This is a genomic window from Microbacterium endophyticum, from assembly GCF_011047135.1.
GTDB lineage: Bacteria > Actinomycetota > Actinomycetes > Actinomycetales > Microbacteriaceae > Microbacterium > Microbacterium endophyticum.
Genome location: NZ_CP049255.1, coordinates 1728289 through 1784984, shown reverse-complemented (window position 1 = coordinate 1784984; position 56696 = coordinate 1728289). Strand labels below are relative to the sequence as shown.

The 56696-nt window shown below is 64.1% G+C and carries 57 protein-coding genes and 1 riboswitch (2 of these 58 only partly in view); of the genes, 20 read left to right on the top strand and 37 right to left on the bottom strand.

Annotation, left to right across the window (positions count from 1 at the left end):
• Positions 1-889 carry the final stretch of an MDR family MFS transporter gene (locus G6N83_RS08335; RefSeq protein WP_165141110.1) on the top strand. The gene continues 1199 nt to the left of window position 1, outside the view, so only the last 889 of its 2088 coding nucleotides appear in the window; its start codon lies beyond the left edge, outside the window; it ends in the stop codon at positions 887-889.
• A gap of 17 nt (positions 890-906) precedes the next feature.
• On the opposite strand, the gene mtnK is transcribed toward G6N83_RS08335, so the two are convergent.
• From mtnK to G6N83_RS08315, 4 genes are read right to left on the bottom strand one after another with little or no spacing between them, the layout of a single operon-like run.
• Entirely contained in the window at positions 907-2100 is a 1194-nt protein-coding gene (gene mtnK / locus G6N83_RS08330; RefSeq protein WP_165141108.1) for an S-methyl-5-thioribose kinase, read from the bottom strand.
• The gene (locus tag G6N83_RS08325) at positions 2097-3143 is read right to left on the bottom strand and encodes an ABC transporter permease (RefSeq protein ID WP_165141106.1); all 1047 of its coding nucleotides are present in this window, start codon (positions 3141-3143) and stop codon (positions 2097-2099) included. The genes mtnK and G6N83_RS08325 overlap by 4 nt, the downstream gene beginning before the upstream one ends.
• The gene (locus tag G6N83_RS08320) at positions 3140-4720 is read right to left on the bottom strand and encodes a sugar ABC transporter ATP-binding protein (protein ID WP_165141104.1); all 1581 of its coding nucleotides are present in this window, start codon (positions 4718-4720) and stop codon (positions 3140-3142) included. Before G6N83_RS08320 ends, G6N83_RS08325 begins: the two co-directional genes overlap by 4 nt.
• Positions 4721-4722: 2 nt before the next feature.
• Positions 4723-5820, bottom strand: coding sequence for a substrate-binding domain-containing protein (locus tag G6N83_RS08315; protein ID WP_165141102.1), 1098 nt, complete (start codon positions 5818-5820; stop codon positions 4723-4725).
• Positions 5821-6028: 208 nt separating this feature from the next.
• Here G6N83_RS08315 and G6N83_RS08310 point away from each other — a divergent pair, with 208 nt between their 5' ends.
• On the top strand, positions 6029-6616 hold the full coding sequence (locus tag G6N83_RS08310) for a 1,2-dihydroxy-3-keto-5-methylthiopentene dioxygenase (RefSeq protein WP_165141100.1): 588 nt from the start codon (positions 6029-6031) through the stop codon (positions 6614-6616).
• Positions 6576-7481, top strand: coding sequence for a PhzF family phenazine biosynthesis protein (locus G6N83_RS08305; RefSeq protein ID WP_311737129.1), 906 nt, complete (start codon positions 6576-6578; stop codon positions 7479-7481). Before G6N83_RS08310 ends, G6N83_RS08305 begins: the two co-directional genes overlap by 41 nt.
• A 23-nt stretch (positions 7482-7504) precedes the next feature.
• Here G6N83_RS08305 and G6N83_RS08300 read toward each other — a convergent pair whose 3' ends face one another.
• The 7 genes from G6N83_RS08300 to G6N83_RS13985 all read right to left on the bottom strand — a co-directional run bounded on the left by G6N83_RS08300 (position 7505) and on the right by G6N83_RS13985 (position 15134).
• Positions 7505-7909 (bottom strand): DUF4259 domain-containing protein, encoded by a 405-nt coding sequence (locus G6N83_RS08300; protein ID WP_165141098.1) that lies wholly within the window; start codon positions 7907-7909, stop codon positions 7505-7507.
• A 58-nt stretch (positions 7910-7967) separates the two neighbouring features.
• Positions 7968-11681, bottom strand: coding sequence for a proline dehydrogenase family protein (locus tag G6N83_RS08295; protein ID WP_165141096.1), 3714 nt, complete (start codon positions 11679-11681; stop codon positions 7968-7970).
• Positions 11682-11744: 63 nt separating this feature from the next.
• Complete coding sequence (locus tag G6N83_RS08290) at positions 11745-12305, bottom strand: acyl-CoA thioesterase (protein WP_165141094.1); 561 nt, start codon at positions 12303-12305, stop codon at positions 11745-11747.
• Between the two features lie 79 nt (positions 12306-12384).
• A complete protein-coding gene (locus tag G6N83_RS08285; protein ID WP_241246331.1) occupies positions 12385-12927 on the bottom strand; it encodes an RBBP9/YdeN family alpha/beta hydrolase in 543 nt (180 codons plus the stop codon).
• Positions 12928-13104: 177 nt separating this feature from the next.
• Complete coding sequence (locus tag G6N83_RS08280) at positions 13105-13572, bottom strand: hypothetical protein (RefSeq protein WP_165141090.1); 468 nt, start codon at positions 13570-13572, stop codon at positions 13105-13107.
• A gap of 53 nt (positions 13573-13625) precedes the next feature.
• Positions 13626-14174 carry an HNH endonuclease signature motif containing protein gene (locus tag G6N83_RS13990; protein ID WP_165141088.1) on the bottom strand — a complete coding sequence of 183 codons (549 nt, stop codon included), beginning with the start codon at positions 14172-14174 and terminating at the stop codon, positions 13626-13628.
• Positions 14175-14207: 33 nt separating this feature from the next.
• Positions 14208-15134: a 13E12 repeat family protein gene (locus tag G6N83_RS13985; protein ID WP_165141086.1), complete on the bottom strand. Its 927-nt coding sequence runs from the start codon at positions 15132-15134 to the stop codon at positions 14208-14210.
• Between the two features lie 169 nt (positions 15135-15303).
• Between G6N83_RS13985 and G6N83_RS08265 the strand changes: the two genes are divergently transcribed.
• From G6N83_RS08265 to G6N83_RS08240, 6 genes are all read left to right on the top strand, one after another.
• Complete coding sequence (locus G6N83_RS08265) at positions 15304-15810, top strand: GNAT family N-acetyltransferase (RefSeq protein ID WP_165141084.1); 507 nt, start codon at positions 15304-15306, stop codon at positions 15808-15810.
• A 1-nt stretch (position 15811) separates the two neighbouring features.
• Positions 15812-16567, top strand: a complete 756-nt coding sequence (gene cofE / locus G6N83_RS08260; protein ID WP_165141082.1) for a coenzyme F420-0:L-glutamate ligase — start codon at positions 15812-15814, stop codon at positions 16565-16567.
• Positions 16568-16602: 35 nt separating this feature from the next.
• The gene (locus tag G6N83_RS08255) at positions 16603-16875 is read left to right on the top strand and encodes a hypothetical protein (protein ID WP_165141080.1); all 273 of its coding nucleotides are present in this window, start codon (positions 16603-16605) and stop codon (positions 16873-16875) included.
• 164 nt (positions 16876-17039) lie between these two features.
• Entirely contained in the window at positions 17040-17525 is a 486-nt protein-coding gene (locus G6N83_RS08250; protein WP_165141078.1) for a DUF2975 domain-containing protein, read from the top strand.
• On the top strand, positions 17525-17761 hold the full coding sequence (locus G6N83_RS08245) for a helix-turn-helix domain-containing protein (RefSeq protein ID WP_165141076.1): 237 nt from the start codon (positions 17525-17527) through the stop codon (positions 17759-17761). The genes G6N83_RS08250 and G6N83_RS08245 overlap by 1 nt, the downstream gene beginning before the upstream one ends.
• Positions 17758-18573, top strand: a complete 816-nt coding sequence (locus G6N83_RS08240; RefSeq protein ID WP_165141074.1) for a hypothetical protein — start codon at positions 17758-17760, stop codon at positions 18571-18573. Before G6N83_RS08245 ends, G6N83_RS08240 begins: the two co-directional genes overlap by 4 nt.
• A gap of 70 nt (positions 18574-18643) precedes the next feature.
• Here the strand turns inward: G6N83_RS08240 and G6N83_RS08235 are convergent, their stop codons facing one another.
• The 10 genes from G6N83_RS08235 to G6N83_RS08190 all read right to left on the bottom strand — a co-directional run bounded on the left by G6N83_RS08235 (position 18644) and on the right by G6N83_RS08190 (position 29140).
• Positions 18644-20020: a cytochrome b/b6 domain-containing protein gene (locus tag G6N83_RS08235; RefSeq protein WP_165141072.1), complete on the bottom strand. Its 1377-nt coding sequence runs from the start codon at positions 20018-20020 to the stop codon at positions 18644-18646.
• Between the two features lie 7 nt (positions 20021-20027).
• The gene (locus G6N83_RS08230; RefSeq protein WP_165141070.1) at positions 20028-21002 is read right to left on the bottom strand and encodes an electron transfer flavoprotein subunit alpha/FixB family protein; all 975 of its coding nucleotides are present in this window, start codon (positions 21000-21002) and stop codon (positions 20028-20030) included.
• Between the two features lie 8 nt (positions 21003-21010).
• Positions 21011-21787: an electron transfer flavoprotein subunit beta/FixA family protein gene (locus tag G6N83_RS08225; protein ID WP_165141068.1), complete on the bottom strand. Its 777-nt coding sequence runs from the start codon at positions 21785-21787 to the stop codon at positions 21011-21013.
• Between the two features lie 40 nt (positions 21788-21827).
• Complete coding sequence (locus G6N83_RS08220; protein WP_165141066.1) at positions 21828-22604, bottom strand: enoyl-CoA hydratase-related protein; 777 nt, start codon at positions 22602-22604, stop codon at positions 21828-21830.
• Positions 22605-22622: 18 nt separating this feature from the next.
• A complete protein-coding gene (locus G6N83_RS08215) occupies positions 22623-23795 on the bottom strand; it encodes a bifunctional 2-methylcitrate synthase/citrate synthase (protein ID WP_165141064.1) in 1173 nt (390 codons plus the stop codon).
• 97 nt (positions 23796-23892) lie between these two features.
• Positions 23893-24792, bottom strand: a complete 900-nt coding sequence (gene prpB / locus G6N83_RS08210; protein ID WP_165141062.1) for a methylisocitrate lyase — start codon at positions 24790-24792, stop codon at positions 23893-23895.
• Positions 24792-26318 (bottom strand): MmgE/PrpD family protein, encoded by a 1527-nt coding sequence (locus G6N83_RS08205; RefSeq protein ID WP_165141060.1) that lies wholly within the window; start codon positions 26316-26318, stop codon positions 24792-24794. The genes prpB and G6N83_RS08205 overlap by 1 nt, the downstream gene beginning before the upstream one ends.
• Entirely contained in the window at positions 26315-26998 is a 684-nt protein-coding gene (locus tag G6N83_RS08200; RefSeq protein ID WP_165141058.1) for a GntR family transcriptional regulator, read from the bottom strand. The genes G6N83_RS08205 and G6N83_RS08200 overlap by 4 nt, the downstream gene beginning before the upstream one ends.
• A gap of 208 nt (positions 26999-27206) precedes the next feature.
• Positions 27207-28223 (bottom strand): aldo/keto reductase family protein, encoded by a 1017-nt coding sequence (locus G6N83_RS08195; protein WP_165141056.1) that lies wholly within the window; start codon positions 28221-28223, stop codon positions 27207-27209.
• A gap of 53 nt (positions 28224-28276) precedes the next feature.
• Positions 28277-29140 (bottom strand): aldo/keto reductase, encoded by an 864-nt coding sequence (locus G6N83_RS08190; RefSeq protein WP_165141054.1) that lies wholly within the window; start codon positions 29138-29140, stop codon positions 28277-28279.
• 104 nt (positions 29141-29244) lie between these two features.
• Here G6N83_RS08190 and G6N83_RS08185 point away from each other — a divergent pair, with 104 nt between their 5' ends.
• Positions 29245-30198: a LysR substrate-binding domain-containing protein gene (locus G6N83_RS08185; RefSeq protein ID WP_165141052.1), complete on the top strand. Its 954-nt coding sequence runs from the start codon at positions 29245-29247 to the stop codon at positions 30196-30198.
• A gap of 184 nt (positions 30199-30382) precedes the next feature.
• Here the strand turns inward: G6N83_RS08185 and rlmN are convergent, their stop codons facing one another.
• Entirely contained in the window at positions 30383-31618 is a 1236-nt protein-coding gene (rlmN, locus tag G6N83_RS08180) for a dual-specificity RNA methyltransferase RlmN (RefSeq protein ID WP_165141050.1), read from the bottom strand.
• 51 nt (positions 31619-31669) lie between these two features.
• Positions 31670-33175, bottom strand: coding sequence for a DUF4407 domain-containing protein (locus tag G6N83_RS08175; protein WP_165141048.1), 1506 nt, complete (start codon positions 33173-33175; stop codon positions 31670-31672).
• A 340-nt stretch (positions 33176-33515) separates the two neighbouring features.
• On the opposite strand from G6N83_RS08175, the gene G6N83_RS08170 reads away from it, so the two are divergent.
• Positions 33516-34355: a Cof-type HAD-IIB family hydrolase gene (locus tag G6N83_RS08170; protein ID WP_165141046.1), complete on the top strand. Its 840-nt coding sequence runs from the start codon at positions 33516-33518 to the stop codon at positions 34353-34355.
• 50 nt (positions 34356-34405) lie between these two features.
• Here the strand turns inward: G6N83_RS08170 and G6N83_RS08165 are convergent, their stop codons facing one another.
• The 5 genes from G6N83_RS08165 to G6N83_RS08145 all read right to left on the bottom strand — a co-directional run bounded on the left by G6N83_RS08165 (position 34406) and on the right by G6N83_RS08145 (position 39204).
• Positions 34406-35245, bottom strand: a complete 840-nt coding sequence (locus G6N83_RS08165) for an SDR family oxidoreductase (RefSeq protein ID WP_165141044.1) — start codon at positions 35243-35245, stop codon at positions 34406-34408.
• A 16-nt stretch (positions 35246-35261) separates the two neighbouring features.
• Positions 35262-36023 carry an enoyl-CoA hydratase/isomerase family protein gene (locus G6N83_RS08160; RefSeq protein ID WP_165141042.1) on the bottom strand — a complete coding sequence of 254 codons (762 nt, stop codon included), beginning with the start codon at positions 36021-36023 and terminating at the stop codon, positions 35262-35264.
• Between the two features lie 300 nt (positions 36024-36323).
• Complete coding sequence (locus tag G6N83_RS08155) at positions 36324-37112, bottom strand: energy-coupling factor transporter transmembrane component T family protein (protein ID WP_165141040.1); 789 nt, start codon at positions 37110-37112, stop codon at positions 36324-36326.
• On the bottom strand, positions 37109-38575 hold the full coding sequence (locus tag G6N83_RS08150) for an ABC transporter ATP-binding protein (protein WP_241246144.1): 1467 nt from the start codon (positions 38573-38575) through the stop codon (positions 37109-37111). The genes G6N83_RS08155 and G6N83_RS08150 overlap by 4 nt, the downstream gene beginning before the upstream one ends.
• Positions 38572-39204, bottom strand: coding sequence for an ECF transporter S component (locus G6N83_RS08145; protein WP_165141038.1), 633 nt, complete (start codon positions 39202-39204; stop codon positions 38572-38574). Before G6N83_RS08145 ends, G6N83_RS08150 begins: the two co-directional genes overlap by 4 nt.
• Positions 39198-39306, bottom strand: a riboswitch (TPP riboswitch). It overlaps the preceding gene by 7 nt.
• Positions 39307-39341: 35 nt before the next feature.
• Between G6N83_RS08145 and G6N83_RS08140 the strand changes: the two genes are divergently transcribed.
• Complete coding sequence (locus G6N83_RS08140; RefSeq protein ID WP_165141036.1) at positions 39342-40769, top strand: D-alanyl-D-alanine carboxypeptidase family protein; 1428 nt, start codon at positions 39342-39344, stop codon at positions 40767-40769.
• Positions 40770-40778: 9 nt separating this feature from the next.
• On the opposite strand, the gene G6N83_RS08135 is transcribed toward G6N83_RS08140, so the two are convergent.
• The 5 genes from G6N83_RS08135 to G6N83_RS08115 all read right to left on the bottom strand — a co-directional run bounded on the left by G6N83_RS08135 (position 40779) and on the right by G6N83_RS08115 (position 44638).
• The gene (locus tag G6N83_RS08135; protein WP_165141034.1) at positions 40779-41156 is read right to left on the bottom strand and encodes a TIGR03618 family F420-dependent PPOX class oxidoreductase; all 378 of its coding nucleotides are present in this window, start codon (positions 41154-41156) and stop codon (positions 40779-40781) included.
• Between the two features lie 26 nt (positions 41157-41182).
• A complete protein-coding gene (locus tag G6N83_RS08130) occupies positions 41183-42115 on the bottom strand; it encodes a J domain-containing protein (protein ID WP_165141032.1) in 933 nt (310 codons plus the stop codon).
• Positions 42116-42186: 71 nt separating this feature from the next.
• Complete coding sequence (locus tag G6N83_RS08125; RefSeq protein WP_165141030.1) at positions 42187-42723, bottom strand: hypothetical protein; 537 nt, start codon at positions 42721-42723, stop codon at positions 42187-42189.
• The gene (locus G6N83_RS08120) at positions 42720-43562 is read right to left on the bottom strand and encodes an LssY C-terminal domain-containing protein (protein ID WP_183408425.1); all 843 of its coding nucleotides are present in this window, start codon (positions 43560-43562) and stop codon (positions 42720-42722) included. Before G6N83_RS08120 ends, G6N83_RS08125 begins: the two co-directional genes overlap by 4 nt.
• A 2-nt stretch (positions 43563-43564) precedes the next feature.
• Complete coding sequence (locus tag G6N83_RS08115; protein ID WP_241246143.1) at positions 43565-44638, bottom strand: 3-hydroxyisobutyryl-CoA hydrolase; 1074 nt, start codon at positions 44636-44638, stop codon at positions 43565-43567.
• 102 nt (positions 44639-44740) lie between these two features.
• Here G6N83_RS08115 and G6N83_RS08110 point away from each other — a divergent pair, with 102 nt between their 5' ends.
• The gene (locus G6N83_RS08110) at positions 44741-45724 is read left to right on the top strand and encodes an ABC transporter ATP-binding protein (RefSeq protein ID WP_165141028.1); all 984 of its coding nucleotides are present in this window, start codon (positions 44741-44743) and stop codon (positions 45722-45724) included.
• Positions 45721-46539: an ABC transporter permease gene (locus tag G6N83_RS08105; protein ID WP_165141026.1), complete on the top strand. Its 819-nt coding sequence runs from the start codon at positions 45721-45723 to the stop codon at positions 46537-46539. The genes G6N83_RS08110 and G6N83_RS08105 overlap by 4 nt, the downstream gene beginning before the upstream one ends.
• A gap of 9 nt (positions 46540-46548) precedes the next feature.
• Here the strand turns inward: G6N83_RS08105 and G6N83_RS08100 are convergent, their stop codons facing one another.
• Together G6N83_RS08100 and G6N83_RS08095 are read right to left on the bottom strand one after the other, a co-directional pair.
• Positions 46549-46965, bottom strand: coding sequence for a hypothetical protein (locus tag G6N83_RS08100; protein ID WP_165141024.1), 417 nt, complete (start codon positions 46963-46965; stop codon positions 46549-46551).
• Between the two features lie 15 nt (positions 46966-46980).
• A complete protein-coding gene (locus tag G6N83_RS08095) occupies positions 46981-47472 on the bottom strand; it encodes an Lrp/AsnC family transcriptional regulator (RefSeq protein WP_165141022.1) in 492 nt (163 codons plus the stop codon).
• A 129-nt stretch (positions 47473-47601) separates the two neighbouring features.
• Between G6N83_RS08095 and ald the strand changes: the two genes are divergently transcribed.
• From ald to cofC, 5 genes are all read left to right on the top strand, one after another.
• Entirely contained in the window at positions 47602-48717 is a 1116-nt protein-coding gene (gene ald, locus G6N83_RS08090) for an alanine dehydrogenase (RefSeq protein ID WP_165141020.1), read from the top strand.
• Positions 48718-48738: 21 nt separating this feature from the next.
• Positions 48739-51111, top strand: a complete 2373-nt coding sequence (gene cofG, locus G6N83_RS08085) for a 7,8-didemethyl-8-hydroxy-5-deazariboflavin synthase CofG (RefSeq protein WP_165141018.1) — start codon at positions 48739-48741, stop codon at positions 51109-51111.
• On the top strand, positions 51108-52622 hold the full coding sequence (locus G6N83_RS08080) for a flavin-containing monooxygenase (protein WP_206535798.1): 1515 nt from the start codon (positions 51108-51110) through the stop codon (positions 52620-52622). The genes cofG and G6N83_RS08080 overlap by 4 nt, the downstream gene beginning before the upstream one ends.
• Positions 52619-53632 (top strand): glucose-6-phosphate dehydrogenase (coenzyme-F420), encoded by a 1014-nt coding sequence (gene fgd, locus G6N83_RS08075; RefSeq protein ID WP_165141016.1) that lies wholly within the window; start codon positions 52619-52621, stop codon positions 53630-53632. Before G6N83_RS08080 ends, fgd begins: the two co-directional genes overlap by 4 nt.
• Positions 53633-53751: 119 nt before the next feature.
• Positions 53752-54393 carry a 2-phospho-L-lactate guanylyltransferase gene (gene cofC / locus G6N83_RS08070; RefSeq protein ID WP_165141014.1) on the top strand — a complete coding sequence of 214 codons (642 nt, stop codon included), beginning with the start codon at positions 53752-53754 and terminating at the stop codon, positions 54391-54393.
• 1 nt (position 54394) lies between these two features.
• On the opposite strand, the gene G6N83_RS08065 is transcribed toward cofC, so the two are convergent.
• Entirely contained in the window at positions 54395-54838 is a 444-nt protein-coding gene (locus G6N83_RS08065; RefSeq protein ID WP_165141012.1) for a hypothetical protein, read from the bottom strand.
• A gap of 209 nt (positions 54839-55047) precedes the next feature.
• Here G6N83_RS08065 and G6N83_RS08060 point away from each other — a divergent pair, with 209 nt between their 5' ends.
• Positions 55048-55569: a GrpB family protein gene (locus G6N83_RS08060; protein WP_165141010.1), complete on the top strand. Its 522-nt coding sequence runs from the start codon at positions 55048-55050 to the stop codon at positions 55567-55569.
• Between the two features lie 207 nt (positions 55570-55776).
• On the opposite strand, the gene cofD is transcribed toward G6N83_RS08060, so the two are convergent.
• Positions 55777-56696: the 3' portion of a 2-phospho-L-lactate transferase gene (cofD, locus tag G6N83_RS08055; RefSeq protein WP_165141008.1), read on the bottom strand. It continues 40 nt past the right edge of the window; 920 of the gene's 960 nt are visible here — the last part of the coding sequence; the start codon falls outside the window, past its right edge; its stop codon occupies positions 55777-55779.

Sequence of the window (56696 nt, the reverse complement as noted above, 5' to 3'; positions counted from 1 at the left end):
CGCGAGCCAGAACTCGGTCAACGCCCGCGACATGGGAGTTGCCACCAGCGCATCGACGTTCTTCCGCCAGATCGGTGGCACGCTCGGTACGGCAATTCTGCTCTCGCTTCTTTTCACGGTGCTGCCGGGCAACGTGCAGACCTCGCTCTCAGATGAAGCGACGCTCACCTCGGCTCTCGACGCAGCGCTTGATCCCGCAGTGGCGTCGGCACCGGCGAATGCCGCGATCATGTCGCAGATCTACACCCCGATCACGACGAGTATCACTGATGCCACGACGAAGCAGATCGAGTCGAGCATTACAAAAGCGCAGGATGCCGCAACCCAGGCTGTCGCTGATCAGGTCGCTGCGGGAACAATCCCGGCCGTCGGCCAGGCCGCCGCGACGACTGCTGCTGTGGCAGCAGCAACGACTGCCGCCGCAACCGAGATCGAAGCCCAGATTCCGGTGGCGCAGGTAGCCGCTGACGGAACTGTGACACTCGACTTCTCGAACGCCGACGACCGCAGCGCCTTTGTGGATTCGGTTGTTCCCACGGTCGAAGAGCAGTTCTCGGGCTCGGGTGAAGAGTCTTCTATCGGTGGCAGCACCCTCGACGACACGTCGTTCTTGAACGGTGCTGACGCACGACTGGCGAAGCCGTTCCTCGTCGGATTCAACGCGTCCACCGTCACGATCTACTGGCTCGCGTTGGGCGTCGTGCTGCTCGCTCTCGTACTGGCCCTGTTCTTCCGGGCACCGCCGCTGCGAGCCAAGTCGGCAATCCAAGAGGCCGCAGACGACGAAGCGGCGCTGGCTGCCGAAGCCGAGCTCGCCGCAGCCGAAGCGGGCGCGATGGTTGCTCCGAACATCGAGTCGGAGCGCGAACCGCAAGCCGAACGCCGCTAACCGCGACACGCGGGCTCTCAGCCGATGATCACACTTTTGGTCAGGTCGCTGAGGGCCCGCGTTGACGCGTCGGTGAGGCGAGCGACTCCGATGGCGCGAGCGGAGCGAAGGGCTAGGCGTACCGCCTCAGCGCGCTCGGGCTCGGGGAGCGTCTCGATGTCGGCGACCTTTGAAAAGCCGACGAGACGGCGGACGGTTTTGGCGGCGGCGTAGATCGCGGCATCCGAGCGGATGCTCTCAAGCACATACTCACGCACGTCGTCGCCGTATACGCGGGGGTCAACGCGCTCAGGCCACCGCCGCACGAACTCGGCTTCGAATGCCGCGACGAGTTCGACCGGAAGTTCGAGGAGTGTGGCCGCATCTCCCGAGCGACCAAGGACTTTGGCCCGTGCCGCAGCAAGAATCAGGTTTGCCCACACCGCGCCAAGGTCGAAGCCGGTCGGGCCATACGTTCCGAACTCGGAATCGAACGCGCGCACCGACTCGTCTTCGGCGCGTACGAAGACCGAGCCGGTGTGAAGGTCGCCGTGCAGCAGGCTCTGTGTGCTCTCTTGAAAGCGGAGCTTTGCGAGGCCGATTTCTCGCACGAAAGCACGGTCGGCACGGAGTTCTTGCACATCGATGTCATTGGCTGCAAGCCACCCGTTGTGCTCATGATCAACGTAGGGCTCGGTGAAAACGAGATCTTCGGTGATTTCGCTGAGCTCGGGGTTCGCCGCTTCCGCAACCAATCGACGACGCTCCGGGCCGCCAGTGCCGAACACGCTCGTGGCAAAGCTCACGGCGCCGACGTAGGTGCCAAGCTGCGCTGCCGCGTACGGGTGCATGCGGCCAGCGTTGAGTTCCGATCGCCACACGGCGTGGTCGCTGAGATCTTCAATCGAAAGAGCAACGGATGCCTCGTCGAACCCGTAAAGCGCCGGCACATGCGAGGGGTCGACGGCTTCGTGGGCCGCAAGCACAACAGCTTCCCGCTTGGTACGGGCTCGGGTGAGGGGCCACGACGGATCAACGCGCACGTGTGGCAACGATTGCTTCACGACGACGCCAGCGCCAGACGCGTCACGCACGATGAACACGAGGTTGAGGTTTCCGTCGCCGACCTCGGTCACCGACGCGATCGATTCGGGATCGACCGGACCAGTCAGCTCCCGGTGCTGCCGCAAATATTCCGGAACGGTGTCTACCGTGAGTTGCTCAGTGCTCATGTTGCTGTCGTGCTCCCCGCGGTGATCGTTGTCGCTCGGCGTCGGAACGTGAAGCTGAACAGCAGCGCGACGAGCAGAACGATTCCCTTACCGAAATCCTGAATGTAGTACGGCAGACCCATCATCGAGAAACCGGTGACCATGACCGCAATCAGCACGGCGCCGAGCGCCGTACCCCACGCGTTTGGGCGACCGATGCCGAGAACCGAAACCCCGACGAGGGCAACAGCCACGGCGTCGAGCAGTAGCGAATTTCCGGCCGAAACATCTCCCTGCCCGATGCGGGCAGCGAGGAGTAGTCCGGCAATCGAAGCGAGGATGCCACACCCGATGTAGGCGGCAGCCCGATACGCGCGCACCTTGATGCCGGCGAGACGCGCGGCGTGCGGGTTTGACCCGACAGCCGAAAGTGCCCGGCCCCACCGTGTGCGATCGAGGATGAACCAGACGAGCGCCGTGAGCGCGAGGAAGAGGATGACCGGCACCGAGACGGGGCCGATCGTGCCTCTGTCGAACCACAAAAAGTCCGCCGTGAATCGGCCGGGCGCTGTGGTGCCGTCGGCCAGCGTCATCTGCGACGAGATCGATTTGCCGTCGACGATGATGAGCTTCAGCCCTACGACCGTGAACATCACGGCGAGGGTGGCGAGGAGGTCGGGGATGCGAGCGAACACGATGAGCGCCGCGTTGAGCGCACCGATGAGAGCGCCCGAGAGAAGAACCACTCCCACGGCGACACCGCCGACTTGACCCGCAATGACGAGGGTCCATGCCGCAATCGACACCGCGAACCCCGCGTTCGCGCCCACCGAGAGGTCAAGTCCACCGACAGTCATGGCGAGCGTGACGCCGAGGCCCGCGATTCCCACGGGCGCGATGTACTTCAGCATTCCGAAGACGTTGTCGACGGTGCGAAAGTTCGGCTCGGTGATCATGAAGAAGGCGATCAACGCCACCGTTACGGCGACGAAGCCCCACTTGGCTACGCCGTCGAGCACGCGCTCGCCCACGGGGCGGGAAGATACGACCGTCAGAGTGGTCATGCGGTCTCCTTGCTGTGACCAGAATCATCGAGCAGCGCGTTGACGATGTCGGCGCGGCTGAGGACTCCAGCGGGAGTGTCGAGGGCGATGCGCCCCGCTACGAGAACAATGATGCGGTCGGCGACGTCGAGAATTTCGTCGACGTCGCTCGAAAGTACGACAACGCCAGCGCCGGTTTCGGCTTGGCGGCGGGCAGCCTCGCCGATCGTGCGGCGAGCGCCGATGTCGACGCCACGGAAGGGCTCGTCGAGCACAGCGAGCCGCGGCGATGTGCGGAGCCAACGCCCCACGATGACCTTCTGTTGGTTGCCGCCCGAGAGGTCATCGAGCGACGTATCGACCGACGTCGCGATAACTCCGAATCCGTCGATCACTTCGCTTCCCAATTCGCGCTCGCGGCTCGTGCGCACAACTCCCAGTCGATTTGCGACCGACTCGAGCACAGGAAGCCCCACTGTACGCGCAATGGACCAGCCTGGCTGAATGCCGTCACGTTGGCGATCTTCGGGAACGAGCACGACCCCCTTGGCAATCGCGTGACCGGGAGTTTTCGGGGCGAAGTGCTCGGCGTCGAGAGTCATCGACGCACCGTTGGCCGGACGAACCCCCGCGATGGTTTCGGCGAGCTCGCTCTTGCCAGCGCCAAGAAGACCCAGGATGCCGGTGACCTGCCCCGCGTGCACTGTCAGCGATATCGGAGACGCTCCCGCAACGAGTTGTGCACCGTCGATGTGCAGCACCGCGATGCCCTGAGGCAAAGGGTTCTCGATGTGTTGTTGAAGCTCCGCGGGCACACCGAGCATCGCGGCAAGCGCTGCCTGCCAGTCAAACGGTCGTGGTGCGTCGAGAGCGAGCGATCCGTCACGCAGCACGACGATTCGGTCGGCAAGTCGTTCGATTTCACCGAAGCGATGGCTGACGAACAGGATCGCGAGGCCCTCTTCGCGAAGTGTGCGGAGCACGTCGAACAGACGATCGGCTTCGGCGGCTGTGAGAGCTGAGGTCGGCTCGTCGAGAATCAGTACGCTCGGCGACTGGCGAAGTGCCCGAGCGAGAATCAGCAGTTGCGCATCCGACGTGCCGAGGCGTGCGGCATCCGCTCGCAGCACTTCGTCCGACCAGTCGAGACTCAAACGAGCGAGCGCTGAACGCGCCGCCTTCTCTGTCTCGCGACGACGGGCGAGCCGGTGCCCACCGGTTGAAAGGTCGGTGAGGACGAGATTGTCGGCCACGGAAAGCCCCGAAACGATGCCGTCCGAGATCCGCTGATGCACAGTCTCGATTCCGGCGCGGCGGGCGTGAGCGGGACTTGAGATGCGTTCTGCGGCGATTCCCGCCGCTGTGCCTTCCGCAGACGTGCCCACGGCGATATCGCCGGTGTAGTGCGGGTTTGCACCAGACAGCGCTCCGATGAGAGTCGACTTACCGGCACCGTTGGTTCCGAGTAGCGCTGTGATTGACCCGCGGTGCAGGTCAAGAGAGATGTCTTCGAGCACGCGGTTCGAGCCGAACCGCACGCCAACGTCGCTGAGGCGAACGACCGGGTGGTCATTCGCCTCAGCGACGTTCGAAAGCATGCTCACGACGATACTGCGGGCAGCCAATCGGCGACGACGACATCGTCGAGCAGCAGCGACGGTTCGGCATCGCGCAGCTGCGACACGTTGGTGATGTCGTTCTCGAGCAGGAAGTCCTGCGTGATCGTGATGGCCGGGAACTGCACTTCGGTCTCGTCGAGTTCGCCCGCGAGCGACAGCGCGAGAGCGCGGACGACAGCGGCACCGATTGCGGCGGGGTCGGTTGCGCTGGTGGCAACCCAGGGGCTGCCATCGGCGATCATGACCTCGATGTCGGCGTTTGAGATATCGATGCCGTAGACCTTGACGGAGTCCTGCAGGTTGTTCTGGATGACCGCCTGCACGACACCCTTCGTGATCTCGTCGTACGGAGCGAAGATCGCCTGCGTGTCGGGGTACTGCTTCAGAGCAGCATCGACCAACGGGATGTTGTCGGTCGCTGTCGATTCGGTGACCTCGCCGACGAAGAACTGCTCGTTGAGGTCGTTGTCGGTGACGTACTCGTCCCAAACGGCCTTACGGCGATCGAGTGGCGCGAAGCCCTCGGCGCTGACGAGCCCGACGTTGGCACCCTCTCCCACATCGGCAATGAGCTGGTCGAGCACGCCGGAAGCCATAGAGGCGTCCGATTGCGACGTCACGATGACGCCGTCGGTGTCTTCGAGCGCGAGGTCATAGACGATGACCGGGATTCCGGCGTCCACTGCGTCACGGATGCGGGGCTCGAGAGTGTCGGTCTGCCCGTGGTCGATGATGATCGCGTCGGGCTTCGACGCGATCGCCTGCTCGAGATCGGATGCCTGCTTGGCGTTGTCGTTGCGCGCATCGGTGACGGTCAAGTCGATGTTGACGGCAGCGGCCTGCGCTTTGACGCCAGCGGTCCACGCCGTGAAGTAGTCGCCGGCACCGGACTGCTGCACGAGAGCGACCTCAACCGGGTCGCCGTTGAAAGGAGCGTGGAGATCGGCGACGGGAACGGTGGTTGCCGAAGCGGCATCCGCCGATGTGTTCTGCTGCGCGCAGCCGGTAAGCACGAGTGCTGCTGCGGCGGCTGCGGCGCCGAAGCCGAGCCAGCGACGCGCGGTGAGGCGGTGAGTCATGACGAATTCCATTCGAGTTGCTGTGATGTCCTGTGCTCGCGGGACTGAGCGCAAACAGGACTAGGGAGAGTCAATCTCGCTCGGTCGCATTGCACCAAAAATGCGTTGCAGATTGTTACGGAGAAGCCGCTCATATGACATTCCAACGTGCGCGCAGCCACAACGAGGTACAGAATCGTTGCAGAGCTTTTGCCCGAAAGGAACTCATATGACCCTCTTGACGGTCTGGAACGAAACCGACCCCGCGACTCCCGTACTCGAGACGATCGATGACGCGGAGATCGGTGCAGCTCTCGCTGAGCTCGGCGCTCGGTACTCGCACTGGGAGATCAAGGACTTCTCGGCCGACGCGAGTTTGGAAGAGATCCTCGCGCTCTACTCAGACGAGGTCGAGTCCGTCAAGAAGAGTGAGGGTTACACGCTCGTTGACATCGTGGGGCTTTCCCCCGCGCAGGAGAACTACGACGAGGTGAAAGGCCCGTCGCGTGCGAAGTTCCTTTCGGAGCACCGTCACGACGATGACGAAGACCGTTTCTTCGCAAAGGGCGCCGGCGTCTTCTACCTGCACGTCAACGAGAAGGTCTACGCGCTTTACTGCGAGCCGGGAGATCTCGTCTCGGTGCCGGCGAACACCACGCACTGGTTCGACATGGGCACGTCTCCCGAGTTCACCTCGATTCGGTTCTTCCACGACGACGACGGTTGGGTAGGCCACTTCACGGGCAACCCGATCGCCGAGACATTCGCGACGTTCGATCAGCTGCACGCCCGCCGCGCCGAGCTCGCAACAGTCTGAGGCTCTTCTGTCTGAGTCTCGACCCCCGGTACTTCGCTACGCGGCTTTCACGGCCGCCGGCGTAGGCGGAAACCCGGCCGGCATCGTGTTCGATGCTGAATCTCTCAGTGACGCCGCGATGCAGCAGATCGCGACTGACGTGGATTACGCCGAGACCGCGTTCATCTCGGGGCGCGATGGTGCAGAGCTTTCGATTCGGTACTTCTCGCCGATCGCCGAAGTGCCGTTCTGCGGGCACGCCACAATAGCCACGGCTGTCGCGATGGTCGAACGTGGGCTGACCGCTCCTGGCGAGGTGACGTTTCACACGCCGGTAGGTGATGTCGTCATCCAGACGACGGTGGCCGATTCGCGGGTTCGCGCCTCGTTCACGAGCGTGCCGCCGTCTGTGGCCAAGTTCCCGTCAAAATCTCTTCAGCGCGTGCTCGAAGCTATCGGGCTCACCGAGAGTGATCTTGACGAGCGGATGCCTCCCGCCATCCCGAATGCGGGTAGTCCGCATCCGACGATCGTGATTGCCGATCGTGCGGTCTTCGACAACTTCACCTTCGACCCGCACGTGGTCCGATCTCTGATGGACGCCGAGGGGTGGCCCGCAACGATTACCGTGCTGCACGTGCCCGAGGCAGGCGAGGTGTGGGCCCGGAACATCTTTCCCGTCGGTCGCATCACGGAAGATCCGGCGACGGGGTCAGCCGCGGCTGCCACCGGCGCGTATCTTCGCGCTTTCGGCCTCGTGAGCCCGCCTGCGAGGATCACCATTCATCAGGGTGAGCACGTGGGTAGGCCGAGCATCCTGACGGTGACGATTCCACCTGATGGCGGCATTACGGTCGCCGGGATGGCGTCAGAAATCTCGGAGTAGTGAAGGCTCAGCCGAAGCGGTGACTAACGGCCCATGAGCGCGGAGAGAAGACGCTCATTCGAGTCGTGCCACTCCTGCGCGTCGCTCTCTGCCCAAAGTTCGGCGAGCTCGCTATCGGCGGAGGCGGCAACGGTAACGGCGCGTTCTGCGTCTTTCACGAGGCGGCCAGACGGCTTGCGCGCACGGCTGACGAACCCCTCAACGCTCTCGGTGTACACATCGGACTGTGTTGGCCGCCCCAGTCCGTGCGCCACGACCTCTGCCGCAGCGATCGCAATCGCGGCCGTGTCGGCATCGAGTGGATCCTCGCTTTGCAGTGCCTCCCGAAGAGCATCCCGCACCATGTTCCATCGCTTCTGCTCGTCGAGTTCCCACGCGAAATCGGCCGCGACATCATTGCCGAACGGCTCCCCACTCCATGTACCCATGAACAGAGATTAGAGGATCAGGCAAGCCCCGCGAATCTAGCCTGCGAGAGGAAAGCCCTTAGATCACGCTACTGAAGGTGTTATCGGGTGTTCCGAACCGGTGGGCAGTGATCGCAATCGCCTGTTCGTGAAGGAACGGCAGTAGCTCGATGCGACCGGCGGTTGTGACTTCGTTGGCGTATATCGCGACGTCGATGTTGCCCGAGAGAGTCTCGGCGAGTGTTCGGCGTGCCAAGGCTGCGGCATCCGTTTCTCCGATGATGCGCACGCGCTCGGGGGCGGACCCTGCGATGCGCTCGAGCCACTCGGCTTCGGTTTCTACGAAGACTGAAATGCCATTGTCGTCGAGCACGCGGCGCACCCGTGGCGGAAGGCCCGCCGATGCACTCAGCGAGAACGCTGAGCCTGCGCGGAGGCCGGCGAGCACGACGCGCAGCACCTCTTGCAAGCTCGCGCCTTCGATGGCGCGGAGCGCGACCTGCACGGGGCGATAGCGGAAGAGGTTTCGCTCGACCTCGAGGCGTGACACGTCTTTGACCTGACCGAACTCGCGGTTCCACGCGACAGCATCGGAGAGTGCGCCGCGGCGGAGCCACTCGAACTCCTCATAGCCGAGCGCGGGCTGGGCCGCTTCGATCAGGTCGGTGATGCGCGAGTCGAGGCCGCGAAGGTGGAGCGTTGTCGAGAGTGCACCGGAGTTTGTTGCGCGCCACGAGCCGAGGCCGATGAGGTAGTTGGGGCCACCGGCTTTCGTGCCGGCGCCGACCGATGAGCGCTTCCATCCGCCGAAGGGCTGTCGTTGCACGATAGCGCCGGTGATCCCGCGGTTGACGTAGAGGTTTCCGGCCTGCACGCGCGCGAGCCACTGCTCGAGCTCGTCGGGGTTCTGAGTGTAAAGACCGGCGGTGAGTCCGTAGGCCACAGCGTTTTGCAGTTCGATGGCTTCAGCGAGGGTCGAGGCGTGCATAACCCCGAGCACGGGGCCGAAGAACTCTTCGCGGTGGAATCGCGATCGCGGCTGCACCCCGACACGGATGCCGGGGTTCCACAGGCGCCCGGCGTACTCGGGAACGTCGTCACGAGTGGTCGGCTTGATCAGCCACCGCTCGCCTTCGTCGAGTTCTGACAGCGCCCAGGCGAGCTTGCCACGCGGCGCCTCGATGACAGGCCCGACTTCGACGCGTGGTTCCCACGGCGGCCCGATGTGCAGTGACTTCGTTGCGTCGACGAGCTGGCGGGCAAACCGCTTCGACCGACCAACGGAGCCGACGAGAATGACGAGGGATGCCGCCGAGCATTTCTGGCCGGCGTGTCCGAACGCGCTTTTGACGACGTCGGATGCCGCGAGGTCAAGGTCTGCCGAAGGCATGACGATCATGGAGTTCTTGCCGCTGGTCTCGGCGAGCAATGGCAGATCGTGGCGCCACGAGCGGAAGAGTTCCGCGGTCTCAGAGCCACCGGTGAGGATGACGCGATCGACGGCCGGGTGTGAGACGAGCTGCTGGCCGAGCCCGTCTTCGTCGAGGTCGACGAGCGCCAGCAGGTCGCGGGGTACGCCCGCATCCCACAACGCTTCGGCGATGACAGCCGCGCAGCGGCGCGCTTGAGGTGCCGGCTTGAAGACGACTCCCGAACCTGCCGCAAGAGCTGCGAGCACTCCCCCGGCGGGGATAGCGAGCGGAAAGTTCCAGGGTGGCGTGACGACGATGACGCGCGACGGCACGAAGACGGCCCCGCTCACGCGATCAAGTTCGCGCGCTGTGGCGGCGTAGTAGCGGGCGAAGTCGATTGCTTCGCTCACTTCGACATCGCCTTCGGCGAGCACCTTGCCGGTCTCGGATGCCGCGACCTCGATGAGCTGAGCGCGACGTTCTTCGAGCTTGTCAGCGGCGCGCAGCAGCACGGCGGCGCGATCGGCGGCGGGCATCGCACCCCAGGTGCCGGCGGCATCCTTTACTCCAGAAATCACGGCTTCAAGGTCGGAGGCCTCGCCCACATATGCCGCAGCAATCGTGTCGTCGCCGAGCGTCGATGTTTTCATGCCGTCGAAGATTTCGCGCGCCCAGTCGCGGGTCGACGACAGCGCCGGGTCGGAGTCGGCGCTGTTCGCAAAGCCGGGTGCTCCCACCGCACGTGTGCCGCTCTCACGCATTGAGAACACTGCGGTTTCGACGAACTCTTCGCCGCCGAACAGCATCGCGTGTGCTGCCGGGTCGAACGCGTCCGTTGCACCGTCTTCGGCACCGCGGGCAATACCGAGCACCGCCTGAGTGAGGCCGCCGGTCTCTTGAGTTGCGGGGTCTACCGGGTCTCGAAGGAGCCGCGGCTCTTCATCGGACGCGGCTTCGGTAGCGGTCGAGGCGCGTCTATTGGCGGTTCGTCGAGCGCCTACGAGAAGAGCGGGGTCTGCTGCGCGCTCGACCGACGCGAGAAAGCGGTCGCGCTCGCGGGTGAGGAGCTCGGGGTTGGTATCGATGTCGAAGGCGGCCGAGAGGAAGTTCTCGCTCGATGCGCTCTCCTCGAGGCGGCGCACAAGGTAGCTGATGGCCACGTCGAATTCGTCGGGGGCGACGACCGGTACATAGAGAAGTACCTGGCCGACGTCTGCCGAGACGGTTTCCATCTGGGCCTGTGCCATGCCGAGCAACATTTCGAAGTCGACCGCGTCGCGAACGCCTTGTTCGCCCGCAAGTAGCCATGCATAAGCGATGTCGAACAGGTTGTGGCCCGCAACGCCCAGGAGCACGGCGCGGGTGTGCTTGGGCCGAAGCGCCCATTCGAGGCAGCGCAGGTAGTTGGCGTCGGAATCGACCTTCGCGGAGTAGGTGGCGGGCTCCCACCCGTGCATGACGGCATCCACTCGTTCCATCGCAAGGTTCGCGCCCTTGACGAGGCGCACCTTGATAGGGGCGCCACCCGCGTCGACACGTGAGCGTGCCCACGCGGTGAGCTGTTGGAGGGCCGGGAGCGCATCGGGCAGGTAGGCCTGCAGCACGATGCCGGCTTCGAGGTTAGTGAAGCGTTCGTCTTCGAGCAGGCGAGTGAACACGGCGATTGTCAGGTCGAGATCGCGGTACTCCTCCATGTCGAGGTTGATGAAGGTCGGCATCGACGCGGGGCCGCCCTTGGGGAGTGCGCTCACATAGAGCGGCAAAAGGCGCTCGACGACGCTGTCGACGATGTCGTCGAACGCCCACATCGAGATGTGGCTCGCGATGGCCGAGACCTTGACCGAGACGTAGTCGACGTCGGGTCGACGAATGAGAGCATGGATGCCGTCGAGTCGCCGTTTTGCTTCGTTTTCGCCGAGCACAGCTTCGCCCAGCAGGTTGACGTTCAGTCGGTGACCGCGGCCGCGGAGCGTCGTGAGTGCGGGTCCCAGCTTTTCGGGGCGCGCGTCGACGATGAGGTGTCCGACCATTTCGCGGAGCACTCGGCGGGCGATCGGTACGACCGGGCTCGGCATGATGGGTGCCATCGCACCGCCCACGTGCACAGCTCCACGCAGGTGCCACGGCAGAAAGTCAGGCACGAGGGGTGCGATGCGACGAAGCTGGGTCGCTGCTGCCGTCAAACTCTCTGGGCGCATGACGCCGTCAACGAACCCCACGGTGAAGGGCAGGCCCTGCGGGTCGCGCAGCACGTCGGCAAGCCGTTGAGCCGAGGCGTCGGTCTCGATTCCCGAGGATGCGCGCACCCAGCGTTCAGCTAGGGCGATGGCTCGTTCGGCAAGCTCTTCGTTCGCGGCGAAATCGGCGTGATCGTTGGGCATGCGCTCAGCCTAAGGGGCGTGCGGCAGCGCGGGCGGAAGACCGGGCCGGTGCAATGCTGCGCATTAGCTCCAGTCGCTGGGAGCGGGCGCTTTCGTGGGTGGCAGAGCGGATGCCGCAGCCCAGTCGTGCATCCACGGCGCGACGTCGGGAACACCCTCCGGCATGCCGCCGGCGGCGAAGAATTCGTTGTGCGGCACTGTGCCGCCGGTGCGACGGAGCATCCGTGCGCGAATGATGGCGCGGGCGTAGATTTCGCCATCGATCACAGCACGATGTTCGAGGTACATGCTCTTGTCGTCGTGGCCGATGAAGCGGCTTTCGAGATCAAACCGCTGCCAGAGCTCGAGGGACTTTCGGAAAGTGATGGTTTCGCTTGCGACAACGGCGTACCAGCCACGCTCGCGCATCTCATCGAACAGGCCGGTGCGCACCATGAGGTCCCAGCGGCCGAGGTCGAACAGCGACAGGTAACGGCCGTTGTTCATATGGCGCAGCACGTCGATGTCTGTCGGCAACGTGCGCAGCCGGATTCGTCCGACTGCGGTGGCGACGAGTGTGCCCTCGCGCTTACGTTTCGCTCGGGCACGGAGGATGACCAACAGGGTGCGCCAAATCACATTCACGAGGAAGGATCGTAGCTAGGGATGCACGGTTTCAGCATTCCATTGTGGAAATGCTCCAGATCGCGGGCGCGGGTTTTGCTCAGCGGTTCGCAGGAGAAAGGAGAAGTCTTGCGAGCTGTGGAAATTCGGTCACACCGTTTTCATCGAGAAAATGCACGGCATCAGGCACGATCACAGTCTCAGCTCCGAGCCTCGCGGCGAGTTCATCAGATGCTTCGATCGGAACGTAATCGTCCGAATCGGAGCGGATCATCACACGCTCCCCGATTCGAGTAGCGATATCTTCCACGGCCACGTCGTCTTTTAAGTAGGAATCGAGATCAGGAAGCGCCGCGAGACGTCCAGTGAAGCCGGATACCAAAACCAGCCCGCCGAGGGTCCAGTGCGTCGGAAGATCCGCAAGCACTCGGAGCGTTGTGATCGCGCCCAGCGAGTGAGCGACAATCCAGGTTGTTTCCGTCGGAGCGCCGAGGGCGTCTCGCACCTCGGCATTCCAGCGTGAAGACTCTGGCGCCAGGGGCTGCGGCAGCCGCACGACCACGACATCGATGTCGGCTGCCCGGAGAACGCGTGCGAGCCACGGAAACCAGTGCGCCTCGGGGCTCGCGCCATAGCCGTGCACGACGATCAATCGCGTGATTTCTTTGCCGTTCAGGTTCTCGGATGCATCTTACTCAGCGGTCACGAGTGATGGAAAGAGCGCGATTTCATCCGTATTCCGGGCGCGCGCGAGAAGAAAGCCATTTTTGCTGTCGCCCCGTCGCGGATGGAATGGATCTTTGCGAGTGCTGGGTTGTGCTCAGCGCCGCGCCGAAGCGATCACCGCTCGAAGCAGCTCTTCGGGATGGTTGAGAAGTTCCCTGCTCGGCGATTCAGCGATGAAGCGGTCGCACAGTCGCTGTGCGGCCACGATGCTGGTGCGCCAATACCCGCCGACGTGGTGTCGGCCCACATCGAGTAGTGCTTCGTGTCCGCGCGAAAAGATCGTCACAGCTCCGTCGTTGGGGTTCATGTTGACGCTCTCGCCGCTCGAGAAGGCGATCGACCATGAGATGACGCCGACTACGAGTGCGGGAAAGCGAAATCGAGAGGTCGGCAGCTCGATAACGATGCCTTCGATGTCATTCCATGCAAAGAACTGCGACGGCGCCGCGTGAGCGCGATAGCTGACACCGGGCGGAGTGAGAAGAAGGTGTTTTCTGCCGGGGTCGCCCAGGATGAGCCCCTCGGGCGAAGTAGACAGTGGGCCGAATCGCGTCATCGTCATCGACGCTAGTGCAGAGGTAGCTCCGGGCAGACCTCCGCGATTGCACGCTGTCATCACTGCACCCGGCGCTGTAGCCGATCTCGAAGTTGCGGTGGAGAGGTGGTTGGCGCTCGCCAGCGGCCCGTGGCATCCCACCAGTACGGACCTCGCACCTCGGGAACGCCTCCGTTCATGCGTATCTTCCATCCGACGCTGTCGATCGTGCGGTGATGGAACCAACAGAGCAGCACCCCGTTGTCGGTGTGGGTCGCTCCACCCCGCGCATGCTCGGTGACGTGGTGGATTTCACACCACGATGAGCGCACGCGGCAGCCGGGGATAATGCATCCGCCGTCGCGGAGCGCAATCGCTCGACGCTGATGGTGCGCAAAAACTCTGTCGCTCGTCTCGATCTGCCGAATGCGACCGCGCGCATCGGTCACGATGCGCTGCACAGCACCCGTGCACGCGATGTGGCGCGCGACGTCGAGCGTGACGGGCTCAGCGATGCCCTCGACGTGCGCCTGCCCGTGGCCGGAGGCGATGTCTTCGGCTCGCACCGAGACGACAAGCGTGGGCGCAGCACCCCCGAGCGTCGGAAGCTCTCCCGAGGCGGCCGCCACCGTAAGCGCTGTCGCGAGGGCATCGTGCCGCTTTTAGACAGCTGTGCGGCGATCAGCATCGGCCCCATCGGGAAAGTCGGGTACTTCGTCGGCGGTGGGCGCGAAGAAGGGCCCCGATGCTGCCTCGCTATCGGCGACAGCGCTATCCGCAACAGCGCTATCGGCGACCTTGGGGTTCAGCACGCTGTCGAAAATCTGCTGCAGCTGACCGGCAACCTCGGCGAGCAAATTGCCGCGCAGCGGAACGACGCCGTCGCGCGCGACCCCGAGAGTCACACCGCGCTTTCTCATCGCCACGACTTCGCGCGGTTCAGCGCCATCTTGGTCGAGATACATCGCCCACACCGTCGCCTGACCTCGAAGGTCATCTGCGCACGCATGCGGTGCCCCATCGACACCGTCACCGCGAGCGGATGCTGCGAGCTCTTCATCGGCGGCCAGGTGGGCAGCTCGCCCCGCTGTCGACACCACCCGAGCGAGAGGCCCGGTGACCGCGACAAGTCCGTCGATTCCCAAATCTCCGGCCGCGAGCGCCGAACGCATCGCGGGAAACTCCGCGGGCAACACCTCACCCGAGACGACGGCCACCGGTTCGACAACGGCCCGAGCACCCTGCACGAAGGCGGTCGCCGCCCGCGACGACACCCGGGTCGAGCGCTGCACGAGCTCAGCGACCGAACGGCATCCGAGATCTGTCGTCATGCGCTCACTCACAGCAGCTGAGCTTGAGCGCTCTTCAACCTGCGCCGTCGCCTCGACCATGAGTGCCTCGGCGTGACGCGCGACCTGCGCTGCGCGTTGGAGCACGGCGACAACCTCGGCATTCGTCGCTGTCGAAAGCGCTCGTGAGGCGAAGGCTCCGGCGCTCACCTGCCCGAGCTGAGCCTCGATCTCGCCGAGCGCAACGCACACGTCACCGGCTGGAGTGCCGGTTGTGTCTGCGAAAGCTGTCTCGGTCATGACTCCATTGTGACGGGGGCCTCCGACATTGCTTCGACGTCAAAAAGTGCCTTCCACCTGGGGAAAAGGCTGTGGATAACCGCCGCGAGTGCCCACCTGGGGAGAAGAGGATGATGCACAGGAACTCGCCGATTTCCACCCGTTCATAGGGTTGACGTAGAGTCTGGCCATGGAAGCCGAACTGACCGCCGACGTCATCGTGCGGCCCGTGCGTGATGTGGATGCCGAGGCCCTGGGCCGCGTTCACGCCACGTGCTGGCACGAAACCTACGACCACCTCATCAGCAAGGCCGCTCTCGAGCGGATATCCACCCGCCGCCTCGGCGAACTGTGGACGCACTGGGCAAGTCAGGGTGATGATTTTCGCATGAGCGCCGCGCTCGTAAATGGCGAAATCGTCGGCTTCGTCGGCTCGGGACCTGCACGCGACAAAGACGCTCCGCGCAACCGCGAGCTGTACTTCATCTATCTGCTTGATGAGTGGCACGGCACCGGAATCGGCCAGCAGCTGTTCGATGCCGCCATCGAAGACGGCGAAGAGGCGTACCTCTGGGTCGCCGAAGACAACCCGCGCGCGCACCGCTTCTACGTACGAAACGGATTCTCTCTCGACGGCGCGAACCACACGGAGCCCTTCCTCGGTGAGACGCTCACCGAGGTGCGTTTCGTCCGCTGACGTGCTGACGGTTTGGGCCCTCGACGGTATCGGCGAGGTGCACGACGGCGACGACCTCGTAGCCCTCATTGCTGACGCTGCCGGAGACACACTGCGAGACGGTGACATTCTCGTGGTGACCTCGAAGATCGTCTCCAAAGCCGAGGGCAGGTTCGTGACGGCATCCGATCGCGAAGATGCGATCACCGCCGAAACGGTGCGGGTCGTCGCAACACGCACCACCCCCGCGGGGCACACGACACGCATCGTAGAGAACCGCCTCGGCATCATCGGTGCGGCCGCCGGTGTCGATGCGTCGAATACGCCCGAAGGCACTGTGCTGTTGCTTCCCGTAGATCCGGATGCCTCGGCTCGATCCATCGCTAAGGGCCTTCGCCAGCGCACCGGCGCCGCCGTTGGCGTCATTATCTCGGATACTCTCGGGCGCGCCTGGCGTGAAGGACAGACCGACACCGCCATTGGGGCCGCCGGGGTGCACGTCTTCGAGGACATGCGCGGCAAGACCGACGCCGAGGGCCGCCCGCTGTCGGTGACGATGCCGTGCGTCGCAGACGAAATTGCCGCCACCGGAGACCTAGTCAAGGGCAAAGCTGCGCGACTACCGGTCGCTGTTGTGCGTGGGCGCGCTGACCTCGTCGGCGAGCTCGATCTGCCAGGGGCTCGCTCGATCATCCGGCCCGCAGAGCGTGACTTCTTTCACCTCGGGGCTGAGGAATCGTGGAAACAGGGCTACGCGGCAGCGCTGGCTGAACGATAATCAAAGTGGAGCTATCGCTACTACTAGGAGTGAACATGAGCGTTGAGCGGCATCGTAAACACCTCGGTGACGACGTGGAGAAGCAAGCTCCGGGCGAAGAAACGCTGTTGGGCGCCGCAGGAGATGAGTTTCCCCCAGGCGGAGGCGTCGCCGGATCGTTCAGTCAGGAATTTCCCGGTGCCGATCCATATGCGGGCATTCCGGCCGACGAAGTGGGCCTCCCTCCACTCACTGAAGCCGAGCAAGAGGCCGTAGAGCTCGAGGCAGCCCGACTTGCAGAAGACCCGGACGCGCGCCGCAACCTCTGAGCTGCCGCGCGGGGTATTGCCGTAGCGAACGGCCACCGCTTCAATTTGCGACGCAGCGCTGCTGCACCTTCGCTGCCGTTTCTCTCCTCGCGCTGGCACAACGCATCGCGAGGACGCTTGCGGATGCTATCGTTTATCGATATTTATCGAACGATAAACGATAGGTGAGCGGACGCGGTGAAGCGATGATTCAGGCAACCAAGGTTCTTATCGGTCTACTTTTCTCCGCGGTGGTGGCCTGTCAGCTGTGGGTGGTGCCTCAGATCGCATCAGCCTTCGCGCTCTTAACTCCGGAGTTCGCAGCTCTCGAGACGCCGGGCTTGCTCATGGTCGGGGCACTGTTGTTGTGTGTGCAGGCGGTGCTGGTGTGCGTGTGGCGCCTCCTGTCGCTGGCGGCCCGGGAAGCGATTTTTGATGACGCGGCTTTCCGATGGGTGGATGCGATCATCGTGAGCATCGTTGTCGCGGGGATTCTGATTATCTCCGGCATGATCCTCATCGAGCGGGCCCAGGCGGGCAGCCCTTTCATCGCGCTCGTTGGCGTGATCGCGCTCATCGTCGTCGTGGGACTGGCCTTGGTCGTAGGAGTCATGCGGCGATTGCTGCGGCAGGCGACGCAACTTCGCCGGGAAATGGCCGAGGTGGTCTAGTGCCGATTCTGATCGACCTAGACGTCGAACTTGCCAAGAAGAAGATGAGCGTCTCAGACCTCGCGGCGGCGATCGACATCACCCCGGCGAACGTGTCGGTGTTGAAGAACGGTCGCGCGAAGGCGGTACGCTTCTCGACCCTCGACGCCATCTGCCGTGTCTTGGAATGCCAGCCGGGTGACATCCTCCGGTGGGTGCCCGACAGCGCTGAGGCACGCGCCGAAGCGAACGCATGAATCGCGCGCTCCGGACCTCCCTACTGACGCTGAATGTTCTCGCGGGTGTCGCGGTTGTCGGCGCGACCCTGTTGCTGTGCGGTGGGGCGATTCTCTTCGCCCTGCTGAACAGCGGCACGGGGTACAGCGTGCCGACCACCGCGGCGGCATGGATCCGCGAGATTTCCCGATCGTCAAGCAACATCCTCTTTCTCTCGACAACACTCGCCGTCGCGCTGATAGTCGCGTGCGCTGCCACTGTTGCTGCGGCGATGATGAGACGAACAGCGTGGATCGTCACCGGCGGAGTTTGCGGCATCCTACTTGCCCTGACACAGATCGGGGTCGCTTCAACTAGCACCGAGGTCGACGCCCTCGCGAGTCGCGCTATCGCTGCCGTTGGCAACACCACCGCGGTCGAGCCTCAGCCGGGGACTGAGGCGGAACGGGACTCGATCACTGTGTCAGACGCATATGACGAGATGACGCGGATGCTGCGGGCTACCCTCGAAGCGGCCGCACCACCCGTGGTCGGTGAAAACGGTGCACCCCTCACCGTCGACCAGGTCGAAGTCGACGCCGCGTCGTGCGGCGAGGACGGCTCGCAGCTCTCAGCCGCACTGACTCTCAGCACAGGAGACAACGCGGCATCGTTGTCGGCAATCTTGGGCGCGTGGGACCGCGCCGGATACCTCCCCGACCGCGCTATGCAGGAAGACCTCCGCTACAGCACCACTCTCCCGCTGGAACGGATGAGCATCCGCGACAAGACCACCATCGACGGGTACATACACATTGCGATCACCAGCGCGTGTGCGGTGGCCGACCGCTGAGCAGACGGCAGGACGACTGCGCGGTAGGCGACACGACCGCGATCCGGTCCGTCACGCCCTCCCTACCGCCCTACCGCCCCTTGACCGTGCCGAACAGTCGCGCGATCGGCGCCAAGACGAGCGGCCGCGACGCGACCCACCCCGCTGCGATGACGAGCATCGATGCCGCGAAGATCCAGAACCCGGTCCAGTTCACGACGTCTTGCGCCGCATACATGTGGTTGAGGTTCCGCAGCGCACCCGTCGCGAACACGAGCGCGACGTGCACGATGATGAAGAACACGAAATAGAGCATCACCGGAAAGTGCACGGCCCGCGCCCACTCCACCGGGTACAACCGATTAAGCCGTGCGGCGTTCTTCGGCCAAATGCCGCTCATACGAACACCCGTAATCGCCGCGAGAGGCGCCGCAACGAACACCGTTGTGAAGTACGCGAGCTGCTGCAGACTGTTGTAGTTCACCCAGCCGTTCTCGGTCGGCCAGTCGAGCGAGGCGTACTGGAGCCCCGCCGAAATCGCGTTCGGGAAGACATCCCAGCTGGTCGGCACGATGCGCATCCACTGACCGGTCACGATCAGCAAAATTACGAAGATGGCACCGTTGGCCAGCCACAAGATGTCGAGAGCCTGGTGATACCAAAGCGTCAAACTGATGCGGCGCTTCTTGTTGCCGCGTGGCGACCAGAACGCCGCGGGGCGCTTCTCGCTTCGCACCTGCAGACCCGTGCGAATAATCAGCACCATAAAGAACACGTTGAAAAAGTGCTGCCATCCAGCCCAGGCCGGCAGCCCCACGGGCGCCGTCTCTGGCAGCGGATACTCGCCGGGGTACGTCTGCAAGAAGTCGCGAAGCGGCTCGAGCGACACCAGCCAGCGCGTCGCGAGCACGAGCATCGCCGCGGCAAAAAGCAGCGCCCCTCCCCCAACGACCACGGCACCGATCCACTGCAGTCGAGTAAACGGACCGTACCGTTTCGCCTCTGGCTTCGGCTTTGGACGCGGCGCGAGAGCCGCCCGGCCGGGGAAAACTGTGGGCGTGAACGGCAGCGGTACCGAGACATCTCGCACCGGCGTCAGCACGGATGCCGCAACGCTCTCTTCCGGCGCAGCAGGTGCTTCCGGCGCAGCAGTCTCGACACGCGCCACAGTCTCCACAGGCGCAGCACTCTCGACTACGTCAACCACAACGTCAGGCCAAGGCTCACCACCGGGAGTACGCGGCAGACCGCGACGCACCGGCACAGCACTCACGCTGGCGGTCACCGCCGGGGCGGCAGCGCCCGGAAGCGAATCAGGAACTTCAGCCGAGGCATCCGCTCCGGCAGAACTCTTAACAGCAACCTCGTCAACGACGGCCTCAGACTGCTCAACCGACGCGGGCGGCCACGCCTCGCCACCGGGCTCACGCGGGAGCCCGCGACGCACCGCGCGGAGGTCTTTGGCCATCGGGGAGTTACGCCTTCTTCGATTCGAGCGCCGCAATCAGCTGTGGCACCACCGAGAACACATCGCCGACGACCCCGAAATCAGCGATCTCAAAGATCGGAGCTTCGGCATCTTTATTGATCGCGACGATGGTCTTAGCGGTTTGCATCCCAGCCTTGTGCTGAATTGCCCCAGATATGCCGAGGGCGACATACAACTGCGGCGACACTGAAACTCCAGTCTGCCCCACCTGAGCCGACTGCGTGACGTAGCCCGCATCAACTGCCGCACGCGACGCCCCAACGGCTGCGCCGAGCGCATCGGCGAGCTCTTCGACCAGCACGAACTTTTCTGCAGAGCCCAGCCCACGCCCACCCGAAACCACTCGGGCGGCTCCGCGAAGCTCAGGTCGCGCCGACACAACAACGGCTTCATGCACGGCATCGACAGACGCCGCCTTTCGACCGGATGCCGAAACCTCGAGCTGCTCAATAACCACAGGCTGGTTCGTGCCCCGAGCGTCAATCACGCCCTGCCGCACCGTGATCACCGGTGCGCCCAACGTCGCAGCAGCCGAAACGTTGTAGGCACCGCCGTACACCGAGTGCTGCGCGACGATACCCTCGTCGTCGCGCGATACGCCGACGGCATCCACAAGCAGTGCCGAGCGCGAGCGGGCAGCAAAGCGCCCGGCCACATCGCGTCCGACGATTGAATGCGACACCAAGATGGCGTCGGGCTGCACGAGAGCGACAGCTGATGCCAGAGCGTCGACGACCGGCACCGAGACGGCTGCGAAGTCGACCTCAGCCACGAGCACGCGCGTCGCGCCGAGGGCTGCGGCATCCGCTGCAAGCTCTGCACCACGAGCGTCGGCGATCAGAGCGACAGGTGTGCCCACGTCGCTTGCGGCGCCGAGAAGACCCGCCGCCGAAGACGCGAGCGCACCCGAGGGTGTCACGTCGAGCAGCACCAAAATCGTGCCCGCTGTTGATTCAGCCATCTCGCTCCTCACACCAGTCGGTTCTCGATGAGGTATGCCGCAAGCTTCTCGCCCGCATCTCCCTCGTCGGTGATCGTCGTGCCCGAAGAGCGCGGCGGCTTCTCGCTGATCGCAGTCATGATCGCCCGCGGCACCGAGAAGTCCTCGGGGTTGATCTCGAGGTCAGCGAGCGTGAGCACCTCGACCGGCTTCTTCTTCGCGGCCATGATGCCCTTGAAGTTCGGAAAGCGAGCGTCGGGCAACCGCTCAGTGATCGAGATCACCGCGGGAAGGCTGGCCGCCGCGTCCATCGTGCCGCCGTCGATCGCGCGCTCACCAGAAACCGCACCATCGGTGATCGCGACGCTGTTGAGGCTCGTTACGCCGGGCACATCAAGCAGCTCCGACAGCATCGACGCCATCACACCGCCCGATCCGTCTGTCGACTGGTTGCCGGTGATCACAAGGTCGAACCCGGTGCGCGTAAGAGCTGCAGCAAGTACTTCGGCACTCAGCGTGAGATCGGCCCCACGCAGCGTGTCATCGGCAATGTGCACAGCGGATGCCGCGCCCATCGCGAGAGCTTTTCGCACTGAGGTGGCGGCACTTTCCGGTGCCATCGACATCACGACGACCTCGGTGCCGGGCGTCGACTCAGCGTGAGTGAGAGCTACCTCGAGGGCGCGCTCGCCGATCTCATCGATCACGGTTTCACTCGCGCCACGGTCGGCAAGACCCGTTTCCATGTTCAGAACACGGTCACCGTAGGTGTCTGGAACTTCTTTGACCAGCACAACGATCTTCACGGTGCCTCCTCAGCGCCACGTCTCCTCGGGCCTCAGCCCATCAACGATTCTGAAAGTCAGGTGCGCGCTTGTCGCGGAAGGCAGCCATGCCCTCTTTTTGATCGTCGAGCGCAAACAACGACGTAAACGTGCGCTGCTCATAGCGAAGCCCCTCGGCAAGCGTGGTCTCCTGTGCCGCCCGGAGCGCCGCCTTGGCAGCGATGATCACCGGCAACGACTTTGCGGCGATCATTCCCGCCACCGACATCGCTTCGCTTCGCAGCTGAGCGGCCGGCACAACGCGCGAGACGAGTCCCGCACGGAGAGCTTCTTCGGCATCCATGTTGCGTCCGGTGAGAACCAGGTCGGCCGCAAGCGCCGGACCCACCGCGCGCGAAAGGCGCTGCGTGCCACCGAGCCCCGGAATGACGCCGAGGTTGATCTCGGGCTGACCGAACACGGCGTTGTCTGCCGCGAGCAAAACGTCACACATCATCGCGAGCTCGCAGCCCCCGCCGAGCGCGTAGCCAGCGATTGCCGCAACGATGGGCTTTCGAACGCGCCCGAACTCTTCGAGACCCGCAAACGGGTTGTTCGCCGTCATGTCGTAGACCGACTTGTCGGCCATCTCTTTGATGTCGGCCCCCGCAGCAAATGCGCGATCAGAACCGGTGAGCACGAGGCATCCGATGTTCGAGGTGTTGTCGAGCTCGGTCGCGGCCTGTCCAAGCTCGGTCGCAAGCTTCGAATTCAGGGCGTTGAGCGCCCGCGGCCGGTTGAGCGTGATGATGCCAACTCGGTTTTGCGTCTCAACTGTCAACGTTTCGTATGCGCTCATGACCCTATGATTTCACGCTCAGCCTGCGGCCTCTTCGGGACGCTCGGTTGCCGCAGCCACTTCGGCGGGCGCAACATACCCATCGATGTGACGTTCGTCGGGCCCGTTGTAGGCCGCGAGCGGGCGAATAAGAGCATTGGATGCCGTCTGCTCCATGATGTGAGCCGTCCACCCGACGATGCGGGCAGCAACGAACAACGGCGTAAACGTGAGGGTATCGAAGCCCATGAGGTGGTAGGCCGGACCCGACGGATAGTCGAGGTTGGGGTAGATACCCTTTCGGCCGACGAACTCGCTCTCGAGCGTGTCGTAGAGCGCACCAAGTTGCGGAGCGTCGTAATACTCGACCAGCGTGTCGAGCGCGGCTTTCATCGTCGGCACGCGCGAGTCGCCGCGCTTGTAGACGCGGTGACCGAAGCCCATGACCTTCTTCTTGTTCGCCATCGCGTCATCGAGCCACGGCACAACGTTGGCGGCGGTACCGATCTCGTCGAAGATGTGCATGACGGCCTCGTTGGCACCACCGTGCAGCGTTCCCTTGAGAGCACCGATCGCACCGACCACCGCTGAGCCGAGATCGCTCATGGTGCTCGAGATGACACGCGCGGTGAAGGTCGACGCGTTGAACGAGTGCTCTGCGTACAGAATCATCGACACGTTGAACGCCTCGGCGACAGTTGCCTCGGGAACCTCGCCGAACGTCATGTAGAGGAAGTTGTGCGAGTAGTCGAGGTCAGCGCGCGGCTCGATAGCCTCTTGCCCGCGGCGGCGGCGCTGGTCGTATGCAACGATCGCAGGAATCTTCGCGAGCAGCCGCAGTGCCTTCCGGAGGTCTGCCTCGGGTGAACTGTCGAAAGCGGCGGGATCAGACGCTGTGACAACCGAGACGGCAGTCCGAACGACATCCATCGGGTGCGCTTCCAGCGGCAACAGATCGATCGTCTGCTTGATGTTCGGATCGAGCGCACGGTTGGCGCGTTCGGTGGCTTCGAACTCAGCGAGCTGAGCGGCATCCGGCAGCTCTCCGTGCCACAGCAGGTACGCGACAGCTTCGAACGACTGCGTGGCCGCGAGCTCTTGCACGGGGTACCCGCGGTACATCAGCGAGTTGGTTTCGGGGTTGACCTTGGAGATGGCGGTGTAGTCGACCGTGACGCCCGCAAGCCCCTTCTTAATGTCAATTTCCGTCATGCTCTCTCCTTAAATTTCTTCGACTTGCCCATATTTGTGGGTGTTTTGGGGCGGAACCCACAATTTTGAGCAAGTGAGCGTAGTAGTCGGGGCAAAACTAGCGAGGAACCTCGAAGGTGTAGACCCCGTTGTCGAAGTGGTTGTAAGACTCGTAGTCGATCAGCTCGTACAGTTCAGCGCGATGCTGCATCTCGCTGAGCTTAGACGTGAGGTGCCCCTCGTCAAGAAGCGTATCGAGTGCACGGCCTGCTGCCCCCATCGCGGTGCGCAGTAGCGAAACCGGCCAAATCACGATATTCAGCCCGACATCGCGCAGTTGCTCCGTCGAAAACAGCTCGCTTTTGCCGAACTCGGTCATGTTCGCCAAGATCGGCACATCGAGAGCCTTCCGCATCGCCTCGAACTCGCCGAGGTCACGCATCGCCTCGGGGAAGATGGCATCGGCCCCGGCATCAACGAGCTCTTTCGCACGGTCGATTGCGGCATCCAACCCGTCAATAGCCCGGATGTCGGTACGCGCCATGATGAGAAAGTTCGGGTCACGGCGGGCATCGACCGCGGCGCGAATCCGCTTGATTGCGGTAGCCGAATCGACGACCGACTTGCCGTCGAGGTGCCCGCACCGCTTGGGATTCACCTGATCTTCGATGTGCATGCCCGCGATACCGGCGTCTTCGAGCGTCTGAATCGTGCGGGCCACATTCATCGGCTCACCGAACCCGGTATCGGCGTCGATGATCGCTGGCAGCTCCGTCATTCGCGCGATCTGCGCGCCGCGCCCGGCAACCTCGGTGAGGGTCGTCAGGCCGATATCGGGCAGACCGAGATCGGCCGAGAGCACAGCGCCCGAAATGTAGACGCCCTCGAAGCCCTTTTGCTCGATCAATCGTGCCGATAGCGGATTGAACGCACCGGGAAAGCGCAGCAGCTCACCGGTCGCGAGACGCTCGCGAAAGAGCCGGCGCTTTTCGGCTGCGGATGTCTCGGCGTACAACATCAGAACAGCCCCTTCGGAGCGGGCGCATTCGCCAACACTCCGGGCCTCGCAACGATCGTGAGTTCGCGTACTTCATCGACCGTGAGCTCGGTCAAACGCTCCGCGAGCGCAATGAACCGGTCGATTTCGGCAGGCTCGAGCACGGGCTCGGCCAGCATCCTGAACTTGGCGATGTAGTTTTCGCGAGCGAAGGGGCGCGCACCGAGCGGGTGCGCATCTGCAACCGCGATCTCGTCGATCACGGTCTCGCCGTTCGTCAGCTGGATCTCGACCCGGCCCCCGAACGCCTTCTCGTCGGGGTCTTCCGAGTGGTAGCGACGCGTCCACTCGGCATCTTCGGCGGTTGTCACCTTGTGCCACAGGGCGACGGTGTCTTCGCGGGCGGCACGCTCCGGTGCGTACGAGTCGACGTGGTGCCACGCGCCATCCTGCAGCGCGACGGTGAAGATGTACGGAATCGAGTGGTCGAGCGTTTCGCGGGATGCCGCGGGGTCGTACTTCTGCGGATCATTCGCGCCCGACCCGATCACGTAGTGCGTGTGGTGGCTCGTGTGGAGCACGATCGACTCGATGTTGGCGGGGTCGCGAAGCTCGGGGTTCTCCGTGCCGAGGCGTCGTGCCAGGTCGATCCACGCCTGGGCCTGGTACTCGGCCGAGTGCTCTTTCGTGTACGAATCCAAGATGGCGCGCTTCGGTTCGCCTGCCGCGGGAAGCGGTACGTCGTACGAGGCATCCGGTCCGTCGAGCATCCACGCGATCACTCCGTCTTCGCCCTCGTAAATGGGAGACGGGCTCGTCTCGCCACGCATGGCACGGTCGACAGCTTCGACGGCCATTTTTCCGGCGAAGGCTGGGGCGTGCGCCTTCCACGTCGAGATCTCGCCCTTTCGCGACTGGCGCGTGGCCGTCGTCGTGTGGAGCGCTTGGCCGATCGCCTGCATGATCGTGGCGGTATCGAGCCCCAGCATCGTGCCGATGCCGGCAGCGGCCGACGGGCCGAGGTGTGCCACGTGATCGATCTTGTGCTTGTGCAGCGAGATGGCCCGCACGAGGTCCATCTGGATTTCGTAGCCGGTCGCGATACCGCGGGCAAGCGCCATGCCGTCAACGCCGACGTGTTGGGCCACGGCGAGGATCGGAGGAATGTTGTCGCCCGGGTGCGAGTACTCGGCGGCAAGGAATGTGTCGTGGTAGTCGAGTTCACGCACGGCGACGCCGTTGGCCCACGCCGCCCACTCGGGGCTCGTGCGCCGCTCAAGTGCACAACCGAAAACCGTTGACCCCGACCCCGAAACCGATACGGCGTGATCGAGCGCCTGCTGACGCGCCGCACTCACCGGACGACGAGTGAGGGATGCCGCAGCCACCGCCGCATTGTCGATAATGCGGTTGATGATCATTTCGATCACCTCGGCGTCGAGCTCGACGGGGTCGGTTGCGACCTCGGCAAGATGCCACGCGAGCTGGCCTTCGCGCGCGAGGTTTTCATCGCTGCGGTGCACGCGGAGGTGGTGAGAAATGGTCATGAGTGGTGTCCTTCCACAAGCTCGCCCAAAATGGCGGTTACCGCATTAAAAAGATGTACGTGGGTGGCGTGCGCTGCGAGTTCCCCATCGCCCGCTGCGATCGCCGTGGCAATCAACTCATGCTCTCGCACAGATGCCGCCAATCGCTCGGGGTTGTCTCGCGCCATTCGCCGCACTCGCACGAGTTGCGTGCGCACCGGGCGAAGTGCCGCCGTGAGGTGGTCGTTAGCCACCGACGCGTCGATTGCCGCGTCGAACCTCGCGATGAGAGCGTAATACGCATCGGCGTCGCCCGCCGAAGCAAGCTCTGATCGAGCGAACTCTGCCGCGAGTCGTGAAAACGCAGCCCTGTCACCGCGTGTTGCCGCGAGACGGGCAGCGGTTTCTTCGAGCGCTCGGCGCACTTCGAAAAGATCGCGGATGTCGTCGGCATCGATCGCGGCAACGACGGTGACCCTTGGCGACTGCTGCACAACGAGGCCGTCGTTGGCGAGGCGACCGAGCGCTTCGCGCAGCGGCGTGCGGCTCACGCCGAGGCGTGCCGCCTGTGCTTGTTCGCCGAGAACCGTGCCAGCCGGCAGCGCACCGGACTGAATCTCATCGAGCAGGCTCGCATAGGCCCGCTCGCTTGCCGTTGCCGCAGAGTTCGCCACAGCATCCGCAACACTGTTCGCAGCCATTCCCTCAGCGTATACACAAAAGCCGCCAATCCCGCACTTATGCCCCGCTAAAACGCCATTGCGTATACAAAGCCACACCCGCATCCGCTCTCGTTCCCACCCCACCTACGCGCGAAGGGTCGCAACACGCCGTGTCGTGGCGGCGCTGTGCGGCGCCACGCGGCGTGTTGCGACCCTTCGCGTACGGGGGTGGAAACGGGGACTGCTACTAGTTACCGGGGCGCGACTTCGGGGAGACCTCGTAGGTCTTCTCGGCGTCACGCTCTACGACATCGCCGAGCGCGTCGTCGATTGCCGTCATGAGGTCGGCGTCGAGTACAACACCCGAAGCCTTGACGGTGTCGGCGAGCTGCTCGGGGCGCGAGGCTCCCACGAGAGCCGAAGCGACGTTGGGGTTCTGCAACACCCACGCGATCGCGAGCTGCGGCATGGTGAGACCTGCCTGCTCGGCAAGCGGCTTGAGCTTCTGAACAGCGGTGAGGGTGTCTTCAGCCAAGAACCGCTTGATGAAGTTGGCACCGCTCTTCTCGTCGGTTGCCCGCGAGCCCTCCGGAACCGGCTGACCCGGCAGGTACTTGCCGCTCAGCACACCCTGCGCCATCGGCGACCAGACGATCTGCGACATCCCGAGCGCCTCGGCGGTGGGGACGACCTTGCCCTCGATAACGCGCCACAGCATGGAGTACTGGGGCTGGTTCGAGATAAACGGCACCTTCAGTTCTTTCGCCAGAGCGTGACCTTCGCGCAACTGCTCGGCAGTCCATTCCGAGACGCCAATGTAGAGCGCCTTGCCCTGACGCACGATGTCGGCGAATGCCTGCATCGTCTCTTCGAGTGGCGTCTCGTAGTCGAAACGGTGTGCCTGGTAGAGGTCGACATAGTCGATTCCGAGGCGCTGGAGCGAACCGTTGATGCCCTCGAAAATGTGCTTACGCGACAGTCCCTGGTCGTTCGGGCCCTGGGGTCCGATCGGCCAGTAAACCTTCGTGAAGATTTCGAGCGATTCGCGACGCTGACCGGCGAGCGCCTTACCGAGCACGACCTCTGCCGCCGTGTTGGCGTAGGTGTCTGCCGTGTCGAATGTCGTGATGCCGGCGTCGAGCGCGGCGTGCACAGTGGCGAGGGCGGCATCGTCTTCTACCTGCGAAGCGTGGGTGACCCAGTTGCCGTAGGTGATCTCAGAGACCTTGAGTCCGCTGTTGCCGAGGTATCGGTAATTAACCATCTATTTCTTCCTTGAGTGAAGTGGTGGGTGAGTTGAGTGACGGATGCCGCAGCTCAGGCGTCTGCCGAGAGCACAGCGACCTCATCCGCCGTCAGCTCGAGGCTTGCGGCCCCGACTGAGTCTTGGATGCTCGCGGGTCGCGATGCGCCGGGAATGGGAATGACGGTCGGCGCGAGAGCGAGCTCCCACGCGAGCGTGAGCTGCTGCGGACTGATGCCGCGACCGTACGCAATCTCTTGGAAAGCGCTGTGGTTGTCGCCGATGGCGCTTGCGCGCTTGATGCCACCGAGTGGTGACCATGGCAAGAATGCAATGCCGTGTGCGGCGCAGTATTCCAGCTCTGCCTGGCTGGAACGGAATGCCGGCGAGAACTGGTTCTGCACCGAAACGAGGCGCCCACCGAGAACTGTCTGAGCCTCTTCGATCTGCGCGATGCTCGCGTTGGAGATTCCCGCCATCCGAATGACGCCCTCATCGAGCAGGTCGCGGATTGCACCGATCGAATCGGCGTAGGGCACCTCTGGGTCGGGGCGGTGGAACTGGTAGAGACCGATCGCTTCGACACCCAGCCGTGCGGCGGAGGCCTTGGCGGCATCCTTGATGTAGTCGGGGTGTCCGTTCTGGGTCCATGAGCCGTCACCCGGGCGAAGGTGACCGCCCTTTGTTGCGACCAGAACCTGCGAGAGGTCGCCGCTGTACTCGCTGAGAGCGCGCGCGATCAGCATCTCGTTGTGTCCGACGTCGTCGGCGTGCAGGTGATAAGCATCTGCGGTGTCGATGAGGGTCACACCGGCATCGAGAGCGGCGTGGATCGTCGCAATCGATCGGCTTTCGTCAGGCCGGCCTTCGATCGACATCGGCATTCCGCCGAGACCGATCGCTCCAACGTTGACGTCTCCGATTTTTCGCTGCTGCACTAGAGCTCCTTTAATTCGTGTAGGACTTGCATAACCACGGTAGGAGGCTCGATGCTAGAAGTCCAACAACTACGCGTTCTATCATTAAGAAGTTGAGCTGCTAAATGGATCTCCGCCAAATGGAATACCTCGTTGCCCTCTCGGAAGAGCAACAGTTCACTCGAGCAGCGGCACTCTGCGGAGTATCGCAGTCGGGCCTTTCGTCATCCATTCGCAGCCTCGAAGAAGAATTCGGCACGAGTTTGTTCACGCGCACGACACGGCGGGTGACAGCAACGGATGCCGGGCGCGCCCTACTCCCGTTTGCACGCGAGATGCTCTCGCAAGCTGCCGCGGCGCGCGATGCGATCGTCAACGCCACGCACGACCTGTCGGGTCGCCTGCGGGTGGGCGCCGAGCAGTGCCTCGGAGTCATAGATGTTCCACCGGTGCTCGAGCGCTTCCACCGGCGCTATCCCCAGGTCGACATCCACTTCGTGCAGGCCGGCTCGCATGAGCTGGCGACAATGGTGCGAAACGGCGATCTCGACGTCGCTTTTGTTGCCACCACCGAGCACCTCGCCACAATGAGCGCAGTGGAGCTCGGGCGACGGCCCCTCGTGCTCCTGGTTCCAGAAAGCGACCCGCTGGCATCCGCTGGCCGCATCGATTGGTCAGAGCTTCGCGACCGCGAATTCGTTGATTTTCGCGAGTCGTGGGGCGTCCGCACTCTCACTGAGGCCGCCTTCGCAGCCCACGGAGTCGCGCGCCGGGTCTCGTGCACAGTCGATGACGTACACACGCTGCTCGACCTCGTGCACCGCGGCCTCGGGGTCGCCCTCGTGCCGCAACACATCGCGTGGAAGCCGCAGGCAGAGGGGCTCGTCACCCTGCAGCTGCCCGCGAACGAAACTCCGGTGTGGGTCGTGTCGGCTATCGCCTCGACGGCGGCCGAGCCCGCGGCATCCCGTCTTCTCGAGATTCTCAATCTCGACGCCGCCGAGTGCGGCCTCGCCTGCGCCGACGACAATGCCATCGAGCTCACAACCGAGACTCCCGCCCTCCCCGCGACGGTTTAACCCCGCCGAGGCACCTCGGGCCGCCCTCATCCGCCCCTGCCCACCTCGCCGAAACGCTGCTTTCAGACCCGACACACCGCGCAGAGAGCAGCACCGCCGGGGTGTCGGCGGCTCAGAGCAGCGTTTCGGAGAGTGAAGCGTCGGCGAAGAGGGGCGACGAAAAGAAGAGAGCGGATGCCGCGGCTTAGGCGCCGTAGGCGGCTACGTCGTCTTCGGTGGCCACAAGTTGGCCACAGGCGCCATCGATCTCTTTACCGCGGGTGTCACGCAGAGTCGTCGGAATGCCGGCGTCATTGAGCCTGCGGACGAACTCGTTCTGCACGCTCACTTCGGACGCCGTCCAGATCGAACCCGGAGTCGGATTGAGCGGAATCGGGTTGACGTGCACCCATCCGCGACCGCGCTCGTTGAGCTTGTCGGCCAGGAGATCTGCGCGCCATCCGTGGTCGTTCATGTCTTTGATGAGCGCGTACTCGATCGACACGCGTCGCCCGGTCTTGTCGAAGTATTCGCGAGCAGCATCGAGTGCCTCATCGACCTTCCAGCGTGAGTTCACCGGGATGAGCTCGTCTCGCAGCACGTCATCGGGGGCGTGAAGCGAAAGCGCGAAGGTGACCGGAATGTCTTCGTCGGAGAGCTTCTTGATAGCAGGCACGAGACCCACTGTCGACACCGTGATGCCGCGGGCGCTCATGCCGAGACCGTGGTCTTTGTCGACCATCGTGCGGATGGCCTGCATGAGTCGCTTGTAGTTGGCGAGCGGCTCACCCATGCCCATGAAAACAATGTTCGTGACGCGCTCGTCTTCGTGACCGACGCGGCGCGGGTCACCGAGCCCACCCTCGGCGATCAGCCGGTTGGCGCGCACAACCTGGTCGACGATTTCGGCCGCCGACATGTTGCGCGTGAGACCCGCTTGGCCGGTGGCGCAGAACGGGCAGTTCATACCGCAACCGGCCTGCGATGAGACGCACAGCGTGATGCGGCCGGTGTAGCGCATGAGCACCGATTCGACGAGGGCGCCGTCGTGGAGCTTCCAAAGAAATTTGATCGTGTCGCCACGGTCGGTTTCGAGGCGGCGAACCTCGGTCAACAGAGGTGGCAGCATCCCGGCGACCAATTCTTCGCGGCCGACCGCGGGAAGATCGGTCATCGTGGTGGGGTCGCTCGTGTAATGCGTGAAGTAGTGCTTTTCGAGCTGCTTCGCGCGGAACGCGGGAAATCCGAGCTCGCTCAGCTTTTCGGCGCGCTCTTTGGGAGTCATGTCGGCGAGGTGAACCGGCGGCATCCCCTTCTTGGGTGACGCGAACTGCAGCAGCGGGCGACCGGCGTCGTCTTTCTTTTGCGACCAGCCTTCCGTCGCCGGACGCACCTGACGGGGCGTCGTTGAGCGCACGGGCGTGTTCTCAGGGGTCGTCATGTTCTCAGGGTACGGGACGCGCCTGGGCACGCCCCGGTTTCGCGATGTCGATCACGTGGCGTCTCGTGCCCTGACGATGTCGGCACGCGCACGCCAGGTGCGCGCAGTCACACGATCCAGGGCCACCTGACGCCGTAGGGCATCCGCTTTCTCGTACAACGACGGATCGCCGTAGCTCGTGAGCACCTTCACGATCACGGGCAGCAGCTCGATCATGAAGAACAGCGCGGCAATCAGCCAGTGCGCCCAGCCGAGCGCAGGTTCTTTGGCCGACAGCCGATCGAGAGCGCTGATCTGGCTGAGCAACCCGACCGCCCCCGCGTTGCCACCCGCCACCGACGCCGCTCTCTCGTTGTACGCCGCGAGCGCCGCCTCGTACTGCGTGCGCGCCGCCGGCAATTGGTCCTGAGCCTGCTGCTTGTTCTGCTCCGCCGATGTCGCTGCGGCATCGGTTGCTGACTCTCCCGCGGCAGCGAGCGCCGCGGTAGCTGTCTGCAACTCGGTAGCGATGTCGTCGTATGCCTCCTGCGCCTGCGTCAATTGCGACTGCGCGGCTTGCGCGCTAGCACCGTCTCCGGAGACTCCGGAGCATCCTTCGACAGTCCCGGCCCCTTCACCCGTCAATTCGCACTGATAGAGAAGACGCGCCTGGTCGATGACGGCTTGCTTTTCCGCGAGCTGGGCAGTCAACTGGTCGATGTTCTGCTGGGCCGCTACGGACTCCGCCGATGTTGACGACGTGCCGGCAACGATCCCAGTGGCAGCTTGTTCTTCTAGTGCGCTCACCTGTGCACTCGCCGCATCTAGCGCCTGCTTCTCGGGGCCATCGGTGACGGCATCCTGGTCGGCCTGCGCCTGCACGACGTTCGTCGAGGTGACTTCGCGCGCGATGTCGTTTTGGAAGATCTGCAGGACAAGTGGTTCTGCAACGACGATGCCGATGAGGGCCGCCATGATGACGCGCGGCAGCGCGAGTCCGAGAAGCCGTCCGATGTGCCGGGTCGAGCGCATCGTGGAGGTGAGGAAACGGTCGAGATTGAAGATGATCAGGGCCCACACCAGCGCAAGGGGAAGGGCGAACCACAGACTGATCCGGACGCCGGTCAGCAGGGCGAAGAGCATGGAGAGGGCTGAAACCACCGCCGTGCCGGCAAGCACGAAGAACATCTGCACGAAACGAGGCGACTCTTCGGGAACGTCGTCGAGCACAGCACCGTCGGCGCCACCGAGGATGGCAAGCCGCCGAGAGAAGGGCATGCGCGCACGCGGACGACGCGCCCGGACGGGGCGATGGGTGACAGGTGTAGCCGCGACGGACTCATCATCGGCCTCACCCGGGATCGCCGCAGGATCGACCGGCTCACCGGAAAGTTCGGCGGAAGCGTCGGGATCAGCGTCGGCGTCGGGATCAGCGTCGACGTCGGGATCAGCGTCGACGTCGGGCGCCTGCCGGAGTTCGCTGAGATACTGCGGCTCGTCGGCGGCTTCGTCGGATGCGGTGAACTCGATGCGACCATCGGAGTTGAACCGACCGGGCCGGTGAGCGGAAAAAGACATCCGGACAGAGTATGCGAGCGCAGATATGGACTTTCTGCGCGTATGCCGCGAAAGTGCCGTGCGCGGGCCCAACCCCGCCCGGTGTGGTGCCGCTCGGGTACGAGCGGATAACCCACCGCTTCGGCAACGGAATAGACCGAGGTCATGCCCGATTGCACTGTTCACGTGCAATCGGCAACGCTCTCCAGGATGGGGTCAACCTGCTCGGATACACTCCGTGGGTGCGCGTCGACACCGTCAATGCGCACACGGCAGCCTCACACGCTGACGCCGTTCGACAATGATTTCGTCGCCTCCGGGTCAGTTCGCTGACCCGGAGGCGACCTGTTTGGAGTTCTCCGTGGCATCCACCCGCATGGTCTTTCTTGACGTCGACGGCACCCTCATCGACCATACGCAGCGACTCAGGCCTTCCGTGGTTACTGCGATTCACGGCGCTCGCGCGGCGGGGCACCTCGTGTACGTCTGCACAGGGCGCGGCAGCAAAGAGATCCCAGCGACCGTGCTCGACATCGGATTCGACGGCGTCATTTCGGCCGGTGGCGGCTTCATCGAGCACGACGGCGAGGTGATCGCGCGGCACACGATGCCCGACGAGGCTGTCGCAGATCTCGTTGAATTCTTCGAAGCCGAAGACATCGCATACAACCTGCAGGGCTACGACAACGTCTACCCGAGCGCGGGCCTGCTCGAGCGCATCGTGCCGATGTTCGCTCGCGAAGGCATGATTTCTCCGGATGCCGCCGCGTCGGCCGACGTGGAACGGCTGCGAAAGCGGATGACGTATCGCGGCCCCGCACCAGCGGGCAGCGTCGCAAAAGCCACTTTCTTCGGCACCCATCAGAGCACGTTCGCCCGTGTGCGCGATGGCCTCGGTGACCGGTTCCACGTGATCACCGGCACGATCCCGTATCTCGGCGAAGCCGGTGGCGAAATCAGCCTCGCAGGCGTCAACAAAGGGGCAGCTATCGCCGAACTCGTTGCACACCTCGGGCGCTCGATCGATGACACGATCGGAATCGGTGACAGCTACAACGACCTCGAGATGCTTCAGATCTGCGGTGTCGGTATTGCGATGGGAAACGCCGACGACACCGTCAAGTCGCACGCGAACGAGGTGACAACGAGCGTGGCAGAAGACGGCGTCTGGAATGCCTTCCAACGACACGGACTCATCTAGAGCCGCCGAGCTTCACAGTTCGCTGTGCGCGTCACAGAAAGCTATGCCCGTCACAGAAAGATGTCGGGGAACAGCTCCTCGTCGGGAGTGCCGGGAACAGCCGCATATCCCGAGAAGTCAGTAACCCCGGATGCCTCCAGCACATCTTCGACGATCAGTGTCTGCCCGGTGTACTGACGCGCGGGCTGGATGAGCACCTGATACGCGGCGTCGGCATAGATCTCCGGCGTGCGGCTCGCCTGCATCATGCGGTCGCCACCCAGCGAGAACTGCACAGCCGCCGTTGCAATTGTCGTTCGCGGCCACAGCGTGTTTGCGGCGATGCCGTCTGCTGCAAACTCGGCCCCGATCCCGAGCGTTGCCATCGTCATGCCGTATTTCGCAAGCGTGTACCCGGTGTGGGAACCGAGCCACCGCGGCGTGATGTTGAGCGGCGGTGAGAGCGACAGAATGTGGGGGTTCGGGGCATCCTTCAACATCGGAATCGCCGCCCGCGAGAGCAGAAACGTGCCACGAACGTTGACGTCTTGCATGAGGTCGTACTTTTTCGGCGAGAGCTCGAGGGTGCGAGAGAGATCGATCGCGCTCGCATTGTTGATCACGGCGTCGATACGACCGAATTCGCCCTGCGTCTTCATGACGGCCTCGGTGATGTCATCTTCGTTCCGCACGTCACCGACGAGCGGAAGTGCACGCCCGCCCGCCTCCTCGATGAGCGCCGCAGCAGTGTGCACGGTGCCTTCGAGCTTCGGGTGGGGCGTATCGGTCTTGGCGAGAATCGCAATGTTTGCGCCGTCGCGGGCGGCCCGCAGCGCAATGGCGAGCCCGATGCCGCGGCTGCCGCCCGACATCAAAATGGTGTGGCCGGCGAGCGGCTTGTCATAGGTCATAGCGTCTTCTCTCGTCTCAGCGGGCTGAAGCTTTAGCGAAGGCGGCAACACGTGCCTTCGCCTGGTCGGTGTCGAAGGCAGCGCCGATCGTGGCAGCCTCATCGGAAAGGTTTACCTCGAAGTCGCGGCCGGCGCCCGAGCGGACGAGTCGCTTGGCCTGCCCGTACGCGCCCGTCGCACCAGCCAGCCAGAACGCGGCGATCTCTTCAGCCCGCGCCGCCGGGTCGGGGGCGACTTCTGCAATGAGCCCCCACTCGAGCGCTTCGGCGGCGGTGAGCGTGCGGTCTTGCAGGAGCAACTGCAGCGCCCGACGCTCGCCGATCGCCGCCGGCAGCAACGTAGAAACGCCGAGATCGGGAGTCAGGCCGATGTTGGCGTAACGGCTCACAAACCTGGCGTTCTCAGCGGCCACGATGTAATCGGCCGAGAGCATCAGGCCGAGTCCGCCGCCCGCAACGGCACCCTGAACGACAGCGACCATCGGGATATGTGACTCGACGAAAGCGCGAATGCCGTCGTGGATGACGTGCGCGGCATCCGTCACGGCATCACCGGCTGCCCCAGAGGTCGACATTGCGATCACATCGCCGCCGGCGCAAAAAGCGGGGCCAGCGGCATCGAGCACGATGGCACCCACCGACTCATCGGTTGTGACGGCTCGAGCAACATCGCGCCAGCGCGCACCCATATCGAAGTCCATCGCGTTCAGCCGGTCGGGACGATTGAACGTCACACGAGCAAGCCCCTCGGTCACCGAGACGAGAATCGAATCGCTCACGAGTTCTCCTTCGAACATCGTGCCCTCCGCAAATGAAGTGGCATCGGGTTTCAGCCTATGCGGAACCCGGACCCACTCGCGAGCGCGAGCTTCATCCGCTCGAGACATCCGCCGCGTGTGGTGCCGGCATCCGCGCCGCGGCATCTGCCCCGCCTGAACCCCGCTGCCTGCACTAACTCAGGCAGAATCAGCAGATTTCGCACATCGCGACGACTCAGCCCCGTGTTCTGCCTGAGTTAGTGCAGGGGGAGCAGGGTAGCGGCGGCGGGCGGCGGCGGGCGAGCAGGTCAGAGAGCTACGTCAGCTGAGGCCGAGGATGAAGTTCCAGGTGCCCGCGGCGACCGCCGCAGCAACGGATGCCGCAGCCACACCGGCAGCGATCAGCACGAGGCCGAGATCCGCGGGGTGGAGGCGCGACGGCCGCGCCCAGGTGCGTTGGGCGTGGGCGCCGAAGCCGCGAGCTTCCATTGCTGTCGCAAGCTTTGTGCCTCGCCGAATGGCCAAGACAAACAGGGCAAATGACTGCCCCATGAACCTCCGAATGCGGCCGGTGTCGGCGACGCCTCGCGCCCGTCGCGAGAGCGAAAGCTCCCGCCAGTCCTCGATCAACAGCCCCACTAGGCGCAGGCCCGCGAGTGCTCCGAGCACGAAACGCGCGGGCAGTCTCAGTATCTGGGCGAGAGCGTCGGCGAGATCGGTCGGGTCGGTTGTCATGAACAGCACGATGCTCGGCACAGCAATCGCGAGAACGCGCAAGACAATCGCCAGCGCCAGCGAGATCGATCCTTCGCTGATGCGCAGCAGGCCGAATTCGACGTAGATCTGACCGTCGGGCCGACCATAAAGCACCGTCGCGGCACCCGCGATCACCGCACCGAGCGCAATGGGCCAGGTCCTCAGCCACAGCGCGCGAGCGGGTATACGGCACAGCGGAAGAAGCAAGAGCGTCGCCACGAGACTCACCCCTGCCGACACGGCATCGATCGACAGCAGCAGCGTCAAGGAAATCACCATGGCGGCGGCAAGTTTGGCGATCGGGTTTCGCCGCGAAAGTGGACTCGCCGACAGATCGAGTTCGAGCAGACTCATGCCGCCGCTCCCACGAGGGGGTATTCGGCGTCGGCAATCGCGTCGACGAGCATCCGATCGTGCGTCACCATCACGACGGCGGTTCCCTCGTGACGGACGTCATCGATGAGCCCCGCGAGCTCTCGCCACGTGCGCGCATCCTGGCCGTACGTGGGTTCGTCGAGCACCAGCATCCGCGGTCGGGTCGCAAGCGTCGCTGCGACCGTGAGCCTTCGTTTTTCGCCGCCCGAGAGCGTATATGGGTTTACCGCAGCGAGGTGGGTCAGACGCAGCCGGTCGAGCAGGTCGTCTACCCGGGTAGTGATTTCGGTGGCATCCAGCCCGAGCGCTCGCGGACCAACTTCGAGCTCAGCCCGCACCCGAGTCGTCAGAAGTTGATGCTCGGGGCTCTGAAACACAGTGCCGATTCGGGTGAGCAAGTCACGCGCACTCCATCGCAGCGGGTCGGCACCGCGACCCGCGCGAAGCGGCTCGTCGGCAAGAACCCGACCGGATGCCGCGGGCAACAGCCCCGCGAGAGTAAGCGCGAGTGTCGATTTTCCGGCGCCATTGTCGCCGGTGATGGCAAGCACCCGACCCGCTGTCACACTGAGATCAATTCCGGATGCCACGACCTCGGCCGACCGCGCGCCGAACGCGCGTCGCCCCACCGCGAGGCTCTCTCCGCGAAGCAGCACCTCGGATGACGCCGAGCATCCACCTTTTCGCTCAAATCCGACGTGCGCACCGGGCAGCCACACGCCGGCCGCGGCCAGCTCCGCCGCTTGCTCACGAAACACCGCCTCGGGGCTGCCGTCGGCGAGCACGCCGCCGCCCGCGGCGAGCACGATCACGCGATCAACGGCGTCAGCCCACAGCTCGACTCGATGCTCAACGACAACGAGAGTTGCCCCCGTGCGGTCTGCGGCCGACAGCACCGCATCGCGCACAGCGACAGCTCCCGGCGGGTCAAGGTTCGCCGTCGGCTCGTCAAGCAGCAGCAGTCCCGGGCGCATCGCGAGAATGCCCGCCAGTGCGAGGCGCTGTTTTTGCCCGCCGGATAGGTGCGAGGTCGAGTGATCGAGCGGCACGCTGAGCCCCACAGCGTCGAGCGACTCCTCGACTCGCGGCCAAATCTCGCCCGCTGGCACACCGAGGTTTTCGCACGCGAACGCCACGTCGTCGCCCACACGAGCAAGAATGACCTGAGCATCCGGGTCTTGCAGCACGAGGCCGGCGCGTCCCCGCACTCGTGCTGGCTGCTCGCCGTCGACGAGAAGGTCACCTGTGGCCTCACCGTCTTCAGCGTCGCCGAGTACGCCGGCAAGTCCTCGCAGGAGCGTACTTTTGCCGGCCCCACTGGCCCCGAGCAGCAGGATGCGCTGCCCGGGAACCAGATCGAGATCGAGATCTTGCACCGCCCACCGGCGGCGGCCAGCGTGTCGCCACCCCCACCCGCGGGCGACGACCCGCGCGCCACTCACGCCGCGTCGACTGGTTCCGGCTCGCGCGAGCGCGCTTCGCGCCCCGAAGCGAACCGGTCAAGCGCGCCCGTTGCGGCGAGCGCCCGGGCGATGACCCACGACAACAGACCGGCGATCAGGATGCCAGACACAACCGCCGACACGAAGTACACGGCGCGCGCTTCGAACGCGAGTGCTGCAACCGACGAGAAGCTCGTGTCCATGAGCGCGACGGCAATTCCTGCGAGCGCACCGGAGGTGAGTGCTCCGAGCAGCCGCCAGTTGGCATAGAGGAACAGTGCGAATCCGAGCTCGGCCGCGAGGCCCTGCACGACGCCCCACACGAGCGTCAGAAAAGCCCACTGAGTGCCGAGTGCCATAGAAACAACCGCCGCGACAACTTCGGCGTAGAAAGCTGCGCCGGGCTTTCGAATGATGAGGCCGCCAAGAACACCGGCAAAGAGCCAACCACCGGCAAGCAGACCCGAGAGTCCCGGCGTAAACGCCAGCGCGGTGTCGAGCGCCGGCCAGGCGAGGCCCCACAACCAGAAGATGACGCCCGCCGCGACACCGATCACGCTGGCGACGACGATATCGACGACTCTCCAGCTGAAGCGGTTCGAGGTGGATGAAGACGTGGACGTGTGCATCGTTACTCCCTTCCTGCGCCGGCATGACCCGGATCAGGTTCGACGGTCGAAGCGTTTTCGCTTCCTCTCAGCCCGGCACACCGGACTCCCGTGGTTTCAAGGCGAGTATAACCATGTGCTCGCGCTAACGTGGTTTCGTGCCTGACGCCGACGATTCTCCGCCGACGCGACGAGCGATCCGTGAAAAAGAAGAAGTTTCAGCCACTGAAGCTTCGGCTGCGCCCAAACCGCGGCGCGCACTCACATGGGTCGAAGCGTCGCAGCTAGCTGCGGCATCCGGACCGCCGGCGACTCTCGAGGCAGCACCACCGGGCTATTCTCCGGTGCCACCAGCGCTCCTTTCGCGCCCGCCTCGACGATCCCCGTTTCGCCCCGGCGTCATCTTTCCGATCTTCATCGTGCTCGCTCTGATCGCGACGTATGCGGGCACGACCCTGCTTTGGCCGTTGACCGCCATCGAGCCGCAAGCGACCAGCACCACTCTGCAGCCGGTCTCAGCAGAAGTTGCTTCGCCGACCTGGCCGGAAACCGGGGCCGCCGCTGTCTCGGTCTCAGGCATCGACGGCACGTTGGCGTCGACCGACAACACAACGTCGATCGCAAGTATCACCAAGCTGGTGACGGCCCTTCTGATACTCGACAAGGCACCACTGAGTCTCGGTGAGCAGGGACCGGATTTCGCTTTCACCTCCAACGACGCCAGCACCTACTGGTCGTACCTGGCGAATGGTGAATCGGCCCTCGACGTGCCCGTCGGCGGCACACTCACCGAGTATCAAATGCTGCAGGGAATGCTCATCGGCTCGGCCAACAATTACGCCGATCGACTCGTCGCAACCTATTGGCCAACGGATGCCGTATACGCCAAGGCCGCGAATTCCTGGCTAGACCTGCACGGGATTTCAGGCATCACGATTGTGGGCCCCTCGGGTATTGATTCGGGCAATACCGCAAGCCCGGGAGCCCTAATCCCCTTGGCGACTCGTGCTCTCGCCGACCCGGTGATCGCCGAAATCGTGCGCACAGTTTCGGTGGACCTGCCCGGCGCCGGACTCGTCACAAATACCAACGAGCTTCTGGCAGACCCCGGCGTCATCGGGCTGAAGACGGGAACCCTTGAGGGCTACAACCTGCTGGCGGCAAAAGAGATCACCGTCGACGACATCACGGTTCGGTTGTATGCCGCGACCCTCGATCAGCCCGACAGCGACACCCGCAGCGCGGTCACGCGCGGACTGTTTGATCAACTCGAGAGTGAACTGCAGCCCGCTCCGTCGATCACCGCTGGCACCGTTGCGGGTCACGTCGACACGGTGTGGGGCGAGAGTGTCGACCTCCTCACCGACGCTGATGCGACGGTGGTGCTGTGGAACGGCGGCACTGCTGAGACGGCTACGAGCCTCGACCTCGCCGACAACCGCGACGCGGGCGACGAAGTCGGCACTGTCACAGTGACGGGGCCTCTCAATTCGGCTGTCGTGAACGTGGAACTCGCTGACGACATCGAAGGTCCAACCCCGCTGTGGCGTCTTACCCACCCGCTTGAGCTGTTCGGGCTGAGATAACCGAGCGCGTCACGCCTTGAACTGCGCAGAGCCCAAAACTCGTTCCACGGTGATCTCCAAAACGACGCGTTCCGGATTCTCTCGCGGTTGCCGATAGCGCTCGGCGTAAAGGGAAACCGCCAACGCGACCTCGTCGCGGTCATCGAGCACTCGAGCGGGACCTTCGAAGCTGATCCATCGCCCACCGTCGACAGTGTTGACGCTCGCACGCCCCGACCGCTCCGCATTCAAGAACTTCTGCGAGCCGCGGGATCCGATAACCCGCACGATGCCATCTCGGTACGTGACTCCTACCGGAACCGAGTGGATTCGGTTACCTCGCCCCAGCGTCGAAAGCGTAGCGAGGTGATATTCGGCGAGAAACTCGCGGGCAGCATCAGTGATCACGAGTCAAGCCTCCCAGGTTCTTCGGCTTAGACGTACGTCACTGTCTGATCGAGCCGGGTCCGCACATCGAACACCTCGTTGCCACCGATGTCGCGAGCACCGCTCACACCACGCCTCAGCACCGTACTGAGGGCGCTTCGAGCGACAACGACAACCGGCATCCCACGGATCTTTCCAAGCTCTGTGATTGCCTGTGCCACATCTTCATCGGGCAACACGACAATCGCGCCGCTGAACCGAACCCGGGCCGCGCGCGCAACGACGCGCATGCGGCCGAGGAGCTCGGTAATTGGAGCACCAGGAATATGGGGCCCCGTGATTTCGCCGCGGCGAAATCCCACCGGGCCGCCGAAGTCTTCAGATAACACTCCGTAGAGTCCGCTCGGCCCGAGTACAACGTGATCGAGCTTGTCGTCGGGGTTTGATCCGCGGCCGGCGGCAGCCACGTCATGCCACACGGTGTAACCCATGCCGAGATCGGCGACGATTCGCGCCGAGGCTTCCTCGGCGAGCGCATCCGCGAGCAAGCGCCGCACGTCGAGCGGCGCCGACCGGACGAGCTGGGGATCGTAGGGATCTTCAAGGTCAACGCCGCGGCCGGCCCATTCCCGCATGAGGGTCAAGTAGCGCTCGCGACGCCACCCACCCGGCTGGCCATGAGAACGTGCGCGTGGGCGGGTGTCGGGTCGCGCTGTGGGTGCTCGCCAGCCGGAGGTAGCAGTGGCATCCGGCGCGGTAGCTGGTGCACCGCGACCCCGATCGTACGCAGCACGCGCTTCGGGGGTACCGATGAGTTCCCACGCTCGCTGCACCTGCACGAAGACGGCCGCGTCGCCGCCCGTGTCGGGGTGGGTTTCGCGCAGCTTGGCGCGATATGCCCGACGAAGCTCATCCTCGGAAATATCGGTCGCGACCCCGAGCACGTCATAGGGCGAAGCCGAGAGTGGACTGTCGAACACACCGTCTCCCCTCGTTCACACAGCGTCATCCAGGCTATCTCGCTCAGGTACGCACCGGCTGCACGCGCAGACTATGTGGTGTCTGGCCGCTTCTCGTTGCGCCTGGCGAACGCTGCGGAGCTTCTACTCGACAGTGCAAGCAGAATCAGGATGTCGAGAGCCACCGACGGAAGGGTTCCGGTGACGGCTATCTCTTGTCCGTTGAACCACCAGCCTGCGAACGAGGTAGAAATCGACGCGACCGAGAACACAAGCACGATGACGCGTGGCCCGTTCCACCCCCGCAAGATCATGAAGCCGAGCATTGCTTCGGCGACGAAGATGAGACCGCCGCCGAAGAGCACGACACCCACCGCGAACGAGAGCTCAGCTCCCGTCAACGAAACGCCCTCGAACGTGACGTCTGAGCCATCGATGATTTCGGGCCAGTCGAACGCAAGAACGGCGAGGATCAATATGCCGGTTGCGGCGCGCAGCAGCACCAGCACCGAGCCCGCGACGGTGCTGATGGGGCGACGCATCTCGGGGTCACGCGCGAGCGGACGCGCGAGGTCGGCGGGAGACTCGAACGCAGCGCGCTTTCGGGGAAGTTCTTCGGGCGTGCTCACGTTGCCACCCTGCTCGCGTTGAGAATGAGAAGGTTTCCGTCGGTACGAATCGAATCTCCCCCGCCGTTTCGCGCGTGGTATCCCGTGGAGAAGTCCTGGATGACGTCGACGGTCACCGCTGGTTCAGCCTCGGTAAGCGTCTGCACGATGTGGTCGCGCTCTATGTCAGTATTCGCATCGATCCGATGCGTCACCTGCAGGGTGAAAAGCGAAAGACCGACAGCGGTGTCGAATGTGCCGGCCGCCAGCCAGTCGACGCGGCGACCACCGGGCAGCAACCACCCTTCCGGGCAGCGCCAAAATCTCACGTGGTGGCGCTGCGCAGGGTTACCCGCAACCTCCTGCTGATAGGCGAAGTCCTGCTGCCGACCGAACAGGAAAAGCGGGCTGACGGGCGCTTCGTTATAACTGCGGCGCCGAAGCGTCGAGGTGATGATGCGCCATGACGAAGACAGGGTCACAGGGTCGGCTTTAGTCCAACCGGCCGCATGGAGGGCGTGCTCGATCTGCGCGCTATCACCCATGAGCGCGAGATTCACGGGATCGCCCAGCAACCCATCAGACGTGCGTGTGCGCCCGATGAAGTAGTCGGGAACATAAATAGTCGTCAGGATGCGATGCAGGCGAGGCAGCACGAGGTACGCAAGGAGCACCCAGAAGACGATGCCTACGAGGATCCCCCACCAGCCGAATTCAAAGGTCTGAGTGAAACTCAGGTAGGCCAACCACACTGCCGCGAGTCCAGCGAAAACGAAGAAAAACCAGTCGAGTGCGATACCGATCGAATAGCGACGTTGAGTGCGTCGCGCGCGGCGCTGCATCGTCCGGGGCGTGGGCATTTTTACGACCAGAGGGGAACGTCGGGGACGAACGCGAACGCCGAAGCGACGGCATCCGTCGGCACATCGGCGAGCGTCGGCGGATTCCACCGAGGCGCACGATCTTTGTCGACAAGCTGCGCGCGTATCCCCTCTGCCAGGTCGGGTTGAGTTGCGACGAACCACGAGACCAGTGCGTACTCCTGCTCGAGCGCGGAGCGCAGAGTGGGCAATTCGCGAGCGCGCCGCACCGCTTCGAGCGTGACAGTAAGCGCCATCGGCGAGAGCGTAGTCAACAGCGCCGCGGTTTCGGATGCCTCGGGCTCGCTGCGTTCCAGCAACCGTTCGATGATGTCGGGCACTGTCTCGGCCGCGAACGCATCATCGATCCACGTTCGACGCGCAACCAGCGCTGATGGTCCCGGAGTGTCGTCGAATAAAAGCGTGAGCTCGGTCGGGTTCGCCGGGTCGGCACGGGTTCGCAGAGCCTCGTGGAGCGCCGACAGATTCGACACCGGAAGAAGATGGTCCGCGAAGCCTGCGGCAATCGCGTCAGCAGCATCCATCGTTGCCCCGGTGAGGGCGAGATACTCTCCCAGCCTGCCGGGAGCCCGCGCCAACAACCAGGACCCCCCGACATCGGGGGTGAGTCCGATGCGTGTCTCTGGCATCGCGAGCTGCGAACGCGGCGTCACAATACGTACCGAGGCGTGCCCCGCGATGCCGATCCCGCCTCCCATAGTGATGCCGTCGGCGAAGACGACGACAGGCTTCGGGTAGCGCGAAATCAGAGAATTCAGCGCGTATTCGGCGCGAAAGAAGAGGCCAGCATTCTCGGGAAAACCCGCCATGATCTGCTCGCGGAGTCCACGCACATCACCACCGGCACAGAGGCCGCGATCGCTGGTGCTGTCAATCAGAACGATGTCGACGTCATGGGCGTGCTCCCAGGTGCGGAGCGCGCGATCCAGAGTTCGCACCATATCGAGATCGAGAGCATTGAGTGCACGCGGACGGTCGAGAGTGAGCCGCCCGAGACCATCTTCCACGTGCACTCGCACATGGTCACTAGACAATTCCGAAACTGCTGTGCTCACGTGCGCAAGGCTACCGCGTCGGCCTTGTTCGTCATCAAGTCGCTCTGGCGCGGGTTTTCCGCGAAGATAGGGAGGATTGCCCGCGTCGACGAGAGGTTCCGGATGACTGACGGACAGCTGCTGGAATTTTCCGGCGTCACCAAACGATTTGGCGGCATCACTGCCGTAGACAATTTTCAGGCGCGTATCGAGCCCGGAGTCGTCACAGGTTTTCTGGGGCCGAACGGCGCCGGCAAGACGACAACCCTTCGAGTGCTCCTCGGACTTGTGGCTGCAACGTCAGGCAGCGCACGCATTGGTGGGCAGGACTATAAAGACATAAAGAACCCGTTGCAGACGGTCGGCGCGGTTCTTGAGGCATCGAGCTTCCACCCCGGTCGGTCCGCGGCCAACCATCTGAAGGTCTACGCGCGAGCCGCGGGAATTCCACTCACGCGCGTTGATGAGACGTTGGCTCTCGTGGGTCTCACGGAAGCTGCTGGGCGTCGCGTCGGCGGCTTCTCGCTCGGCATGCGCCAGCGGCTCGGCCTCGCCGTTGCGCTACTTGGCGACCCGGGAGTCCTGATCCTCGACGAACCTTCCAACGGGCTCGACCCGGAAGGCATCAAGTGGATGCGCGGATTTTTGCGTCAACTCGCACGCGAAGGACGCACGGTGCTGATGTCGTCGCACCTGCTCGCCGAAATTCAGCAGACAGCGGATGCCCTTCTCGTGATTTCGCGCGGAAAGCTCGTTTACCAGGGCACCCTCGACGACCTGGTTGATCCTTCCGAATACGCGACAATCGTAGATTCGCCGGATCGCGCCGGGCTTGCCGATGCTCTCGCACGCGAAAACATGCCAACCGAGGTGCTTCGCACCGGATTTATCGTGCACGACTCAGACGCAGCTTCGGTCGGCGCTGTCGCCGCGCGCGCGGGAATTGCGCTCTCGTCGCTACAACGCCGCGGTCCCGCTCTCGAAGAAGTATTCCTTGATCTCGTCAGCGGCGTGCGTGTGCACCCTTCCGGGCAGGATGCTCTCAGCCCAGAGGTGGCACTTGCGCCCGACGAAGCCCCCGACACCGAGGAAGGTGAAAAGCGATGAGCTTCGCACGCGCTACCCGCTCAGAGCTTACGAAGCAGTTCACGACCTCAGGTTGGTGGATTCTCGCAATCGTCCTCGTCGCATATGTAGGTTTCACCTCGGCTGGCCTCGCGTTCGCTCTTGCATTCTCGGCGAGCGGATCTGCTGGGAACACCACCGGACTCGCGGCATCCACGGAGGACCTCGCCCCGCTGCTCTACAGCCTGGCGACCTCGGTGGGGTATGTGTTCCCGCTCCTCATCGGAACGCTTATCGTGACGGTCGAGTTCCGCCATAAGACGCTGACGCCTACTTTCCTCGCCACCCCGGCACGCGGCACGGTACTTCTGGCAAAACTTGCCAGTGGGGTCATCGTCGGCGCGCTCTTCGGGATCATTGCGCTCGTCGCAACTGTGGGTCCCGCCGCCGGCGTGCTCGGCGGATTTGGTCTCGCCACCGAACTCGGCTCACTCGACACCTGGGCGCTGTTCGCCCGCACCGTTGCAGCGTTCGTGCTCTGGGTCCTCATCGGAATCGGCATCGGAGCGCTTGTTCGCAACCAGGTCGCAGCGATTGTGATCGTGCTCGCCTTCACTCAACTCGTCGAGCCGATCGCGCGCGTCGCGGCCGGGTTCGTCGACGGCCTCGACAGCGTGACGCGGTTCTTGCCGGGTGCCGCAAGCGACAGTCTCGTGGGAGCAAGCGTGTTCTCGTTCACGACGACCGGAAGCGCCGATGCGCTGTCCTGGTGGCAGGGTGGCGTCGCGCTGCTCGTCTACGCCGCCGTCTTCGTTCTGGCGGGCCATATCTTCAGCTGGCGTCGCGACGTCGACTGAGACCCGCGATTACGAGGAGCGTTTGCGCTTCTTGTCTTCAGTGGCGAGATCAACGACATCGATCGGCTCTGAGCCGGTTTCCAATCGCAGCGCCTGAACGAGAGCTACGCCGTGACTCGTCGTCAGGATGAGCCGCTGAAAATCATCGGAACCCTCGAGGTCAATCACGACACTCGGCTTCCGGCGGCGGATGCTGACGAAATCTCGCCCACCCGCCGACTTCCATGAGCCAGCCGCAATTGCCACCGGCAGATAAGTGCCAGGGTCGGGGACGCCCCGCAACCACGTCCACGCGTCATCCGTCAGTTGCACACGCACGATCTGGGAGCGATCGATCATCACATTCCGCTTTCGGAATGCAAGACCCTTTTCAGTGATCGACAGCACGACTTCGAGGTGTGCGGAGTCGAGCATGAGAGTGACCATGTCTCTATCCTGCCGTCAATGGAACGACGCCGCGACCTGATTGCGGGTGTATTCAAAGATCACGCTTGTGCGAGTTGACGCAACACTGTCATGTCCAGAGAGGTGCTCCACGACAAATCTGCGGAGCGCAGATGAGTCTTCGACCGCGACATGCACGATGAAATCATCGACGCCGCCGACGAAGAACATTTGTGTGACTTCGGGGAGCCTCCCGGTGTCTTCTGAGAACCGCGCGATATTCGCTTGGCGCGCTCCTGGCCGAAGCGTCACGCCCACGAGCGCCTGAAGCGTCTGCCCGAGTTCGTGTTGCGAGATCACAGCTTCGTAGCCCGCGACGACGCCGCGACGCTCGAGGCCGCGAAGTCGAACATGCGCGGTTGATTCAGCAACGCCGGCACGCGCCGCGATTTCACGGTTCGTCGACCGCGCAGATGACTGCACCGCGGCGAGCACGGCACGGTCGGTCTCATCGAGCGCAGCTTCACTGCGAGGTTCTTTCGTCGCCATGTCGCATCCCCCTGTTGTTCTCGAATGAACTCTACGATAATGGCCACAACGTCGAAACATCTTCGGGCGAAACATGCGCGACACGTGTTTCGAGGCAATATCGCGGTAACAGAGCGAGAAAGGTTCGACATGAAAATCGGCATCCCGACAGAACTTAAGAACAGTGAGCGACGTGTCGCGATCACCCCCGAAGGTGTCGACACTCTCGTTCGACGCGGGCACGACGTTCTCATAGAGAAGGGCGCGGGCGCCGGCGCCCGCTTGTCCGATGAGGCCTATCTTGCCGCCGGGGCGCAGGTCACCGCATCGGCCGACGAAGTATGGGCACACGGCGACCTGCTTCTGAAGGTAAAAGAGCCCATCGCGCCGGAATTTGCCCGCATGCGCGCGGACCAGGTGCTGTTCACGTATCTGCACCTCGCGGCATCCGTTGAGTGCGCGAACGCGCTGCTGCAGGCCGGCACGACAGCGATCGCATACGAAACGGTGCAAACCGCCGACCGCAAGCTCCCTCTCTTGGCGCCCATGAGCGAGATAGCTGGACGCCTTGCTGTTCTCGCCGGCGCCCACCACTTGATGAGCCCCATGGGTGGGCGCGGCACGCTCCTCGGCGGTATTGCGGGCGCACGCGCCGCGAAAGTGGTTGTCCTCGGCGGTGGTGTCGCGGGGGAACACGCGATCCGGAATGCTGTGGGCATGGGTGCCGACGTCACCGTGCTCGACCTTTCGTTGCCGCGTTTGCGCGAGCTGCAGGCAGAGTTTGGTCCGGCCCTTCGCACTCGGGTGTCGTCTCCGTTGGAGATTGCCGCTCAGGTCAGTGACGCGGATCTCGTCATCGGCGCCGTGCTCGTGCCGGGCGCGACCGCTCCGAGGCTCGTCACAACCGACATGGTGGCGACGATGCCCGAAGGATCGGTACTCGTCGATATCGCGATCGACCAGGGCGGATGCTTCGAAGGCTCCGCACCGACGACCTACTCCGATCCGACCTTTGCCGTGCACGGCTCGCAGTATTACTGCGTCGCGAATATGCCGGGCGCGGTTCCAGAAACCGCCACCCGCGCTCTGACCAACGCCACGCTCCCCTACGTGATTGCCCTCGCCGATAAGGGATGGCGTGACGCCACCCACACTGATCCGGCACTTGCCGCGGGACTCAACACGCACGCCGGTTTTGTGACGAATGCACCCGTCGCGGCGGCTCTCGGCACGCAGTTTGTGGCGCTGACCGAGCTCCCGGTGTGACCTCGGTGCAAGACTAGAGGGATGACACTGCTCGAACCCGCACACGCCCCCACGGGTGAGCCGGGCGCCGCGCGAGCAGTGCTGGCGGCAGCGTCGGCCGGTCGACAGTTGAACGCTGACGAAACTGAAGCTCTCCTCGGCGCCACGGGCGCTGAGTTTGACGAGCTGTTGGCGCTCGCGGGCGCGCTACGTGACACGGGACTGCGAAACGTCGGACGCCCCGGCATCATCACCTACTCACGCAAAGTGTTTGTGCCACTCACGACGCTCTGCCGCGATCGCTGCCACTACTGCGTGTTTGTTGATACGCCCGGCCAGCTGCTGAAGAAGAACAAGCCGGTCTTCATGTCACCCGAACAGGTACTCGCCGTCGTGCGTCAGGGGCACGCGCTCGGCTGCAAAGAAGTGCTGTTGACCCTCGGGGATCGACCGGAAGAGCGCTGGCCAGAAGCTCGAGCATGGCTGGATGAGCACGGCTATGGCTCGACGCTCGACTATGTCGGCGACATCGCCCGCCGCATTACAGCCGAGACCGGCCTTTTGGCACACCTCAATCCCGGAGTCATGACGCACGAGGAGCTTGTTGCCCTGCGTCCGACGGCACCGTCGATGGGCATGATGCTCGAGACAACGTCACGGCGTTTGTTCGAAGAGCCGGGCCAAGTGCACTACGGCTCCCCCGACAAAGACCCAGACGTGCGACTCAAGGTCATTGACGACGCGGGGCGCGCCAGCATCCCGTTCACGACCGGAATTCTCGTCGGCATCGGCGAGACGCTGCGGGATCGTGCCGAGTCGCTCGTCGCACTTCGCGACGCTCACGCGCGCGGGGGGCACGTGCAAGAAGTGATCGTGCAGAACTTCCGGGCAAAACCTCGGACCGCCATGGCCGGGGCACCCGATGCCGAGCTCCGCGAGTACCTTGCCGCCGTCGCAACCGCGCGAGTTGTGATGGGTGCCGACATGCGCATCCAGGTGCCGCCGAACCTCTCCGACGTCGCAGAGTTCGAGATGCTCGTTCGCGCCGGCATCGACGACTGGGGCGGTGTCTCACCGCTCACCGCCGACCACGTCAATCCGGAACGCCCCTGGCCGCACATTGATGAGCTCGCCGAGCGCACCCGCGCCCTCGGGTTCGAGCTGAAAGAGCGGTTGACGGCGCACCCCGAGTACATCCACGACGCCGACCGCTGGATAGATCCACAGCTCGCGCCGGCGGTGCACGCTCTCGCTGATCCCACATCGGGGCTCGCCGGAGCATCCGTGAGGGTCGATGACGACGCGAGGGTTGCCGTACCCGCACGTTCCGGTGCGACCCGTCTCCCATCGACGGCCCGCCAACTCGCGGAACGCGCGGCAGCCGACCCGCTTTCTCTCGACGACAACGAATGGGTGAGCCTGCTGCACTCATCCGGCGGTGATCTCGATGCCCTCGCTCAGACGGCGAACGATGTCCGTCGCTACACGGTGGGCGAAGCCGTGAGCCTCGTGGTCAATCGCAACCTGACCTCCTCGGGGCTCAAGGCTCGCGCATCCGAAGACGAATCAACCTTCACCCTCGACGATGTCGCGGCGATCGCGAGCGACGCATGGGAGCTCGGCGCCACCGAAATCTGCGTGCAGGGCTTGATTCCAGACGACGTCGACGCGAGCGCATATCTTGCGATTGCGCGCGCCATCAAAGCCGCAACGCCTCATATGCACCTGCACGCATATCGCCCGCAGGATGTCGCAGACTTCGCCACGCGCAGTGGCCTCGAACTCGTCGACGCCCTCGCCGCACTCCGAGAAGCGGGCGTCGACACAATGCCCGGTACCGGCGTCAAAGTCCTGAACGAACGGGTACGCGAACAAATTGCGCCGAGCGATCTCAGCATTGACCGTTGGGTCGAGACGATCACGACAGCTCACCGTGCCGGGTTCCGCTCCACTTCGGTGCTGTTCTACGGCCACGTCGAAACCGCCGCGGAGCGCATTTCGCACCTGCGGATGCTGCGCGAGATCCAGAACTCGACCGGTGGATTCACCGAGTTCGTCCCTATCCCCCTTCCGGGCGGAGACGTGCACCTCGTACCGAGCCGAGAGCCCCTCGACGAGCACAGGGCCATGGTCGCCGTCTCGCGGTTGCTGCTTTCCGGCTCAATTAGCCACATCCAGGTTCCGTGGACGCGGCACGGGCGAGACACCTCCGCTGCCCTTCTCGGCGCTGGCGGCGATGACCTCGGCGGCAGTCTGCTCGATGGCCGCGTGCGTCCGGGCGCCGGCATCGAACACGGCCAGGAACTCCCCGTTGCGGACGCCGCACGAATTGCGCAGCATCTCTTTCGCCCGTTCCGCCAACGAACGACCGACTACCGGGAACCCGCGGCGGGCAGAAAGATCATGCTGCAATGAGCGCTCCCCACGCGGCAATGACCGTAGACGAACTCATCGTCGGTGCGGGGTTCGCCGGTATCGGCATGGCACTGCAGTTGCGGCGCGCGGGCCGCAACAACTTCGCAATCATCGAGCGCGGGGCATCCGTCGGTGGCACCTGGCGCGACAACACTTATCCGGGTGTGGCGTGCGACGTACCGAGCCATCTCTACGGCTTCGCGTCTCACCCCAATCCAGAATGGTCGGCCCTCTTCGCAACCGGTGATGAGATCCACGGCTACCTGCAGAAGGTCGTGCGCGATGAGCGCCTTGACGAGCAGCTTCTCCTCAACACCACGCTCACAAGTGCTCGGTGGGATGCCGCCCGCTCGCTGTGGGTTGTGTCGACCTCGGGTGACGCGCCCGGTGTGATCGAAGCGCACGCGCTCGTGCTGGCGTGCGGTCGACTGACAGAGCCGGTGATTCCGGATATTCCGGGCCTTGAAACCTTCACGGGTCCGCTTTTCCACTCGGCCCGCTGGGACCACAGCGCAGAACTCGCGGGAAAGCGCGTTGCCGTCGTTGGCACCGGAGCCTCGGCCGTGCAGCTTGTTCCAGAGCTCGCAGGCACTGCGGCACACGTCACGGTTTTTCAGCGCACAGCGCCGTGGATTGTGCCGCGCGATGCTCGCCGCTATTCCGCCGAGGAACTTGCCACCTTTCGCGACGATCCCAAAGCTCTCGCGCGACTTCGCGAAGAGCTCTATTCCGAAGGTGAAGCGCGCTACGCGGCGCGTTCAGGCGACGCTGCTGCCGCCGCCGACGCGACAGCTCTTGCCGACGCTCACAGAGAAAAGCACGTCGCTGATCCCGCGCTTCGAGCGGCGCTCCGGCCGTCGTACGCCTTCGGTTGCAAGCGCGTGTTGCTCTCAGACGACTACTACCCCGCGGTGGCATCCGACGCGGTGACCGTAGAGGCATCCGCTCTCGAGAGTGTTTCGGGCAGAACGTTGGTTGCCGCAAGCGGCGAACGATATGACGCCGACATCGTCGTGTTGGCAACCGGTTTTGCGGCAGCGCAGCAGCCATATGCTCACCTGATCACGGGAGAAACCGGCCAGACCCTTGCTGAGCACTGGTCGTCGGGGATGACGTCCTTCGCCTCAACCGTCGTTTCCGGATTCCCCCAGCTGTTCGTGCTCAACGGACCCAACGCCTCACTCGGCCACAACTCTTCGGTGCTGATGGCCGAAGCACAGGCCGAGTACGTCACACAGTGTCTTGACCGAGCACCAGCGCTTGGCGGCATCGTGCGGGTACGACCCGAGGCTGAGACCACTTACAGCGCCGAGATCGATGCCGCCGCCGCGCCCACGCCGTGGCTGGGGGGCGGATGCCACAACTGGTACGTCGACGACCGCTCTGGCCGCCTCACCCTTCTGTGGCCGGGCACTGTTCAGGCCTTCCGTGACATGCTCGCCGCCACCACCGGTAGCGAGTTTTTTTCCACCGATGTTTATTCACCGCCCGCTTCGATTGGAGCATCATGACCGTTCCCCTGCGCTTTGGCTACAAGGCATCCGCTGAGCAGTTCAACCCCGCCGAGCTCGCTGACTTTGCTGTGCTCGCCGAGGACTCTGGCTTCGATTCGGTGTTCATCTCCGATCACTTTCAGCCCTGGATGCACGAAGGCGGGCACGCGCCCGCCGCGCTCCCCTGGCTCGGGGCCGTCGGTGCTCGCACGTCCCGCGTGCTGCTCGGCACCTCGGTACTGACCCCCACCTTTCGCTACCACCCCGCCGTAGTCGCTCAGGCATTCGCGACGCTGGGCGTGATGTTTCCGGGCCGCATCATCCTCGGCGTCGGCACCGGCGAAGCACTCAACGAAGTGACCCTTGGCCTTGACTGGCCCGAAGCGCCCGAGCGATTCCAGCGCCTCAAAGAGTCGATCATCCTCATGGAAAAGCTGTGGGCGGGCGAGCGCGTCACCTACGAAGGCAACTTCTGGAACGTGAAAGATGCCACGATCTATGACCGCCCCGAGAAGCCGGTACCGATCTATATCGGTGCCGCCGGCCCCGCCGCGACTCGTCTCGCCGGGCGCATGGCCAACGGGTTCATCACGACGAGCGGCAAGGATCGCGCGCTCTACACAGACACTCTGCTCCCCGCACTCGCTGAGGGCATCGAGAAGGCTGGGCGGAGTTCCGACGACGTCGACACCCTCATGGAGGTCAAGGTGTCGCTCGCCGACACCCGCGAACAGGCGCTCGAAAAGACGCGCTTCTGGGCACCCCTTGCGCTCTCACCCGAAGAGAAGATGGGCGTCCACGACCCCATCGAGATGCAACGGCGTGCCGATGAACTGCCGATCGAGCGCGCGGCATCCCGCTTCATCGTCTCGACCGATCCCGAAGAGCACGTTGAACGCATCGCCGAGTACGTCGACATGGGCTTCCGGCACCTCGTCTTCCACGACCCGGGCTTCGACCAGGCCGGGTTCTTGCGGATGTACGGCGAAGAGGTACTGCCGCGCCTGCGCGCCCGATTCGGTGCCTAAACGCGTGCCCAGCACTCCCTCGGCGGCCGCGCACACTTCCCTGCACGAACTCAGGCAATATTTGTCGCGCACGGGCGCCGGGCAGCGTGATTCCGGCAATCCGGCACCGGGGCAGCAACATGCAGCCTGAGTACGTGCAGGGCACGGATGAGGCACGCGCGGGCTGGGTTGTCATCATCCCCGTGAAACCCAGTGCGATCGGCAAGTCACGGCTCGTCGGCACTGGCATCGATCGGATGCCACTAGCCCGAGCCATCGCCCTCGACACGATCACGGCGGCCGCTGCCGCGACCGAGGTGTCACGCGTCATCGTGGTCACCGACGATGAGCTCATCGCAGCGGAGTGTGCACAGATGGCGGGTGTCGAGGTCGTGACCGAAGCACCAGCATCCGGTCTGAACGCCGCCATTGCACGGGGTGCCGCCCACACAGATGGCACCCACCGTGCAGCGCTGCTGGGCGATCTTCCCGCCCTGCGCGCAATGGATCTCGACCAGGCTCTACATGCGGCACTCAATGTGGACCGCGCGGTTGTTGCGGATGCCGAAGGCACCGGGTCGACGCTCGTCACTGCCCGCGTCGGCGTACCGTGGCAGAGCGACTTCGGTACCGATTCGTTCGAACTGCACCGAGCTGCCGGGTTTGCGCCGCTGAGCCTCCGCGCCGACTCGTCTCTCCGACGAGACGTCGATACGCTCGCGCAACTGAACGATGCGAAGGCCTTAGGACTCGGCCCGCGCACGCGTCAGCTCGTCAGTTGACCTAAACCGCGTCAGTTATGCAGTCGCCTGCCAGGGCGGAGCAGCTCACCGCAGGCTGCACACTCGTCGATGCACCTTCTACCGAGAAGCGGCCCGCTGGCACCTGAAAGATGAACGCGGCGATCAGAGCGCAAACGAATGCGATCGCTGTGAGGGCAAGAAGCCCCCTTTTTCGATGAAGCGCCGCCGCAACGAGCGCGACAAGAAGCGCGCCGACCGCGATTCCTGCTGTCCACACGTAGCGGTCATTCTGCGCGGCGGTCACTTCAACGGGCGCCGACCCCATCCGGAAGTACATCTGCACCCACTGCACCGGAAGCGCGAATGCGAGCGAGCCCCCGATGGTGAGCAACATGATGGCGAGCCCGGCGAGCGCTCTGGAGGAAGAGATGGTGGAGCTCGCGGGTGCTGGCGTCGCTGCTGCAGAAGTTGTCATCGTCGACATGCCCGAAGCATAGTCAGCAACCCCACGCGCGACCAGCATTGATGCAAAACCATGAGAAAGAGGTGCCCGCCCGTCAATCCGGCGATTGCACGTACTCAGGCAAATCGGATCGAGCTCGGCCGGAGCACGCCGGAACATCAAGTCTTCGAGAAGATGGGACGCGCGCACTGCCTGAGTTAGTGCAGGGGAACCGCATGAGAGCCTGAAGCGTGGACGATGTGGAGCTGATTGGCGGCGTCGAGCCGCGCGCGATAGTTATCGTCGATCCCGACCCGGCCTGGCCAGAGCGGTTCGTTCTGGAACACGCGCGGATCAGCACTGCACTCGGTACTCGCGCCCGCCGCATTGACCACATCGGCTCGACTTCGGTGCCGGGGCTTCCGGCGAAACCCATCATCGACATCGATGTCAGCGTGGCCGACGTCGAAGATGAACGCGACTATGTGCCGGCGTTGGTTGCAGCTGGATACGTGCTCCGCGTCCGCGAGCCCGGTCATCGCATGCTGCGCACTCCGAACCTCGATGCCCACGTCCACATCTGCACCGCCGGCAGTGAGTGGGAAGAAAACCACCTACTGTTTCGCGACTGGCTCCGGCAGCATCCCGCCGATCGAGATGCCTACGCGGTGCTCAAACGGCAGCTCGCTACCCGCGACTGGGCAGATATGAACCAATACTCGGATGCCAAAACCTCGTTCATCACCGAGATCCTGGTCCGCGCGCGCAGCTGACATCGCCCGTGTCTGCACTCACGCTGAGGCTGGCCCAGCCCGCGCCTGCACTAACTCAGGCTGTGTGGATCGGGCGAGACGAAGCTTCCGCAGAAATCCGGGGTCGAGGCACAGTCACACCGACACATTGCCTGAGTTAGGGCAGGGGGTCGGCCTAAGTAATCCACACGGGAATAGGGCGTATGGGAATAGGGCGCAGCCTGGTCCTCAGCGGCCGGCGGAAATTGCTGCCGCGGCGAGTGCTTCTGTGGTATCGGCGTCGCGCATCCACAACGGCACGACGTCGACCGATATACCCAGGGCTTCAACGGATGCCGCAAGCCCAGCATCTTCTTCGGCTATGAGCCATGTGTCCAGCACGCCGCCGTCAAGGCGCGCGCCGTAGTGGGCAGCTACCGCGTCGGCCGCTGTGCGAACGCCCACGGCGTTCAGGCACACGTCCGCCATACCGCGAACGACGTTTCCCCCGATGATGGGTGACACACCGATGACGGGGCCACCGGTTGCTCGCAGGGCTTCATGGATTCCGGGCACCGCGAGGATCGGGCCGATCGACACCACCGGGTTCGACGGCGCGATCAGCACGAGCTCGGCGTCTTCGATCGCCTCGATCACACCGGGCGCCGCGAACGAATCGGCAATGCCGGGGTTCTCGAAGCCCGCGGGGGGCAGCTGGGCGCGATACCTCGTCCACCACTCTTGAAAGTGCAGCCGCTCGCCGTTTTTCAGCAGCACGTGGGTGTCGACCTCGTCATCGGTCATCGGCAGCAGCTTGGCGCCGAGCGGCCAACGCTTCGACATCCGCTCGAGCACCTCAGTGGGGGTCAGCCCGTCGCGCAACCATCCGGTGCGGGCGATGTGTGTGCCGAGGTCGAGGTCTCCGAGAGTGAACCACGGCCACCCCGTGCCCCACGCCTGCAGCTCGGTGTTGACGCGCTCGGTGTCGCCGGCTCGGCCCCACCCGCGTTCGGTGTCGTTGGCTCCAGCCAGCGCGTAAACCATCGAGTCGACGTCGGGTTGCAGCCGCACACCCGACAACCAGATGTCGTCTCCGGTGTTGACGATGACTGTCGCTTCGGGCTCACCGAGCGTGGCAAGCGCAGCGCGCACGCCGAGGGTGAATTTCG

What these genes read in the sequence shown, in the direction of transcription:
- G6N83_RS08310 (WP_165141100.1), top strand. Translation starts at nt 6,029, where the DNA reads ATGACCCTCTTGACGGTCTGGAACGAAACCGACCCCGCGACTCCCGTA.
- G6N83_RS08255 (WP_165141080.1), top strand. Translation starts at nt 16,603, where the DNA reads ATGAGCGTTGAGCGGCATCGTAAACACCTCGGTGACGACGTGGAGAAG.
- G6N83_RS08175 (WP_165141048.1), bottom strand. Translation starts at nt 33,175, where the DNA reads ATGTCTTTTTCCGCTCACCGGCCCGGTCGGTTCAACTCCGATGGTCGC.
- G6N83_RS08235 (WP_165141072.1), bottom strand. Translation starts at nt 20,020, where the DNA reads ATGGCCAAAGACCTCCGCGCGGTGCGTCGCGGGCTCCCGCGTGAGCCC.
- G6N83_RS08145 (WP_165141038.1), bottom strand. Translation starts at nt 39,204, where the DNA reads ATGCACACGTCCACGTCTTCATCCACCTCGAACCGCTTCAGCTGGAGA.
- G6N83_RS08110 (WP_165141028.1), top strand. Translation starts at nt 44,741, where the DNA reads ATGACTGACGGACAGCTGCTGGAATTTTCCGGCGTCACCAAACGATTT.
- G6N83_RS08220 (WP_165141066.1), bottom strand. Translation starts at nt 22,604, where the DNA reads ATGAGCGCATACGAAACGTTGACAGTTGAGACGCAAAACCGAGTTGGC.
- G6N83_RS08200 (WP_165141058.1), bottom strand. Translation starts at nt 26,998, where the DNA reads ATGGCTGCGAACAGTGTTGCGGATGCTGTGGCGAACTCTGCGGCAACG.
- G6N83_RS08195 (WP_165141056.1), bottom strand. Translation starts at nt 28,223, where the DNA reads ATGGTTAATTACCGATACCTCGGCAACAGCGGACTCAAGGTCTCTGAG.
- G6N83_RS13985 (WP_165141086.1), bottom strand. Translation starts at nt 15,134, where the DNA reads ATGACCGAGACAGCTTTCGCAGACACAACCGGCACTCCAGCCGGTGAC.
- prpB (WP_165141062.1), bottom strand. Translation starts at nt 24,792, where the DNA reads ATGTTGTACGCCGAGACATCCGCAGCCGAAAAGCGCCGGCTCTTTCGC.
- rlmN (WP_165141050.1), bottom strand. Translation starts at nt 31,618, where the DNA reads ATGACGACCCCTGAGAACACGCCCGTGCGCTCAACGACGCCCCGTCAG.
- G6N83_RS08265 (WP_165141084.1), top strand. Translation starts at nt 15,304, where the DNA reads ATGGAAGCCGAACTGACCGCCGACGTCATCGTGCGGCCCGTGCGTGAT.
- cofG (WP_165141018.1), top strand. Translation starts at nt 48,739, where the DNA reads ATGACACTGCTCGAACCCGCACACGCCCCCACGGGTGAGCCGGGCGCC.
- G6N83_RS08185 (WP_165141052.1), top strand. Translation starts at nt 29,245, where the DNA reads ATGGATCTCCGCCAAATGGAATACCTCGTTGCCCTCTCGGAAGAGCAA.
- G6N83_RS08295 (WP_165141096.1), bottom strand. Translation starts at nt 11,681, where the DNA reads ATGCCCAACGATCACGCCGATTTCGCCGCGAACGAAGAGCTTGCCGAA.
- G6N83_RS08105 (WP_165141026.1), top strand. Translation starts at nt 45,721, where the DNA reads ATGAGCTTCGCACGCGCTACCCGCTCAGAGCTTACGAAGCAGTTCACG.
- G6N83_RS08325 (WP_165141106.1), bottom strand. Translation starts at nt 3,143, where the DNA reads ATGACCACTCTGACGGTCGTATCTTCCCGCCCCGTGGGCGAGCGCGTG.
- G6N83_RS08215 (WP_165141064.1), bottom strand. Translation starts at nt 23,795, where the DNA reads ATGACGGAAATTGACATTAAGAAGGGGCTTGCGGGCGTCACGGTCGAC.
- mtnK (WP_165141108.1), bottom strand. Translation starts at nt 2,100, where the DNA reads ATGAGCACTGAGCAACTCACGGTAGACACCGTTCCGGAATATTTGCGG.
- G6N83_RS08205 (WP_165141060.1), bottom strand. Translation starts at nt 26,318, where the DNA reads ATGACCATTTCTCACCACCTCCGCGTGCACCGCAGCGATGAAAACCTC.
- G6N83_RS08120 (WP_183408425.1), bottom strand. Translation starts at nt 43,562, where the DNA reads ATGCCCACGCCCCGGACGATGCAGCGCCGCGCGCGACGCACTCAACGT.
- G6N83_RS08095 (WP_165141022.1), bottom strand. Translation starts at nt 47,472, where the DNA reads ATGGCGACGAAAGAACCTCGCAGTGAAGCTGCGCTCGATGAGACCGAC.
- G6N83_RS08155 (WP_165141040.1), bottom strand. Translation starts at nt 37,112, where the DNA reads ATGAGTCTGCTCGAACTCGATCTGTCGGCGAGTCCACTTTCGCGGCGA.
- cofC (WP_165141014.1), top strand. Translation starts at nt 53,752, where the DNA reads ATGCAGCCTGAGTACGTGCAGGGCACGGATGAGGCACGCGCGGGCTGG.
- G6N83_RS08300 (WP_165141098.1), bottom strand. Translation starts at nt 7,909, where the DNA reads ATGGGTACATGGAGTGGGGAGCCGTTCGGCAATGATGTCGCGGCCGAT.
- G6N83_RS08100 (WP_165141024.1), bottom strand. Translation starts at nt 46,965, where the DNA reads ATGGTCACTCTCATGCTCGACTCCGCACACCTCGAAGTCGTGCTGTCG.
- G6N83_RS08240 (WP_165141074.1), top strand. Translation starts at nt 17,758, where the DNA reads ATGAATCGCGCGCTCCGGACCTCCCTACTGACGCTGAATGTTCTCGCG.
- ald (WP_165141020.1), top strand. Translation starts at nt 47,602, where the DNA reads ATGAAAATCGGCATCCCGACAGAACTTAAGAACAGTGAGCGACGTGTC.
- G6N83_RS08320 (WP_165141104.1), bottom strand. Translation starts at nt 4,720, where the DNA reads ATGCTTTCGAACGTCGCTGAGGCGAATGACCACCCGGTCGTTCGCCTC.
- G6N83_RS08165 (WP_165141044.1), bottom strand. Translation starts at nt 35,245, where the DNA reads ATGACCTATGACAAGCCGCTCGCCGGCCACACCATTTTGATGTCGGGC.
- G6N83_RS08315 (WP_165141102.1), bottom strand. Translation starts at nt 5,820, where the DNA reads ATGACTCACCGCCTCACCGCGCGTCGCTGGCTCGGCTTCGGCGCCGCA.
- G6N83_RS08280 (WP_165141090.1), bottom strand. Translation starts at nt 13,572, where the DNA reads ATGACGATGACGCGATTCGGCCCACTGTCTACTTCGCCCGAGGGGCTC.
- G6N83_RS08230 (WP_165141070.1), bottom strand. Translation starts at nt 21,002, where the DNA reads ATGGCTGAATCAACAGCGGGCACGATTTTGGTGCTGCTCGACGTGACA.
- G6N83_RS08080 (WP_206535798.1), top strand. Translation starts at nt 51,108, where the DNA reads ATGAGCGCTCCCCACGCGGCAATGACCGTAGACGAACTCATCGTCGGT.
- fgd (WP_165141016.1), top strand. Translation starts at nt 52,619, where the DNA reads ATGACCGTTCCCCTGCGCTTTGGCTACAAGGCATCCGCTGAGCAGTTC.
- G6N83_RS08065 (WP_165141012.1), bottom strand. Translation starts at nt 54,838, where the DNA reads ATGTCGACGATGACAACTTCTGCAGCAGCGACGCCAGCACCCGCGAGC.